A 57,409-nucleotide genomic window follows, 5' to 3' on the forward strand; every position below is an offset into this window, starting at 1 on the left:
CCGCGACACCTCCGCCCCCACCGCCTCCGACTGCACCCGCCACCGCCGCTGTGGTGCCAGGTGCGGCGCCCGCACCGGCGCCGGTCACGCAGGGCGCTGTCCAGTGGGAATTGCAGGTGATGCGCGACGGCCAGCAGATCGACGCGTTCAATGGCACGACCTCGATCGGCCAGGCGCGCACCGACACGCATCACAAGGTCGTCTCGCACAACGTGGGCTGCAAGGATCAGCCCGCAGGCAGCATCGACCTGTCGCGCACGATCACCGTTTCGCCGCTGCAGGTGCGCGCGAACCTCGTCGTCCTGTCGATCGACGCGCAGGAAACGCTAGAAAACGACACCGCGCCGAGCACGCCCGAAGGCTGCAAGCTGCCGCCGCAGCCGCGCCAGGTGAACGCGAGCCATCCGGGCCTGATCGTGCCGGATGGGCAGTGGGTCACCTGGCAGATCGTCGACCAGAACCCCTCGCTTGCGTACCGGGTGCACGCAACGCTCGCGCCACCCACACAGTGATCGCAATGGCTCAATGCATGACCCGGCGTGACCCAATCCGTTAGAAAAAACGCATGCGAAATCCCGAACAACCGCTCATCGACACCTCACAGAGCAAAGACTTCGTCGCCGTGAGCTGGAACCTGCACAAGGGCCGCTCCCCGCTGGGCTTCGAGGCCTGGGAGGCCATGCGGCGCTGGGTGCAGTCCACCCATGCCGACGCCTGGTTCCTCCAGGAAGCGATGGCCCGCCGCTTGCCGCAGCCGGTGCTCGCCTCGGCCTTCGGCTCACAGCTCGGCGACCCGATAGACGACGTCTGGCACTGCCAGGCCACCGAAATCGCCACGGCGCTCGAATTGCAGATCGCCCTCGGGCCCAACGTGTTCAAGCCTTCGTGGCGGCACGGCAATGCGATTCTCTCGCCGCATCCGCTCGACCTCGGCGGTCGCTGGGACATCTCCGCACACCGCTTCGAGCGGCGCGGGCTGCTCGTTGCGCGCGCAAACGTCGCCGGGCAGTCGGTCACGCTGCTGTGCGCGCACCTCGCGCTCACGCGCAGTGCGCGCCTGCGGCAGATGAACTGGATCGCGCACTGGATCGTGAAGGAAGCGCCGCAGGGGCCGCTCGTGCTGGCGGGCGACTTCAACGACTGGCGCAACGACTCCGTGCCGCTCTTCGCCGAACATGGGTTGCAGGAAGTCGCGACGCTGCTCGGCGAACCGGCGCGCACCTTCCCGGCGTTCTCGCCCGCGCTCGCGCTCGACAAGATGTTCGTGCGCGGCCTCAAGCCCGTCGAGTTGATCCAGCCCGCGCAGGAAACCGCCTGGCTTTCGGACCATCTGCCGTACATGGCGCGCCTGCGCCTCGAAGACTGACGCGCCTGGCAGCGGCCGCTGCCCAGCCGAAGCATCCGCGCGACACTCCGCCGATCGCGGCCACCCGCATGCACCGGCCCACGCTAATATGTCGCGTCGCGCGCGCCGCGCGTTTTTTCGTTTCGTCAGGTGTCCTCAGATGCATTACCTCGCCACGCTGCTGCAGATCGTTGTCGTCTATCTGTTTGCGCTCATCAGCCCCGGCCCGAACTTCTTCATGGTCACGCAGCTTTCGCTTGCCGGCCGGCGCGGCCTCGGCGTGGCCTCGGCAGCAGGCGTCGGCGTCGGCTCCACACTCTGGGCGGCGCTCGCCATGCTCGGCTTCGCCGCTGTGCTGCAGCACATTGGCTGGCTCTACAACGGCGTGCGCGTGGCGGGCGCGCTCTATCTGGTGTGGTTCGGGCTCAAGCTGCTGCGCTCGGGCGTGCGGCGCGAGCTAGCCGCCGCGGCACAAGCCGTCGTCGCACCGCTGCCTCCCGCCGACCGGCGCGCGTGGCTTCGCACCTGGCGCGCGGGCCTCATCACCTGCCTCACGAACCCCAAGTCGTGCGTGTTCTGGACCAGCGTGTTCGCAGCCGTATTTCCGGCGCATCCGCCGCTGTGGTTCTACGGCGTCGCGCTCGCCACGGTCGCCACGATGTCGTTCGGCTGGCATTGCAGCCTCGCCTTCCTGTTCGCCGACGACCGCACCCAGCGCGGCTACCGCCGCCTGCGCCGCCCGATCGACGCGTTTTGCGGCGCCGCGCTGATTGGGCTTGGCGTGAAGCTCGCGGCCGACCGTTAGGGCGCGATCGCGCGCCTCACGCGGCGCGGCGCACGGTCGCACCACCGCTGCAGCGCTGAAAATGGCGCCATTACACACGTATCGGCGTCTAAAACCCGCCCCGAAACTGCCCTGCCACCAGGGTCAATGCTGCGGGCTGTCAGACCTTCCGGTATCATTCAGCGGAAAATTCGCACACGCCGCTCGGACCACCAGCATCCGGCGCGCGCTGCGAGCGGCACGAGAACCCGCTCTCGCGGGTCCTGGCAAGATCCAGTCCGGCTCGCAAGGCCGGGCGAGGCTACCCGCCAACCCTTGTGCCGTCGCCAGCAGACCCCGCCGTTGCGTGTTGTGCTCGCGTGCGGATGCCAGCACACCGCCGCAGCGAGCCACCCTCTCTTGCAGCGCTAAGTCGTTCGAGCAGGCGCAAGCGGGTCCTTCCGGCCCGAGCGCGGTAAAATGACGGATTGCGCTCCGTTCGCAGCGGAGCGGGCTGGCAAACAAACAACTGGGACTTGCCTGCCGGGCCATCAAGCCTGGCAGCCGGGTCCCGAGCCTATCGTCAAAGCTACGCTGTACTGGACAGCAGGCCGGCAGGATCGCCGCAGTCAGGCGGCGCTTGTTTCGCACTTCAGGAACCATGAGCAAATTCACCGAAGAAACCGTTCTGAGCGTCCATCACTGGACCGACACGCTTTTCAGCTTCACCTGCACGCGCGACCAGGCCCTGCGGTTCGATAACGGCCAGTTCACCATGGTCGGCCTCGAAGTCGAAGGCAAGCCGCTCATGCGCGCGTACTCGCTCGCGAGCGCGAACTACGAAGAGCATCTGGAGTTTCTGAGCATCAAGGTGCCGGACGGCCCGCTCACGTCGCGCCTGCAGCACCTGAAGGTCGGCGACAAGGTTCTGATCGGCAAGAAGCCCGTCGGCACGCTGGTGGCCGACAACCTGCTGCCCGGCAAGGTGCTGTGGCTGCTCTCGACCGGCACGGGCCTCGCGCCGTTCATGTCGATCATCAAGGACCCGGATATCTACGACCGCTTCGACAAGATCGTGCTCACGCACACCTGCCGTTTCGTCGACGAACTCGCGTACAAGGACTTCATCACCCAAGAGCTGCGCGACCATGAGTATCTGGGCGAGATCGTGCGCGAGAAGCTGGTGTACTACCCGACCGTCACGCGCGAAGTGTTCGACAACCGCGGCCGTATCACCGAGCTGATCGACACGAAGAAGCTGTTCGAAGACCTCGATCTGCCGCCGTTCTCGCCGGAGCGCGACCGCATCATGCTCTGCGGCAGCACGCACATGCTGCGCGACACCGTCGAGCTGCTCGAGCAGGCCGGCCTCACGGAAGGCAGCAACAACCAGCCGGGTCACTACGTGGTGGAAAAGGCGTTCGTCGGCTAAGCGCCGCAGCCAGGTCACTCACGACTCGAAGAACCGGAGCTTTGTGCTCCGGTTTTTTTTCGCCTGCACACTTTAATTTGGCTCGTTACTTTGTCGCGAGTTTGCCGCCGATGCAGTTACAGTTGTCACACAAATGCGATACCTTCCCTGTCAGTATTTTTCCTACATGACAAAGGCCCGCGACCTCATGCTGCACCTGAAGTTTGGCCGCTAACCCTTGTCCAGACTGAAGTTTTTCTTTTTTTAAGATATTATCGCAGCGCAACATTGGATACACTGGGTCGTGTCCAGGGACAGAGCCAGGTTGTTACTGGTTGTAAATTTCGTTACGCTGCGCCGTGCTGTTCGCCGTCACGCCGGGGAAACCAATCCCGACGGATGTCTGACAGCAGGAACCGGTTCCTGAACGGGGGAAGGATGAATACGTCGAGATACGCCGCGCCGAATGCGCGCACGCCTGCCGGCGATGCGCCGCGCGCCGCTCATGGCGTTGACGGCCTCGCCTTCCTCGCATGGTCCGCTGCCGCCGACGAAGCGGCCACGGTGGCCGCGCTCGAAGACCTCGACCGCGCGCATCGGCAAATTGCCGCGCCGGCGCGCGGCGATAGCCGTCGCCCGAGCCGGGCGCTTCCCCACGCCAGCGCCGCCCAGTCCATTCACGCCGACGAAGCCGCACGCCACCGGCTCGCGCGCGATCTGCACGACAGTGTCGGCGCCGAACTCGCCGCCACGCACTTCGCGCTCGCCAACGTCCACACCTGGCTGCCCGCCAACGCACCGCCGCAATGCGCCGAGGCGCTCGCGCTTGTCGCCCGCTCGCTCGAGGCGGCCACGGGCGCGATGCGCCACGTGCTCGACGGCCTGCACGCGCCGCAACTCGAAGCGGGCCTCGCACCCGCGCTTTCGGGCTGGGTGCGCGGCTTCGCGGCTCGCACGGGCCTCGCCGCCCACCTCGCCGGCGCCAGCGACGACGCACGCCTCGCCCGCCTGCCCGCCGAGGCCGCGCTCGCCGTGTTCCGCGTGGCCCAGGAAGCGCTCGCCAACGTGGCGCGCCACGCGCAGGCCACGTGCGCCGAAGTGCGGCTCGAAAGCACGACGCGCCACCTCACGCTCACGATCGCCGACGACGGCATCGGCCTCGCGCGCATCGCCCAGCGCGCGCGCCGCAACCCGGCTTTGAGCCAGGACGACGGCAGCACTGAAAAACGCAACACCCGCTCCGGGCACTACGGCCTCGCCGGCATGCGCGAACGCTGCGCCGCCTTCGGCGGCTCGCTGCGCGCCGTCAAGGGCGGCATCGCGCGCGCGGCTCACGACGACGCACAGCAGGAAGCCGCCCAGCGCGGCACGACCGTGCGCGCGCGCTTCGCCTGGGACGCGCTGCTGGCCGTCTCCCATTGCGCTTCGCCCCTCCTCATGACAGAAGGCGCCCGCTCATGACCCATCGCATCCTGCTGGTCGACGACCATGCCGTCGTGCGCCAGGGCGTTCGCCAGTTGCTGCTCGACCGCGGCATTGCCGCCGAGGTGATCGAAGCGCAAACCGGCGCCGAGGCGCTCGCGGCGATCGCGAAGCATGTGTGCGACGTGGTCCTCCTCGACATCTCGCTGCCGGACATGAACGGCGTGGAGGTGCTCAAGCGCGCCAAGAAAAAGGCGCCGCGCGTGCCGGTGCTGATGTTCTCGATGTTTCGCGAAGATCAATACGCGGTGCGGGCGCTCAAGGCAGGCGCGGCCGGATATCTCTCGAAGACGGTGGACGCCGCGCAGATGATCGCCGCGATCCAGCAGGTCGCGGCGGGCCGCAAGTACGTGAGCCCGGCCATGGCCGAAGCGCTCGCCGACTACGTGCTGGTGGACGGCGAGCAACTGCCCCACGAAAAGCTCTCCGACCGCGAATACCAGACGCTGTGCATGCTCGCCTCGGGCAAGCGCCTCACCGACATCGCGCACGCGCTCTCGCTTTCGGTCAAGACGGTGAGCGTCTACCGCACGCGCCTGCTCGAAAAGATGAAGCTCACCAACAACGCCGAGCTGACCTTCTACGTGATGAGCAACCGGCTCGTCGATCTCTCGCCCACCGTCAGCGCCTGAAATCCAGACGGCGCAGCGGCATCAAGGCGGCCTTCTCGCCATAACCCGTTGATCCGGAAATGAATTCCGCCGTTCCCGCAGGTCCGGGGAAGGTTTGCGCGTACGCGCTCCGGATTGCGGCGGAATCGTCCGCGCCTTGCGAGCGTTTCCGACCCTGCTCAACCAGTCTCGCGCGCGACATCCGCTAAAATTTAGGGTTTCCCCCAAAGACATCCGGCACGCGAAGCCGGCGAAGGCGGGCATGGGTCATCCCACTGCGCCGGTTCCTCGCCTTCGCGCGTTTTACGTGGAGTTCCCCGCCAAATGTCCCTCTTTCGCAAGAAGAACGTCGAGCACATGTTGCAGGCGAGCGCCAAGGGCGCCGGCCTGAAAAAAGCACTCGGCGCGCTCGACCTCACCTTTCTTGGCATCGGCGCGATCATCGGCACCGGCATTTTCGTGCTCACCGGCACGGGCGCCGTACAGGCCGGCCCGGCGCTCATGGTCTCGTTCCTGATCGCGGCGCTTGCCTGCTGCTTCGCCGCGCTCGCCTACGCCGAATTCGCCTCGACCATTCCCGTTGCCGGCTCGATCTACACCTATTCGTACGCCACGCTCGGCGAACTGGCCGCGTGGGTGATCGGCTGGGACCTGATGCTCGAGTACGGGCTCGCCACTTCGGCGGTCTCGGTGGGCTGGTCGGGTTATTTGCAATCGCTGCTTTCGGGCTTCGGCCTCACGCTGCCCGCCGCGCTTTCGGCCGCGCCCGGCGCCGTGCCAGGTGTGCACACGCTCTTTAACCTGCCCGCCTTCCTCGTGATGATGGCCATCACGGCGCTGCTTTCCGTGGGCGTGCGCGAATCCACGCGCATCAACAACATCATGGTGGCGATCAAGGTGACCGTGGTGCTGCTCGTGATCGCGGTGGGCGTGTTCCACGTCACCCCCGCCAACTGGCATCCGTTCATGCCCAACGGCTGGCGCGGCGTGTTCGGCGCCGCGGCCGTGATGTTCTTCGCGTTTATCGGCTTCGACTCGGTGTCTTCCGCCGCCGAGGAAGTGAAGAACCCCAAGCGCGATCTGCCGATCGGCATCATCGCCTCGCTCGCCGTGTGCGCGGTGCTTTATGTAGCCGTGGCGGCGGTCGTGACAGGCATCGTGCCCTCGCCGCGCTTCGCGCATGTCGGCCATCCGGTTTCGTTCGCACTCCAGGCGGTAGGCGAGAACTGGGTCGCGGGCTTCATCGATCTGGGCGCCGTGCTCGGCATGCTCACCGTGATCCTCGTGATGAGCTACGGCCAGACCCGCATCATCTACGCGATGTCGCGCGACGGCCTCTTGCCGGCCAAGCTCTCGAAGGTGCATCCGCGGTTCGCCACGCCGTTCTTCACGACCTGGCTCGTGGGCATTTTCTTTGGCCTGATCGGCGCGCTCGTGCCGCTGAACGTGCTCGCCGAGCTCATCAACATCGGTACGCTCGCCGCGTTTTCGATGGTGTCGATCGCCGTGCTCGTGTTGCGCAAGACGCACCCGGACCTGCCGCGCGCGTTCCGCTGCCCCGGCGTGCCCGTGGTGCCGATTCTCGCGGTGGCTTCCTGTCTCTTTCTGATGATCAATCTGCAGGCGCTCACGTGGGTCGCTTTCCTCGTCTGGACAGCGTTCGGCCTCATCGTGTACTTCGGCTATTCGCGCCGTCATTCGCGCCTCGCGCACGCACCGCACGAGCCAGTGCATCACGAATGATGAGCGCGTGATCTTCGCGGCACTTTGATCGCCTCGATCGCTGCACTGCAACGCAACGGCCCGCCCCGAATCATCGAGGCGGGCTTTTTTTTCGCACGCTGCAAGCATTCTGGAGGGTAAAACCCCGCGCAGCGAAATTCGGCAAATTGTGCTTTACTGTCCGGGCGTCACCCCAGGCTTCACTGAACAGAAAGGCACCAGCCGGACCCAGATTCCGCTCCACCCGCTTTCTCCCGAACCGCCCCGCGTTTTGTGTGCGGAGTTGTGCGTTGCGCGCGCAATGAGGTGCAACGCGTTCGACGGGCGAGTCTTACTGCGGGCGGTTATGGCGGTCGATTCAGTGTAAAAAAGCGGGCCCAGGCAGGTCTCTATCCCATCACCCGGTATGGGACCGGAGCCACGCGCGAGCGCCGTGCTCCGGTCGACATTGGAGACAATCAATGGCGATCAGTATTAGCCTCACGGTCAACGGCGCGCCCGTGACCGCCGAGGTCGAACCTCACACGCTCCTCGTCCAGTTCCTGCGCGAACAGCAGCGTCTCACCGGCACGCACGTCGGCTGCGACACGGCGCAATGCGGGGCCTGCACCGTCCATCTGAACGGCCGCGCGATCAAGTCGTGCAACCAGCTCGCGGTGCAGTGCGACGGCATGGAGGTGACGACGATCGAAGGCCTCGCGAAGAATGGCGCGCTGCATCCCATGCAGGCCGCGTTCCGCGAATGCCACGGCCTGCAATGCGGTTTCTGCACGCCAGGCATGGTGATGTGCGCGACCGCGCTCGCCGCCGCCAAGCCCGACTTGACCGAAGCGGACGTGCGCGAAGGACTCGACGGCAACTTCTGCCGCTGTACGGGTTATCACAACATCGTGAAGGCCGTGGTCGCTGGCGCGCAGGAAATGCGCGCGGGCACGACCACCGCCGCTTGATTCGGGAGGCCACCATGAACGCACCCGAACCCAATCGCATGATCGGCGCGCCAATCAAGCGCAAGGAAGATTTCCGCTTCCTGACCGGCGCCGGCCAGTACACCGACGACGTCGTGCTGCCCGCGCAAACCTGGGCCGTGTTCGTGCGCTCGCCGCACGCGCATGCGCGCATCAAGAGCATCGACGTCAACGCCGCGAAGGCCTCGCCCGGTGTCGTGGCCGTGTTCACCGGCGCGGATCTCGCCGCGGAAAACGTGGGGGGCCTGCCGTGCGGCTGGCTCATTCACAGCATCGACGGCACGCCCATGAACGAGCCGCCGCATCCGGTGATCGCGCACGAGAAAGCGCGCCACGTGGGTGACCAGGTCGCGCTCGTGATCGCCGATTCGGTCAAGGCCGCGAAGGACGCCGCCGAACTCGTCGTTGTCGATTACGAAGAGCTGCCCGCCGCAGTCGATACGGCCCACGCCGCCGACGCGGGCCAGCCGCTCGTGCACGACGGCGTACCGAACAACACGTGCTACACGTGGGGCCACGGCGACAAGGCCGCGACCGACGCCGCCTTCGCACAGGCCGCGCACGTGACGACACTCGACATCGTCAACAACCGGCTCATCCCGAACGCCATCGAGCCGCGCGCCGTGAACGCGAGCTACTCGCAGCACGACGACAGCTACACCGTGTACGTGTCGAACCAGAACCCGCACGTCGAACGCCTGCTCATGGCCGCGTTCGTGCTCGGGCTGCCGGAGACGAAGCTGCGCATCGTCGCGCCCGACGTGGGCGGCGGCTTCGGCTCGAAGATCTTTCTGTACGCCGAAGATGTCGCGCTCACGTGGGCCGCGAAGAAAATCCGCCGCCCGGTGAAGTGGACCGCCGAACGATCGGAGTCCTTCGTTTCCGATGCGCATGGCCGTGACCACGTGACGAAAGCCGAACTCGCGCTCGACAAGGATGGAAAGTTCCTCGCCATGCGCGTGCACACCACGGCGAACATGGGCGCGTATCTCTCGACGTTCGCCTCCAGCGTGCCGACCATCCTCTACGCGACGCTGCTCGCGGGCCAGTACACCACGCCTGCGATCTACGCCGAGGTGAAGGCCGTGTTCACGAACACGGTGCCTGTCGATGCGTATCGCGGCGCGGGCCGACCGGAAGCGACCTACGTGGTCGAGCGTCTGGTGGAAACGGCCGCGCGCGAGATGAACATCGACCCTGCCGAAATTCGCCGCCGTAACTTCATCACGAGCTTCCCGTACGCCACGCCCGTTGGCCTCACCTATGACACCGGCGACTACGAAGCGTGCCTTGGGCGCGCGCTGGAACTCGCCGACGTAAAGGGCTTCGCCACGCGGCGCGACGCGTCGAAGGCGCAAGGCAAGCTGCGCGGGCTCGGCTACTCGTGCTACATCGAGGCCTGCGGCCTCGCGCCTTCGAACATCGCGGGTGCACTTGGCGCGCGTGCTGGTCTCTTCGAAGCCGGCGAGGTCCGCGTGAACCCGACCGGCTCCGTCACCGTGTTCACGGGCTCGCACAGCCACGGCCAGGGCCACGAGACGACCTTCGCGCAGGTCGTGGCCGATCGTCTGGGCGTGCCGATCGAACAAGTCGAGATCGTGCACGGTGACACGGGCCGCATTCCGTTCGGCATGGGCACCTACGGCTCGCGCTCGATCTCGGTGGGCGGCTCGGCCATCATGAAGGCGCTCGACAAGATCGAGGCGAAGGCAAAGAAGATCGCGGCGCACATGCTCGAAGCGGGCGTGGAGGACATCGAGTTCGCGGACGGCGTGTTCCGCGTGGCGGGCACCGACCGCACGAAGACCTTCGCCGAAATCTCGCTCGCCGCGTACGTGCCGCACAACTATCCGCTGGAGACGCTCGAACCGGGCCTCGACGAAAGCGCGTTCTACGATCCGACCAACTTCACGTATCCGTCGGGTGCGTATCTGTGCGAAGTCGAAGTCGATCCCGAAACGGGCGAGACGCGCATCGAGCGTTTCACCGCTGTGGACGACTTCGGCAACGTCATCAACCCGATGATCGTCGAAGGCCAGGTGCATGGCGGGCTCGGCCAGGGCATCGGCCAGGCGATGCTCGAAAGCTGCGTGTACGACAACGAAAGCGGCCAGTTGCTCTCGGGCTCGTACATGGACTACGCGATGCCGCACGCGTCGGATGTGCCTTCATTCACGGTGGAAACCGCGAAGGGCACGCCGTGCACGCACAATCCGCTCGGCGTGAAGGGCTGCGGCGAGGCAGGCGCGATCGGTTCGCCGCCTGCCGTCATCAACGCCATTCTGGACGCACTTAGCTCCTTAGGCGTGAAAGATCTACAGATGCCAGCCACGCCGCATCGAGTATGGCAAGCGATCCAGGCCGCGCAGGCCCCTTCACAACCTTGAGCGGAGGCGCTCCATGTACGCATTCGACTATCAGCGCGCGACTGACGCGCAAGGCGCCGTGAAAGCCCTCGCGGCCGACGCCGACGCCAAATTCCTGGGCGGCGGCCAGAGTCTGCTCGCGGCGATGAAGCTGCGCCTCGCGCAGCCCACCACGCTCGTGGACGTCACGCGCATTCCCGAGCTCAAAGCCTTGCAGGTGGACGGCAAGGTGGTGAAGGTGGGCGCGGCCGTGTGCCATGCCGACGTCGCCGAAAACGCGCAGATCCGCAACACGCTGCCCGCGCTCGCGGACCTCGCGGGCATGATCGGCGACCGCCAGGTGCGCGCGCTCGGCACGCTGGGCGGCTCCATTGCCAACGACGATCCCGCCGCCGACTATCCGGCTGCGGTGCTCGCGCTCAACGCGACGGTGGTGACGGACCGGCGGCGCATCGCGGCCGACGACTTCTTCCTCGGCATGTACGAAACGGCGCTGGAGCCCGACGAGCTGATCGTGGCCGTCGAATTCCAGGTGCCCGAACGCGCGGCCTACGAGAAGTTCCGCAATCCGGCCTCGCACTTCGCGCTCGCGGGCGTGTTCGTCGCGAAGTACGCCAGTGAAGTACGTGTGGCGGTCACGGGCGCCGGGCCTTCGGTGTTCCGCGCGAGCGCGCTGGAAAGCGCGCTCAAGACGAACTTCGCGCCGGAAGCCGCACGCGCGGTGAAAATCCCCGCTGACGACCTCAACACCGACCTGCACGCGAGCGCGGCATATCGCGCGCACCTCATCCCGGTGCTCGCGGCTCGCGCGGTGGCGAAGGCCAACGGCTAGGCCTGTCCCGAGGGCGAGCGCTTCCATGAGAGACGTGGGAGCGCTCGCCGCCTTTGATCAGCGTTCACAGAAGCCCGAATGCAATCCGCCTCGATCGACGACACCCTCGCGCAACTCGAAGCGCGCGGCTATTACGCGAGCCGCGAGCTCGCCACGGCACTCTTTCTCGCGCTGCGCATGGAGCGGCCGCTGTTTCTCGAAGGCGAGCCAGGGGTCGGTAAGACCGAACTTGCGAAAGCCGCTGCGGCAACGCTCGGCACCGCCGTTTTGCGTCTGCAGTGCTACGAAGGACTCGACACGGCGAGCGCGCTCTACGAGTGGGACTATCCGCGCCAGATCATGGCGCTGCGACTTGCCGAAGCCGCCGGCGAAAAGCCGCACAACGACACGCTTTATCGCGACGAATTTTTGTTGAAGCGCCCGTTGTTGCAGGCGTTGCAACCCGATCCGCAGAACCCCGCCGCTCGCCGCGTGCTGCTGATCGACGAAATCGACCGCGCCGACGAACCGTTCGAAGCCTTCCTGCTCGAACTCCTTTCGGACTTCCAGGTATCGATTCCCGAATACGGCACCATACGTGCGAGCACGCCGCCGCTCGTCGTCATCACCTCGAACCGCACGCGCGAAGTGCACGATGCGCTCAAGCGGCGCTGTCTTTATCAATGGCTAGGCTACCCGGACCGTGCGCGCGAACTCGCGATCGTGGCCGCGCGCGCGCCTGAAACCGCCCCGGAGTTGCAGCATCGCGCGGTGGCATTCGTGCATCAACTGCGCACAATGGACCTTTTCAAGGCGCCCGGTATTGCGGAAACAATCGACTGGTGCCGCGCGCTTTCTGCGCTCGCCGTAACGGAACTCGATCCGCAATCGGTACAGGACACACTGGGCGTGTTGCTGAAGTACCAGGACGACCTCGCGCAACTCGACGCGCAACGCATCGCGCAAACGCTCGCGCTCACGGAGTGAGCACGATGCCCGCCGCCGCGAACGACACCGCCGCGATCGACGCCATGCCCACGTTCTCGCGCAACGTCGTGCATTTCGTGCGCGTGCTGCGCGGCGCGGGCCTGCCGATGTCGCCTTCGCGCGCCGTCGACGCGATCGAAGCGCTGCGCCATATCGACCTCGGCCGCCGCGACGACGTGCATGCGGCGCTCGCCGCGCTGCTGACGAGCGCACCGGACGAACGCGAGATCTTCGACGCCGCGTTCGCCCTCTTCTGGCGCGACCCCGATTTCGAAGGCAAGCTGCGCGCGCTCTTGCTGCCGAAGGTACAAGGCGGCGTGCCGCCGCCGCGCCGCAACAACCGCCTCGCCGACGCGCTCGCGGCACGCCCCGCCAATCGCCCCGGCGCGAAGCCGCCGCCTTCGCACGAAGAACACGAGTTGCGCGCGCACGCCACGTTCAGCGCCGAAGAACGCCTGCGCCAACGCGATTTCGACACGCTTTCCGCCGACGAATGGCGTGCGCTGCGCCACCTGATCCGCGCGCGCCGCTTGCCGCTCGCGACCGAACGCACGCGCCGCCTCAAGGCCGCCTCGCACGGCACGCACGCGGACCTGCGCGCAAGCGCGCGCCACGCGGTTCGCGCAGGCGGCGACTGGACCGTGTGGAAATATCGCGCGCCCGTGGAGCGCAAGCTGCCGCTCGTGCTGCTGCTCGACATCTCCGGCTCGATGAGCAGCTATTCGCGCGCGGTGCTCTACTTCTGCCACGCGCTGCTGCAATCGCGCGAGCGTCTGCAGGTGTTTCTCTTCGGCACCCGCCTGACGCACGCCACGCGCGCGCTGCGCGAACGCGACCCCGATGTCGCGCTCGCCCAGCTCGCCACCCAGGTTGCGGACTGGTCGGGCGGCACGCGCATCGGCGCGACGCTAGCCGAATTCAATCGCCGCTGGGCGCGCCGCATGCTCGGCGGCCGCGCCACGGTGCTGATCGTTACCGACGGGCTCGATCACGACGAATGCAGCCTGCTCGGCGAGGAGATGGCGCGACTGCACCGCTTCGCGCATCGCGTGGTCTGGCTCAATCCGCTCTTGCGTTACCGCGATTTCGCACCCAAGGCGCGCGGCGTGCAGGCGATGCTGCCCCACGTCGACGCGCATTACCCCGTCCACAATCTCGACAGCCTCGAAGCGTTCGCGCGCAGCCTGTGCGAAGCACAAGGAGAAACACGATGGAGCTGACCGAAAGTCACACGCTGCCGGTGCCGCAACAGCGCGCCTGGGAAGCGCTCAACGACACGGCGATCCTCAAGGCGTGCATACCGGGCTGCGAAAGCATCGAAGCCGATGGCGAGAACGCCTACGCCGTTGCGCTGACCGCCGCGGTGGGCCCGGTGAAGGCCCGCTTCAAGGGCCGCATGCAGCTCGCCGATATCGACGCGCCGAACAGCTACACGATCGTCTTCGAAGGCCAGGGCGGCGCGGCGGGCTTCGGCAAGGGCGACGCGCACGTGAAGCTCGAATCGGCTGGCGACGAGTCGACCACGCTCACTTACACCGCGAACGCGTCGGTGGGCGGCAAGCTCGCGCAGATCGGCTCGCGCCTCGTCGACGGCGCGGCGCGCAAGATTGCCGGCGAGTTTTTCAAGCGTTTCGGGGAACAGCTGGGCGGCGGCACGCAGCAAAATACCGACGAGGCGGCGGAACTCGCCGCGAGCGACGCAGAAGGCCAGCCGGAAGGCGAAGGCACTGAGGAAACACCGAAAAGGAAACGATCATGGACAGCGTGGATCTCGAAGTCCTGAAATCCAGCGTGCGCTGGCTCGACGCAGGGCACCGCGCGTTGCTGGTGACAGTGGTGAAAACGTGGGGCTCGTCGCCGCGCCCCGAGGGCGCGATGCTCGTGGTGCGCGGCGACGGCCTCGTGGTCGGCTCCGTGTCGGGCGGCTGCATCGAGGACGATCTCATCGACCGCGTGCACCGCGAAGGCGTGACGATCACCCAACCCGAAGCCGTGAAGTACGGCATCACGGCGGAAGAGGCGCATCGTTTCGGACTGCCATGCGGCGGCACGATCCAGCTCGTGCTCGAACCGCTCTCCGAGGCATCGGGCATACGCGAACTGCTCGAGACCGTCGAGCGCGGCGAACTCGTTGCGCGCACACTCGATATGGCGACTGGCCGCGCCACGCTCGGCCCCGCGAAAGCGACCGATGGCGTGGACTTCGACGACGTGCGCCTGCTCACGATTCACGGGCCGCGCTACCGCATGCTGGTGATCGGTGCGGGCCAGCTCTCGCGCTATCTGTGCCAGATCGCGGTGGGGCTCGATTACCAGGTGACCGTGTGCGACCCGCGCGAGGAATACACAGACACCTGGGACGTGCCTGGCACGGCGCTCGCGCGCACCATGCCCGACGACACCGTGCTCGACATGAAGCTCGACGAACGCTGCGCCGTGATCGCGCTCACGCACGATCCCAAGCTCGACGACCTCGCGCTGATGGAAGCGCTCAAGACGCCTGCGTTCTACGTGGGCGCGCTGGGCTCGCGGCGCAACAACGCGGCGCGGCGCGAACGGCTCAAGGAGTTCGACCTGAGCGAAGCGGAACTCGCGCGGCTGCATGGGCCGGTGGGTATTTACATCGGCAGCCGCACGCCGCCTGAGATCGCGGTGTCGATCCTCGCGGAGGTCACCGCGGCGAAAAACGGCGTGTCCCTGCCGACCATTCTCCAGGTCGAAGGCGCAAAAGCCGCGCGCGAACAGGCAGCGGGCGCGGGATCGACTTGTGATGTGTGATTCGCGCAACCAGGCGCTCTAAAAAAACTGCGGGCCGCGACTCTCGTCGGCGGCCCGCAGCACGGGTTGCTTCGTTGGGCGGCTCACGCCGCCCCAAGCCATTCGAACATCAGGAAGGCATCAGCCGAACAGCTTCATCGCCTGCGCGAGCGTGTTGGTCACGCCCCATACGAGCGGCACCAGCACGTAGAGCCAGAAGACCGCCATCAGCGCCTTGTTCGACGATTTCGTGGCAACTTGAGTAGACATTGCGCGTTCCTCCTTATTTACCGGCGGCGAGTTGCGTCTCGCTCATGTGATGCTTCGCGTCCACGCGGCGCACGAGCAAATTGCAGATGAAGCCGATCACGAGCAGCGAAGCCATGATGTGCACGGTCATCGTGTACGCGTCGGCCTTCGCCACGCCGTTTGCGACCTGGTAGGCGCGCACGTAGTTCACGAGCACCGGGCCCGCCACGCCAGCCGCGGCCCACGCGGTCAGCAGACGGCCGTGAATGCCGCCCACGAACGCCGTGCCGAACATGTCCGCGAGATACGCGGGCACGGTCGAGAAGCCGCCGCCGTACATCGACAGAATCAGGCAGAACGAGAGCACGAAGAACACGATGTTGCCGCTCTGCGCGAACTGCGGCACCGCGTAATAGAGCACCGCGCCGAACACGAAGAAGATGAAGTAGGTGTTCTTGCGGCCCACCCAGTCGGAGGCCGAGGCCCACACGAAACGCCCGCCCATGTTGAAGAGCGAGAGCAGGCCGACGAAGCCCGCCGCAGCACCGGCAGTCACGGTGTCCTTGAAGCTTTCCTGGATCATGACCGAGGCCTGGCCCAGAATGCCGATGCCCGCCGTCACGTTGAGGAACAGCACGAGCCAGATCAGGTAGAACTGGGGCGTCTTGAGCGCCTGGTCGATGTGCACGTGCTGGTTAGACACGAGCTTTTTCGCCACGACGGGCGGCGTCCAGCCTGCGGGCTTCCAGTCAGGAGCCGGCACGCGGATGGTGATGGCGCCGATCGTCATCGAGATGAAGTACGCCACGCCGAGCACCACGAAGGTTTGCGCGACGCCCACGCTCGTGTCGCTCGCGAAATGCTTCATCAGCATGACCGAGAGCGGTGCGGCGATCATCGCGCCGCCGCCGAAACCCATGATCGCGAGGCCCGTTGCCATGCCTCGGCGGTCCGGGAACCAGCGGATCAGCGTCGAAACCGGCGAAACGTAGCCGAGCCCGAGGCCGATACCGCCAATCACGCCATAGCCGAGATACAGCAGCGCGATCTGGTGCAGATGCACGCCGAGCGCGGAAACGAGGAAACCGCCGCCAAAGCAGCACGCGGCGGTAAACATCGTGCGGCGCGGGCCCACACGTTCGAGCCACTTGCCGCCGAACGCTGCGGAAAGCCCGAGAAACACGATGGCCAGCGAGAAAATCCAGCCCAGCGTGGTGAGCGACCAGTCATCGGCCGCGGACTGCGTAATGCCGATCACCTTCGTGAGCGGCGAGTTGAAAACGGAAAACGCGTAGGCCTGGCCGATGCACAGATGCACGGCCAGCGCCGCGGGCGGCACCATCCAGCGCGAAAAGCCCGGCGGGGCGACGGTCGCCTCTTTGGAAAAGAAAGGTGCGCTTTGCGCACCGCGCGTCGAATCTGCAACGCTGCTCATGGGATCTCCCGATTCGACCAGAGGTTGAGTGAGGGGGTGATCACTCGCTCTGGTCCCATCCAAAATGGCTGTTGGTAGGCGTGGTCTTTCGTGCTCTTTTATGCGCAAACGCACAGAACACTTAATTGCCGCTTGACGGCTGGACGAACCATAGTCCCCAAGCGCCGCCTTGGCAATATGAGGTAAACATACATATGGCCTTCAAAGGCCCGCGCGCCGCCACGCTTCATCGATTGTTGCGTGCGCAGCAAATCGACGGCAACGCCGTCTGACGACACGGAGAAAGAGGGGAACGGGCATTTCGTTGCGCAGCCCAGCATTAGATTCAATGCTCGATACAGGCGCCACCGCGGGCTGTGTGCGGGTCACCCGCTTGACAAGCAGGTAGTATGACTTTTAAGTGACGGAAGTAGCGCCCATCCGCGACCCGACACCTGCCGAGCCCCCCATGCGCCTCGCTCTCGCTCTTTGCCTAGCCGTGCTCGGCCCCGCCACGGGAACCTTCGCCGCCGACCTGCGCCCGGGCATCGCGCAGCTCACGCCGGTGCCCCTCGAAGCGAGCGCAGTGAACCCAGCCGGCAGCGCCGCGCAGGCGCCGTACACCAACGAATCGGAAACGCAGACCTTCACCGTCAACGCGGACGGCTCGTACACCAAGCTCGACTCGCTCACGCTGCGCGTGAACACGGAGGCCGGCATTGCGCGCGCGGGCCAGTATTACGTGTGGTTCAACCGCGAAATGGCCCACGTGGAGGTGCTCGAAGCGTGGACCGAGGACGCTCACGGCGGGCGTCACGACGTGCGCCCCGAGCAGATCCGCGACGTGCAGGAAGTGCGTTCGTTCGACGCCCCGATGTTCCAGGACGTGCAGGACAAGGTCATCGTGTTCCCGGCCGTAGAGCCTGGCGCGCGTGTGCATCTCACGTGGCGCAAGATTCAGCGCGTGCCGCTCGTGCCCGGCTGGTTCAGCGACTTCACGCCCCCCGACCTCGCGCCCACGCACAACTTCCGCGTGATCTACGACCTGCCCGCGAAAGTGCCGCTCTACGCCGACGCACGCGGCTTCACCGTACTGCCGCCCGCGACGGTGAACGGCCGCACGCGCTACGAGTACCGCTACGACAAGGCGAATTTCCAGCGCCTCGAATATGGCTCGGTGGCCTACGTGAGCTACGGCGACCGGCTGATGGTCTCCACCTTCCCCGATTACGCGGCCTTCGCGAAGGTCTATCGCGACGCGGCCGTGGACCCGACCGCACGCGACGCGGCCATCGTGCACCTCGCGCAAACGCTCACGGCACACGACGATACCCCGCGCGCCAAGGCGCAAACGCTCTACGACTGGGTGCGCCGCAACATCCGCTACGTGGCGATGAATATCGGGCGCGGCGAGATCGTGCCGCATCGCGCAACCGACGTGCTCGCGAACCGCTACGGCGACTGCAAGGACCACGTCGCGCTCTACGGCGCGCTGCTCGCAGCTGTGGGCATCCGCAGCACGCCGGCGCTCGTGAGCAGCGGCACGGTCTACACGCTGCCGAGCGTGCCGGGCTTCGGCGTGATCAATCACGTCATCACCTGGCTGCCCGATCTGCAGATGTTCGCGGACTCGACGGCGAGCAACATCGAGTTCGGCTACCTGCCGTCGACGGACATGGACCGCGAAGCCGTGCTCGCCAGCGACGGCACCCAGGTCCGCACGCCCCCCACGGCCACGACCACGCGTGAGAGCGATCTCGACATCACGGTCGCGTCCGACGGCTCGGCGAGCTTCATCTACCGCTTGCAGGCCGAGGGCTGGTCAGCCGAACAGACGCGCAGCGTGCTGCGCCTGCAAACGCCCGCGCAGCGTGAGGAGTCGCTGCAATGGGAACTGCGCAACGCCAACCTGCGCGGCAGCGCCACGCTCGCCTCCAGCCCGCTCGACGCCACGGCGGGCCCGCTCGTGCTCACGCTCACGGGCACCTTCGACGGTTTCGTCGACCCTGAGATGACCACGCCCGTGCCCACGCTCACGAGCTTCGTGGGCGGGCTCGACGCGAATCTGCGCTACTGGCTCGGCGAATCGCGGCGCACGCAGCCCTTCGTCTGCCGCAACGTAGTGGTGACCGAGCGCGCGCGCATCGTGCTGCCGCCGGGCATGCGCGTGCTCGACGTGCCCATGCCGCAGCACGCCGACAACCGTTTCATCGATTTCAGTTCGCAGTACGCGCTCGATGCGCAGGCAAACGTGCTGCGCGTCACACGTACGAGCCAAACGCATTTTGCAAGCGACGTATGCAGCGCCGACGATTTCGCGCAGATGCGCCCCGCGTTCGAGACGATGGCGCGCGACCTGCGCGCGCAGTTGATCGTCAAGCCGTCTGCGCAGGGCACCGCGCCGGGCAGCCCGGCGCGGGCGGAGTGAGCCTGCGCGCGAGGCTCAAACCGGCCAGAGCGGCCCTTCCTGCATCGCGCCGATCTGCTCGCGCAGTTCGAGAATGCGGTCTTCCCAGTAGCGCTGCGTGTTGAACCACGGGAACGCCGCGGGAAACGCCGGATCGTGCCAGCGGCGCGCGAGCCACGCCGAGTAGTGGATGAGACGCAGCGTGCGCAGCGCTTCGACGAGATGCAGCTCGCGCGGCTCGAACTCGCAGAAGTCCTCGTAACCGGCAAGCAAATCCGCCATCGCACGCGAGGCGCCCGCGCGGTCGCCTGGCAGCAGCAGCCACAAATCCTGGATAGCGGGACCCATGCGGCTGTCGTCGAAGTCCACGAAATGCGGGCCGGCGTCGGTCCAGAGCACGTTGCTCGGATGGCAATCGCCGTGCAGGCGCAACGAACGCACTTCGCCCGCGCGCTCGAATGCCGCCTCCACGCCTTCGAGCGCGAGCGTCACAGCCGCCTGCCACGCTTCGCGCACGTCCTCGGGCACGAAGCCATGTTCGAGCAGATACGTGCGCGGCTCGTAGCCGTAGGTCTGGATGTCGAGGGTCGGGCGGGCGCGGTACGGCTCGGTCGCGCCCACGGCGTGAATGCGTCCGATGAAACGGCCCAGCCATTCGAGCGTGTCGCTGCGGTCGAGATCGGGCGCGCGGCCGCCGCGCCGCTCGAACAGCGAGAAGCGGTAACCGTCGAACTCGTGCAGCGTGCGTCCTTCGAAGGCGAGCGCGGGCACGGCCGGAATCTCGCGCGCGGCGAGTTCGGCGACGAATGCGTGCTCTTCGAGTATCGCCTCGTCGCTCCAGCGCCCGGGGCGATAGAACTTGGCGATGAGCGGCGGGCCGTCTTCCACGCCCACCTGGTACACGCGATTCTCGTAACTGTTGAGCGCGAGCATGCGGCCATCCGTGCGGCGGTTGGCCGGGATCAGCACGCCGTCGACGGCGTCGAGCACGCATTCGGGCGTGAGGCGCGCGTAGGGCGCGGCTTGCTGGTCGCTGGATTCGCCGGGACCGGAAGGCTCGCCCGCGATAGGAGAAGGATCGTAATTCATACCCGCAATTGTGCCTCTTGCGGGCAGTGGCGGCGAGCACGCCGCGCACAACCACGCGACGAGACGCGCGCGCCTCGTCAGCGTGTCACATGGCCCAGGCTCAGTGGATCTGCGCGCCGGCGGGCATGACGTGCTCGCCCGTATCGATCAGATCTTCGAGAAAAAAGGGCTCGGTGTTGAGTTGCGCCGACGAGCCAGGCTCCCCGGCATACCAGGTCACCATCGCCATGTCGCCGAGAAGGCGCATCACGATGCCGCGCGCGCCCTGTGGCACGGCGATATGAACGGAACGGACAATAGAACCGATTTGCATGATGTTTCCCCGTTACCTCGCTACCTTCGCCGGCTCCCTCAAAGGAAGACCGGTCGGCATGCTGACAAAAAAACCGATGCGCACCAACGGTTGCGCACGCATCCAATCCCGCCTCGGGCGACCCGCTCTCACCGCGCGTTTAAGCACGACCGGACCCTTGGCATCCCCATTGTTGCTTGTTTGAGCCTATGAGCAAAGCAAAAAAATAGGGGGGTGCATCAACGGCGGCATGCAGATGACGCCCGGCGTCCTCACTTCCCCGCCCCGCTTTGTTCTCGTTCTGTTCGCGCAACTTACGAAAACCTGACTGTAACAGATGGTAAACCCCATTCTTCGCGCCATTGCCAGGGCAGTCCCTGAAAAAGTACGCTGACGCATGGTGACTGGCGCTATAGTCCTGTCCGAACCGTGCACCATAAAGGCCCGGCGCAGCAAAGGCCAAGACCTCACGCGCGCCACAATAGCGGGCCAAGATACCGATAACCTAAACGCTCGCCGCCGCGGCCAGACCAGCCGCGCGAGCCACACTCCGCCACCAGCGAAGGAACCTGCCGTTCCATGTGGATCGTTCGACTCGCGCTCAAGCGCCCGTACACGTTCGTCGTGCTCGCGTTGCTGCTTTTGATCGTCGGGCCACTGACGATCCTGCGCACGCCCACGGACATCTTCCCGAACATCGACATTCCGGTGCTCTCGGTGATCTGGACCTACACGGGTCTGCCTGCCGACGAGATGGAAAAGCGCATCGTGCTCAACTACGAGCGCGGCCTTTCCGTAGCCGTGAACGATATCGAGCACACCGAATCGACGTCGCTCAACGGCATTGCGGTCGTGAAGATCTTCTTTCAGCCGCACGCCAATATCCAGGAAGCGCTCGCCGAAGTCACTGCGCTTTCGCAGGCGCAGCTGCGCTCGCTGCCGCCGGGTATCCAGCCGCCGTTCATCTTGCGCTACAACGCCTCGACGGTGCCGATCTTGCGCCTGTCGCTTTCCTCGCCGCAGCTCACCGAGCAGGAGCTGTTCGACTACGGCAACAACTTCCTGAAGACGCAGCTCGCGACCGTGCCGGGCGCCTCCGCGCCCCTGCCCTATGGCGGCAAGCAGCGGCAGATCATGGTCGACATCAACCAGCGCGCGCTGCAGCAGCACAACCTCTCGCCCATGGACGTGGTGAACGCGATCAGCGCGCAAAACCTCATCCTGCCGTCGGGCACGGCAAAAATAGGGGCAACCGAATATTCGGTCACGATGAATGCAAGCCCCGACAGCTTAGCGGGCTTGAACGACATTCCCGTGAAAACCACGGCGAGCGGCACAATCTACATCCGCGACGTGGCGCACGTGCGCGACGGCTACGTGCCGCAGACCAACATCGTGCGCGTGGACGGGCAGCGCGCCTCGCTCCTCACCATCAACAAAAGCGGCAATACGTCCACGCTCGAAATCGTCGATCGCATCAAAGAGATGATGCCGGCGCTGCGCAATCTCGTGCCGCCGTCGCTCAATATCGATCCGGTCGCGGACCAGTCGCTGTTCGTGCGCGCCTCCGTGCAGGGCGTGCTGCGCGAGGCGCTCATCGCCGCCGCGCTCACGGCGCTCATGATCCTGCTGTTCCTCGGCAACTGGCGCGCCACGCTCATCATCGCCGTTTCGATTCCGCTGTCGATGATCACCTCGGTCATCGTGCTCGCCGCGCTCGGCGAGACGATCAACATCATGACGCTGGGCGGGCTCGCGCTCGCGGTGGGTATTCTCGTTGACGACGCAACGGTCGCCATCGAAAACATCAGCCAGCAACTGGAGCAAGGCAAGACGCTCGAACAGGCGATTCTCGACGGCGCGCACCAGATCGCCATTCCCACGCTCGTTTCCACGCTCTCCATCTGCATCGTGTTCGTGCCGATGTTCCTGCTCACGGGCGTGGCGCATTACCTCTTCATCCCGCTCGCCGAAGCCGTGGTGTTCGCGATGCTGGCGTCGTACTTCTTCTCGCGTACGCTCGTGCCCACGCTCGCGAAGTACCTGATGCGCCATCATCACAAGGCCGCCGATCTGCATCACATGCATGGCGCGACGCGCAATCCGTTCATGCGCGTGCACCTTGCGTTCGAGCGCGGCTTCGAGGGGCTGCGCGAGCGGTATCGCGTGTTTCTCGCGGCGCGCGTGAAGCATCCCGTGTGGTTCGTGGTGGCGTTTCTCGCCTGCTGCGGCGCGTCGCTGCTTTTGATGCCGTTTCTCGGGCGCGACTTCTTTCCGCAGGTCGATGCAGGCACCATCGCGCTGCACGTGCGCGCGAAAACCGGCATGCGTGTGGAGGAAACCGCCGTGCTCGTCGACCGTATCGACAAGCGCGTGCGCACGCTGATTCCGCCGCGCGAGCTGCATTCGATCATCGACAACATCGGCCTGCCGGTCTCGGGCATCAACCTCTCGTACAGCAACACGGGCACCATCGGCACGTCCGACGCCGACGTGCTGATCTCGCTGAACGAGGACCATCACGCCACTGCCGGTTACGTGCGCCTGTTGCGCCGCACGCTCAACGACGAGTTCCCGGGCGTGCAGTTCGCTTTCCTGCCCGCCGATATCGTGAGCCAGACGCTGAACTTCGGCATGCCCTCGCCCATCGACGTGCAGATCGTTGGCCGCGACGTGGCGGGCAATCGCGCGTTCGCGGCGAAGCTGCTCGCGCGGCTGCGCGGCGTGCCGGGTTTCGCGGATGCACGCATCCAGCAGCCCGCCGACTTGCCGCGCATCTTCATCGACGTGGACCGCACGCGCGCGCAGCAGGCGGGCTTCACGCAGAAGGACGTGGCGAGCGACCTGCTGATCACGCTCTCGGGCAGCCAGCAGACCACGCCCACGTTCTGGCTCAATCCGATCAACGGCGTGAGCTACAACGTCGTCACGGAAGCGCCGCAATACACGATCGATTCGCTGCAATCGCTCGCCAATATTCCGCTCACCGCGAACGGCCGCAGCAATATTCTCGGCTCGCTCGCGAGCATGCAGCGCGTGGCGGGTGACGCGGTCGTCACGCACTACAACGCGCAGACCACCATCGACATCTACGGCACCGCCGACGGGCGCGACCTGGGCGCGGTTTCCGACGACATCGCGAAGATCATCGACGAGACGCGCGGCGAACTGCCGAAAACCTCCACCGTCAAGCTGCGCGGCCAGGTGCAGACGATGAACGATTCGTTCTCCGGATTGTTCGGCGGGCTCATCTTCGCGATCGTGCTCGTGTATCTGCTGATCGTCGTGAACTTCCAGTCGTGGCTCGACCCGTTCATCATCATCACGGCGCTGCCGGGCGCGCTCGCGGGCATTGTCTGGATGCTGTTCCTCACGCACACCACGCTTTCCATTCCCGCGCTCACGGGCGCGATCATGTGTATCGGCATTGCCACGGCGAACTCCATTCTCGTCATCAGCTTCGCGCGCGAGCAGTTGCGCCTGCATGGTGACGCCGCGCGCGCCGCAATCGAGGCGGGCTACACGCGTTTTCGCCCGGTGCTCATGACCGCGCTCGCCATGGTAATCGGCATGGTGCCGATGGCCATCGGCCTTGGCGAAGGCGGCGAGCAGAATGCGCCGCTCGGGCGCGCCGTGATCGGCGGCCTCGCGGTGGGCACGCTAGCCACGCTGATCTTCGTACCCGTGGTGTTCTCGCTCATCTATCGCAAGCTCGGCGAGCGCCGCCAGCGCGCCAGTGAAAACGTGGTGCCCAAATCATGAATACCCTGTCATGACGACTCATTCGCAAACGCCTTCGCCGCAAGACCCGTCGCCACACAAATCGCGGCGCTGGCCCATCGTGCTCGCCGCGCTCATCGTGCTCGGGCTCGCGGCGCAGGGCATCTGGTCGCGCCATAGCGCGCATGCGGCGCTCGAACGCGACGCGAAAACCGCAAGCACGCTTTCCGTGCAGGTGGTCACGCCGCAGCGCTCGGCGCGCGCACTCGACCTCGTACTGCCCGGCAACGTGCAGGCCTTTCTCGACACGCCGATCTACGCGCGCACGAACGGCTATCTGCGCAAGTGGTATTTCGATATCGGCGCGCATGTGAAGGCGGGCCAGTTGCTCGCCGAAATCGACGCGCCCGAAGTGGACGACCAGTTGCGCGCTGCGCGCGCCGATCTCGCCAACGCCGAAGCCAACTACGCGCTCGCGAAAACCACCGCCGACCGCTGGACGCAGATGCTGCAAACCCGCTCGGTGGCGAAACAGGACACCGACGAAAAAGTCGGCGACATGCTCGCGAAAAAGGCTACGCTCGATTCCGCGCGCTTCAACGTCTCGCGCCTGTCGCAACTGCAGTCGTACGAGCGCGTGACGGCGCCCTTCGACGGCATCGTCACCGCGCGCAATGTGGACGTGGGCGCGCTCATCGACGCGGGCAACGGCGGCACGTCGCAAAAGGAACTGTTCCATCTCGCGCAGGCCGACCGGCTGCGCGTGTACGCGAATGTGCCGCAGGCCTACGCGCAGCAGATACGCGTGCAGCAGCACGCGTATCTCACGCTCAACGAGGAACAAGGCAAGCACTTTCCCGGTGTCGTCGCGCGCACGGCGGGCGCGGTCGATGCGCAGCAGCGCACGATGCTCGTGGAAGTCGATGTGGACAACCGCAGCGGCGAACTGCTGCCCGGCGCGTACGCGCAAGTCCACTTCGCGCTCGACGGCTCGGCCACGCCGATCACGCTGCCCGGCAACGCCTTCCTGTTCCGCCCCGACGGCGTGAAGGTCGCGACCGTCGATGCGCAAAACCGCGTGAAGCTCGTGAAGGTCACGCTCGGCACCGACTTCGGCACGCGTGTGGCGGTGGCGTCAGGGCTCACGGGCGACGAGCGCGTGATCGTCAATCCGCAGGACGCAATTGTCGACGGCACGCCGGTGCGCATCGTGCAGCCGCACGGCGAGCACGAGGCCGCTGCGGCGCATGGCGCGAGCGGTGCGGGCAGCAACGCGCAGGCGCAGGGCGAATGATGAAGCACGCACGTATTCGACTTCTGGCGTTGGCCGCCGTTGCAGCGCTCGGCGGCTGCAAAGTGGGCCCCGACTACGTGCGCCCGACCATGCCCGTGGCCGCGACGTTCAAGGAACTCGAAGGCACGGGCTGGACGATCGCGCAGCCCGCGGACAACGCATCGCGCGGCGCATGGTGGACGATCTACCAGGACGCCACGCTCGACTCGCTCGAAACGCAGGTCGAGCGCGAGAACCAGAACGTGCAGGCCGCGCAGGCGCACTTTCGCGCGGCGCGCGCGAACGTCGCGCAGCAGCGCTCGAGCTTTTTCCCGCTCGTGACGGCAAGCGGCGACTATTCGCGCTACCGCACGTCGCAGAATCTCCTGTACACGTCGAAGGCCGGCCAAACGATCAACGACTACTCCGTGGGCATCGACGCCACATGGGAGCCCGACATCTGGGGCCGCGTCGCGCGCAACGTCGAGGCTGCCAAGGCCAATGCTCAGGCCAGCGCCGCCGACATGCAGGCCGTGCTGCTCTCCATCCAGGCCGAACTCGCGACCGACTACTTCGAGCTGCGCGGCATCGACCGCGAACGGCAACTGCTCGACGACACGATCAAGGCCTACCGCGAATCGCTCGAACTCACGCAGCACCGCTACGCGGGCGGCATCGCCACCGACGCCGACGTGGGCCAGGCGCAAACGCAACTGGAGACCACCCAGGCGCAGGCGATCGATCTCGGCGTGCAGCGCGCGCAACTCGAGCATGCCATTGCGATTCTCATCGGCCAGTCGCCATCCACGTTCACGCTTGCGGCCGCGCCGAAAGAGTCCTACACCGTGCGCGCGATCGCGAGCCCGCCGGGCGTGCCCTCGACACTGCTCGAACGGCGCCCCGACATTGCGTCTGCCGAGCGGCGCGTGGCCGCCGCGAACGCACAGGTGGGCGTAGCGACGGCGGCGTTCTTCCCGACTCTGATGCTCGCGGTGACGGGCGGCCTGGAGGCGACCAACTTCAGCCAGTGGCTCGTCGCGCCCGCGCGCTTCTGGTCGCTCGGGCCGACGCTCGCAGGTACGCTGATCGACTTCGGCGGGCGCGAGGCGGTCCGCAACGAGGCGCGCGCGCAATACGACGAGAACGTCGCGCAGTACCGCCAGACCGTGCTCGACGCCTTCGGCGACGTCGAGGACAACCTCGCGGCGCTGCGCGTGCTGGAGCAGGAGGCTGCCGCCCAGGACCGCGCAGTCGATGCCGCGCAGCGCACGCTCGTGACCATCAACAATCGCTATCTAAGCGGCGCGATCACGTATCTCGACGTCGTCGTCGCGCAAACCACGGCGCTCACCAACGAACGCCAGGCCGTAGCGATCTCGCGCCGGCGCATGGCGGCGAGCGTGGCGCTCGTGAAGGCGCTGGGCGGCGGCTGGAGCGCGGCGGATTTGCCGAGCGACGCGGCGCTCGTGCATCCGGAGGATGCGCAAAAAACACAGCCCGCCAGCGCTCCGCAAGGCGCTTCGGCGAGCGCGCCGAGCGCTGCTCGAAATGCGCAACCGGGCGCTTTGCGCTCGCCGGGCTAACCAACGAGCGCCGTCACGCCTGCGGCCCTCGACAACGCTCATCGCCCAACAGGCGTATCGTTGCGCCTTTGCAATACAGTTGGAGATCTAGCCGTGACTGCATCACCGGGCGCCTCGCGCAATTCCGCGCCCTCCGCCGTTCCGTACATCGAACGCGGCACCCCCGAATTCTGGCGCGCGAGCCTCGCGCTGCTGTTCGCCGGCTACGCCACCTTTTCGCTTCTCTACTGCGTGCAGCCGCTTCTGCCCGCATTCTCCGAAACCTTCGGCGTGAGCCCCGCGCAGAGCAGCCTCTCGCTCTCGTTCACCACGGCGGCTCTAGCCATCGCGATCTTCGTCGCGGGCTTCGTCTCCGAAGGCTGGAGCCGGCGCGGCATGATGACCGCGTCGCTGTGCGCCTCGTCGCTGCTCACGCTCGCCACCGCCTTTGTCCCTCACTGGCACCAGTTGCTCGTCCTGCGCACGCTCCAGGGCATTGCGCTCGGCGGCGTGCCCGCGGTGGCCATGGCCTGGCTCGCCGAGGAAATGCATCCGGACGGCCTCGGCCTTTCGATGGGTCTTTACGTGGGCGGCACCGCCATCGGCGGCATGGCGGGACGCGTGATCACGGGTATCGTCACCGACCTGTTCGGCTGGCGCGCGGCGATCGCCGTGATCGGCGTGCTCGGGCTCGCCTCCATGTTCGCGTTCCGCTCGCTCCTGCCGCCCTCGCGCCACTTCGTGCCGAAGAGCGGCCTGGGCTTCGCGCATCATCGCGCGGCGCTGCTGCGCCATTTCGCGCGGCCGGGCCTGCCCATGCTGTTCGTCATGGGCTTCGTGCTGATGGGCAGCTTCGTCACGCTCTACAACTACATCGGTTACCGGCTGATCGCGCCGCCGTATCACATGAGCCAGGCGGCTATCGGCGCGATCTTCCTCGTCTACCTGACCGGCGTGGTCGCCTCGCCGTGGTCGGGCCGCATGGCCGACACCTTCGGGCGCGGCCGCGTGCTGATCGCCAGTCTCGCGCTGATGCTCACGGGCGTCGTGCTCACGCTGTTCGCGCCGCTCACGGCGATTGCGGCGGGCATCGCCTGCTTGACCATCGGCTTCTTCGCGGGGCATGCGGTGGCGAGCGGCTGGGTTGGCCGCCTCGCTCGCGAAGCGAAAGGCCAGGCCGCCGCGCTCTATCTGCTCGCCTATTACCTCGGGTCGAGCGTGATGGGTTCCATCGGCGGACACTTCTGGGCTGGTGCGGGCTGGGGCGGCGTGGCCGGCCTCGTGATCGTGCTGCTGATCGTGGGACTCGCGCTGGCGCTCAAGCTGCGAGGACGCGAGCGCGCTGGAGCGGCCTGAGCCCGCGATGTCGCCTGGCGCGGCACGCAACCTGCGCATCTGTGTTCTTGTGCGCCGCGCGCTTTCGTAATCGAAAGGCGTCCGTAATACTCTGACGACTTGCGATTTAAGGGCCGCGCGCATCGCACCGCAGCGCAACGCCGCCTCTGGCGGGCTTTTGCGGCGCGGCATGAGCATCACGGCGATGCATGGCGTCGCACACACGCGCCGCTGGACTCGCCGGCCTCACCTATACTCGATTTCAGGCCCGGGGCCGCAACGTCATGCCATTGGCATGACGACGAGAACGACAACCATTGCGAGCCTTCGTCGCCCATACGATAAGGAGACGAGCATGGAAGGTTATTTCACGATCGGCGATTTCGTGATGATCATCCCGATGGCCCTCGCTGGCGCGCTCTTTCTTGGCGCGGTGCCGTGCGCGACGGAATTCAGACACAACACGCTGCGCGTGATCGGCGCGCTGATCGGTGTGCTCGCGGCCGTTGCGCTCGTCGAGACGCTGCCGGCGCTGATGTAGCTTTCTGTACGCTTCAGGCGCGCGGCGGCTCGCGATGTTTCAATGCGCGCCGCCGCGAAGTGACGAAGCGACATCGTCGCGGCGCACAGCGCCGCGGCTTGCGCGCACCCGCGCCATTCGCTCGCACACCCTCTCAGCCGGAATCGACGCCCGGCTGCAATCCCTTGAACTGACGCAACGCAGCGGCCAGATAGTCCGCTCGCACTGCCACGCCCGCGGCCTCTTCGGCGTGCGCGAGCGCAGGCAACGCCGTCCATGGCAGCGTCGGATGCAGATGATGCTGGCGATGCAAATGATGGTTCATCAGCAGCACGCCCAGCGCGCGCGGTACGCGAAAATCGCGCGCGCGGCCCAGTTCGTCGAGCGCGACGCCGTAGTGCGGCAGGTTGTCGGCCAGCGATAACCACAGTCCGCGCAGATACATTGCGGCGAGCAGCACGGGCCAGGCCTTGCCATATAGCGCGAACGAAGCCGCGTAAAGCGCGAGCGACGCAAGCCAGTCGCGCCGCGCGCGGCGGCGCCTCACGGGATCAGCGGCGTGATTCGCGAAAAGCCGCTGGACCTGCACGCCGTCGCGGCCATGCGCGCCCACGCCGCGCTCGATGATGGCGCGCGCGAGCCGCGTCGGGAGAAACGCTAAAAGCGGCAGCAGCAATTCGGCGAGGTACAGGCCGCCCATCAGCCGTCCGTAATACGCCACGCGACGACGCCAGCGCGGACCGCTCGCGTCGTGCGGATCGTGGACATCGGGCCGGTCGAACGGCTCGCGCGTGAAGCGGTGATGCATCAGGTGTCCGAAACGCACGGCGTCGAACGGCATCGCCAGACCGATCGCGAGCGCGCGGGCGAGCCACTCGTTCACGCGACGGTCGCGCGCCAGTTGCCCGTGTATGCCTTCGTGAATGAGGCCCCAGTGGATCGGCGTGGCGAGCACGACGGGCGCGAGCGTGGCCAGCAGGGCGAGCGTCGGGCCGCCCGCTGCGTCCAGCAAAAGCGGCAGGCCGATGAGTTCGTAACACAACGCCGTGAACGCGAAAGCGATCAGCGCCACGTTCGCGCGGGCCGCCGTTGCGGGCCGGGGCAAGCGCGGCGCACGTTCGGCACGTTCGGCCCGCGTGGCGGACGGCGAAAGCGCTTCAGATTCGGCGCTCAAGAACTCCATGGTGATTCCTCGCGGCAAAGGTGCCGCGACGTTAGCAGGGCCACATGACAAAGCGAAGAACGGCGCGGTGGCGGTCCGGGCATAAAAAAACCGCCTCGCAAGGAGGCGGTTCTTTGCTTTGGGAAGCAGGCCGTTCAGACGTGCTGATCGGTCGACGGCTTTTCCCACAGGTTCACGCCGCCTTCGGTCGCATAGCGGTCGATCTCCGCGAGTTCTTCCTTCGAAAACTCCAGGTTCTTGAGCGCCGCGACGTTCTCGCGCACCTGCTCCGCGCGGCTCGCGCCGATCAGCGCCGAGGTCACGCGGCCGCCGCGCAGCGTCCAGGCAATCGCCATCTGCGCGAGACTCTGGCCGCGGCGCAGCGCGAGGTCGTTGAGCTTGCGCACATGCTCGATGTTCTGCGCGTTCAGGTGCTCGCTCTTGAGCGAGCCGCCGCCCGGGCGGTTCACGCGCGCGTCTTCGGGCACGCCGTTCAGATACTTGTTCGTGAGCACGCCCTGCGCGAGCGGCGTAAACGCAATGCTGCCCGTGCCGAGATCCTCGAGCGTGTCGAGCAGTTCTTCCTCGACCCAGCGGTTGAGCATGTTGTACGACGGCTGGTGAATGAGCAGCGGCACCTTGTATTCGGCGAGCAGCTTGGCCATTTCACGCGTCTTGGCCGGCGAGTACGACGAGATGCCGACGTACAGCGCCTTGCCCTGCTGCACGGCCGTGGCCAGCGCGCCCGCCGTTTCCTCGAGCGGCGTTTCCACGTCGAAACGGTGCGAATAGAAGATGTCGACGTAGTCGAGGCCCATGCGCTGCAGGCTCTGGTCGAGGCTCGCGAGCACGTACTTGCGCGAGCCGCCGCCCTGGCCGTACGGGCCCGGCCACATGTCCCAGCCCGCCTTCGACGAGATCAGCAGCTCGTCGCGGTACGGACGGAAATCGTCCTTGAAAATGCGGCCGAAATTGGTTTCGGCGCTGCCGTACGGCGGGCCGTAGTTGTTCGCGAGGTCGAAGTGCGTGATGCCGAGATCGAACGCGGTGCGCAGGATATCGCGCTGGGTCGAGATCGGCGTGGTGTCGCCGAAGTTGTGCCACAGACCGAGCGACAGTGCGGGCAGCTTGAGCCCCGACTTGCCGCAAAAGCGGTACTGCATATCCGAATAGCGTTCTGAGGCTGCTTCGTAAGCCATGGTCTGAATCCTCGGCGAAAACGGGTGAGCGATGGGATGAGCGCGGCGCACCGAGTGGCGCGCCGCTCGCGTGAGGCAGCTATGTTAGCCAATCTGCCCAAGCCGTGCAGATGCCCACTATGCGGGAAAGGCGATGTAAGGCGCAGCGCAGCGCGTGTCACGCCGCCAGAAAAACCGCACCCTGGACGCGCCGCGGACACTCGCCTACACTGCGGCGTCCATCCGTTGCGAGAGGTTGTTCATGGTTAAAGTGGTTTCGATCGCGCTCATCGCCTGTGGCGTCGTCCTGTTGTACTTCGGCGGCCAGTCGCTTCATTCGTTCGCGAACGACATGTCGCGCCTCTTCACCGGCGCGCCCACCGACCGCACGATCCTCCTGATCGGAGGCGGCATCGCCGCGACACTCGCGGGCATCACCGGGCTCACGATGTCGGGACGCCGGCGCTAAGCGAAAGCCTGGCCGCGCAGGCTCAGAACTTCACCTCGGGCTTCGACGCCGAGCGCGTGCCCGGCAGCGGCACGTTGCTCGCGCCGTGATACGTGTACACGAGCGAAAACTTCACCTGATCGCTCTGGTTCTGCCCTGCCGAATGCAGCGTGTTGCAGTGGAAAAACACAACGTCGCCGGCCGCGAGCGTCGGGGCGACGGCACGGTCGATCCACGCCTTGTTCTCGGGCAGGTCGGCGCGGAAGAATTTCGCGGCGTCGAACTTGTCCGACGTGAACGGCGCATTGTGCGAGCCCGGCACGAGCCACAGGCCGCCGTTTTCCATCTTCTCCGGCCCGAGCGCGAGCCAGACCGAAACGAGGTCGTCGCGCTCGAACGACCAGTAACGCACGTCGCGGTGCCAGCCCGTGAGGCTGCCGTAGTGCGGGTGCTTCGTCATCATGCAGTTGTGATGCGCGCAGGAAAGCACCGGCTCTTCGCCGAAATACAGCTCCATCCATCCCGCGATTTCCGGCGACGTGGCCCACTCGCGATACAGCGCGTGGCGCGAGTAGGCGTCGAGCAGGCGCCGCACCGTATGGCCGCCGGGGGCGTCCTTCGATTCGGGCGCGCCGGGGTAGCGCAAATCGGCTTCGAATTCGAGCGGCGCGGCAGCCGCCTGCAACTGCTCCTGCGCCACCCGCTTGATCGCCTCGCAGCGCTCGGGCGAGACGAGCCCCGGCACGACCACGAAGCCGCGCTCGCGCAGCGCCTGCACCTGTTCTTTCTTTGAATGGACTGACATGGGACTTCCGTTAAGCGATCTCGATGCGAGCAAGGGCCGCAGCCTGCGTTCGTCGCTTCATTGAACGACCCTGCCGCGGCGCCGATTCATCGATTGTAAAGCGTGCCGGCACGGCGGGAAGGACCACGCTGTCACACGAGGTGGCTCCATGAGCGCCGCAGATCGAGCCGCACGTGAATGGCGCGCACGCACCGCGATGAGGACAAAGGGTGGGATCGTGTGCATCAAAGACGCGCAGGGCCGGGTATTAACCGACTTTCTGCGGTCATGATTCGCGTGTAGCCTGTTGCGCATGTTGTTTCCAATCGACGAACTCTCGTCGCACGCACGGATCGCCGTGAACGCCTTGCCGCACAAGGCGCTCCAACAGAAGAATCCGTCGCGTCGCGTCCTACGCCGCGCCATGCGGCCCGTCTCCCGTCCACCCATATCGTGACGACCTGGTAGACAGGCACGTTTGCTGCTCGACGTGAAGCGTCGCGCAAGGCGCACCTCGAACCCGATTCCTCAACCGCCATGCATACCCTCTTCGATTCTCAACGCATGACCCACGCCGCCCACACAGCCCTGAAAGCGGCACGCCCCGCCCGCCGTCACCTGGTGCGCGCACTGCGACATCACACCGCCCGCACCCGCGCGCTCACGCAACAAGTGCGCGAGACGAAGCCCGTCGACAGCATGCGCACGTGGTTCCACTCGTTTTTCGCCGTGCTGCGCATGCGCTCGGGCACGCGCCACTTCTCGCTGCGCACGCTGCTGTATCGCCCGAATGCGCCGCTGCGCACGCTCGCCGCGCCCGCCACGGTTCACGTCGCGCGCAGCACGCGCAAGCCGCGCCGCATGGGCGCGAGCAGCACGGGCTGGTTCGGCTTCGCGATGCGCTAAGACCCGCGCCGTGCAGTTCGCGGTAATCGGCAGAAAACAAAAAACCCCGCATGGGCTTGCGCCCTGCGGGGTTTTTCTTCGCGCCAGCCGGCGCGAAGCCGGCTTGCGAAGGCTTACGCTATAGCTGCGGCCACCGGCTCCGTGCCAGCGGCTTCGGCCAGTGCGAGCGCCTTGTCCGTGGCTTCCCACGAGAATTCCGGCTCTTCGCGGCCGAAGTGGCCGTAAGCGGCGGTCTTTTCGTAGATCGGACGCAGCAGGTCGAGCATCTGGATGATGCCCTTCGGACGCAGGTCGAAGTGCTCGCGCACGAGCTTCGTGATGGTCGCGTCCGAGACCTTGCCGGTGCCGAACGTGTTGACCATGACCGAGGTCGGCTCAGCCACGCCGATCGCGTACGAGACCTGGATCAGGCAGCGCGACGCGAGGCCGGCGGCCACGATGTTCTTCGCGACGTAGCGGCCTGCGTAGGCAGCCGAGCGGTCCACCTTCGACGGATCCTTGCCCGAGAACGCACCGCCGCCGTGCGGGGCTGCGCCGCCGTACGTGTCGACGATGATCTTGCGGCCCGTAAGACCGCAATCGCCCTGCGGGCCGCCGATCACGAAGCGACCGGTCGGGTTCACGAGGAACTTGATGTCGCCCTTGATCAGCTCGGCCGGCAGCACCGGCTTGATGACTTCCTCGATCACGGCTTCGCGCAGCGTGCCGAGGTCGATGTCCGGCGAGTGCTGCGTGGAGAGCACGACGGTGTCGATGGCGTGCGGCTTGCCGTCGACGTAGCGGATCGTGACCTGCGACTTCGCGTCCGGACGCAGCCAGGGCAGACGGCCGTCACGGCGCAGGTTCGACTGGCGCTCGACCAGACGGTGCGAAAGGTGGATCGGCAGCGGCATCAGTTCGGGCGTTTCGTCGCACGCGTAACCGAACATCAGGCCCTGGTCGCCGGCGCCTTGATCGAGGTTGTTGTCGTGCGCGCGGTCCACGCCCTGGGCGATGTCCGGCGACTGCTTGTCGTAAGCGACGAGCACCGCGCAGCCGCGGTAGTCGATGCCGTAGTCGGTGTTGTCGTAGCCGATGCGCTTGATCGTGTCGCGCGCAACCTGGATGTAGTCGACGTTGGCCGTGGTGGTGATTTCACCGGCGAGCACGACGAGACCCGTGTTGCACAGCGTTTCCGCTGCAACGCGCGAGTACTTGTCTTGCGTGAGGATGGCGTCGAGGATCGCGTCCGAGATCTGGTCGGCGACCTTGTCCGGATGGCCTTCCGAAACGGATTCGGAGGTGAAGAAATAGTCGTTTGCCACGTGTCAGGCTCCTTGTAGCTGGTGACGGTTGAGTTCACGTAGCCAGCTTCGGGAGCTTTGAAGCGGCGACGCTTTAGCGGAATTGCTGCCCGGTTGCCGTCATTGACTTTGTCGCTGACTGGTATCCGGCTTCGCCCCGCAAGTTGTCTATTAACTCGGCGAAGCCCTTATTATAGCGACTTCCTTAAATTGTCGCAGAGTGCCCCCGCGTGCCGTTCGTCGCCTTCCCCATCGTTCGCAAACCTTGCCGCGGAGTTGCCGCATGCTAGGCAAGCTCGGCTCCCGTTTCGCCATCGGCCTGCTCAAGCTGTTCGCGATCCTGCCCTATGGCTTTGTCGCGCGGCTGGGCGACGGCCTCGGCTGGCTGCTCTACCAGATCCCGAGCCGTCGCAAGCGCGTCGTTCATACGAATCTGCGCCTGTGCTTCCCCGAGTGGAGCGACGAAAAGCGCGAGGAAGTGGCGGGGCTGCACTTCCGTCACGCCATTCGCAGCTACATGGAGCGCAGCGTGCAATGGTTCGCCTCGGCGAAGAAGCTCGAAAAGATCGTCGAACTCGATAGCGAGATCGATCTCACCGACCCGAACTTGCCGCCTACGCTCTTCCTCGGCCTGCATTTCGTGGGCATCGAGGCGGGGTCCATGTTCCTCAACTACTCGCTGCACCGGCCCTGCGGCTCGCTCTATCAGCCGTTCTCGAACCCCGAATTCGAAGCCTCGGCCAAGGCGGGACGCAGCCGTTTCGGCGCAGAGATGGTGAGCCGCGCGGACAGCGCGCGCGCCGTACTGCGCTGGCTGCGCGACAAAAAACCCGTGATGCTCGGCGCCGACATGGACTACGGCATGCGCAATTCCACGTTCGTGCCCTTCTTCGGCGTGCCCGCGTGCACGCTCACTGCCGTCGGGCGTCTGGCGAAGGTGGGTCATGCTCAGGTCGTGCCGTTCATCGGCGAGGTGTTGCCCAATTACAAGGGTTATCGGCTGAAAGTCTTCAAACCTTGGGACAATTATCCGACCGGCGACGACGATCTCGACGCGCGCCGCATGAACGCTTTCCTCGAAGAACAGATTCCGCGCATTCCCGAGCAGTACTACTGGGTCCACAAGCGCTTCAAGACGCGGCCGCCAGGCGAACCGAGCGTCTACAGTTGAACGTTGCGTTGAGCGTTGCGCCCACGACCAGGGCCCGGGTTTTCGTCCGGGCCTCGCTTACAATAACGGGATGAAACTCAAATTCACCAAGATGCACGGCGCGGGCAACGACTTCGTCGTGCTCGACGGCTACAGCCAGGACCTCGCGCTCACGCCCGAGCGCGTGCGCGCGCTCGCCGACCGCCACTTCGGCATCGGCGCAGACCAGTTGCTGATCGTCGAGAAGCCGACCGTGGAAGGCGTGGACTTCCGCTATCGCATCTTCAATTGCGACGGCGGCGAGGTCGAGCACTGCGGCAACGGCGCACGCTGCTTCGTGAAATTCGTGCGCGACCGCAAGCTCACCGATTTGAACCGCGTGCGCGTGCAGGTGCAGAAGGGCACGATCACGCTCGTCGTGCAGGAAAACGGTGAAGTCGTCGTCGACATGGACCGCCCCGAGTTCGAACCGGCGCTCGTGCCGTTCAACGCGAACGGCCTCGAAGGCCGCCGCGAAGGCAACGACACGCTCTGGCCGCTCGACGTGAACGGCGCCCGGCGCTGGGTGTCGGTCGTCTCGATGGGCAACCCGCATGCGGTGCAGGTCGTGGACGACGTCGAAGCGTACCCGGTGAAGGCCGAAGGCGCGGTCATCGAAACGCACGCGCGCTTCCCGAACAAGGTGAATGCCGGTTTCATGCAGATTGTTTCGCGTAACGAAGTGAAGCTGCGCGTATTCGAGCGCGGCGCAGGCGAGACGCTCGCGTGCGGCACGGGCGCGTGCGCGGCCGTGGCGGCTGGCATTCGCCGCGGGCTGCTCGACACGCCCGTGAAAGTGCATACGCATGGCGGCGCGTTGACCATCGCCTGGGACGGCGCGCGCGACGAATCCGCCGCGCTCACCATGGCGGGACCGGCCGCCACGGTGTTCGAAGGCGAGATCGAGCTGGCCGACTAGCTCGCGCCATCGGCCTCGCGCGGCGCGCGCAACGAGAGAACGTCGCGCCGCATGAAAACGCAAACGCATGACAGACTGCGCGCCGCCGTGCGCGCCTTACAACTACAACGCGTCCACAACATGAACGATCGCGAAGTTGCCGACTATCTGCTCGCCCACCCCGATTTTTTCGTTGAGCACGCCGAACTGCTCGCGACGATCAAGCTAGGCAATCCGCACGGCAAGGCTGCCGTCTCGCTGCAGGAGCGCCAGATGGAAATGCTGCGGGAAAAGAACAAGCATCTCGAGCGGCGTCTCTCCGAGCTGCTGCGCTACGGCCACGAGAACGATTCCATCGCCGCGAAGTTCAACCGCTGGACCACGCGCATGATCGCCGAGCGCGATCCGTACGCGCTGCCGCGCTCCATCACGCAGAATCTGCGCGACGTGTTCGACATGCCGCAGGCCGCGCTGCGCGTGTGGGATGTCGCAGAGGCCTACAGCCAGGCCGATTTCGCGCGCCATACAGGCGAGGAAGTGCGCATCTTCGCGAATAGTCTCGACACGCCGTATTGCGGCGCGAACACCGGCTTCGAGGCCGCGCAATGGCTCGACTCGAGCGACGGCGCCGCCGAATCGGTCGCGATCATCGCGCTGCGCGTGCCGGCCGTTGCCTCGAACGACGCGCCTCAGAGCGAAGCCTTCGGCCTGCTGGTGATGGGCTCGCCCGACCCGCGCCGCTTCCACGAAGGCATGGCCACCGACTTTCTCACGCAGATCGGCGCACTCGCGAGCGCGGCGCTCTCGCGCCTGCTGCCGCACTGACGCTACCCAGGCCGCCCAACGTGAATCCGACCGATCCGATCGCCGATTACCTCGCGATGCTCGAACACGAGCGGCGGCTCTCGGAGCACACGCTGCGCGGCTACACGCATGAACTCGACGAGCTGAAGAAGCTCGCGGGCGGCAAGCCGCTCGAAACGATCACCGCCGCGCAAGTGCGCGGCGCGGTGGCGCGCGCGCACGCGGGCGGCCTCTCGGCGCGCTCGATCGCGCACCGGCTGTCGGCCTGGCGCGCCTTCTACCGCTGGCTCGCGGGTCGCATCGACATGGACGCGAATCCCGTGGCCGCCGTGCGTGCGCCCAAGCGCGCCAAGACGCTGCCGAAAGCGCTCTCCGTCGACGACGCTACGCATCTCATGGAAGCACCTGCCGTCGCGGGCGTGGAAGAAGGTGGTCCCGAGGCGTTGCGCGACCGCGCGATGCTCGAATTGTTCTACTCGTCGGGGCTGCGTCTCGCCGAACTCGTGGGGCTCGACGTGCGTTACGTGAAGCGCGACGGCTACGAATCGGCGGGTTGGCTCAAGCGCGACGCCGCCGAAGTCGAAGTGCTGGGCAAGGGCAATCGTCACCGCATGGTGCCGGTCGGGCGCAAGGCGCTCGACGCGCTCGACGCCTGGCTAGCCGCCCGCAGCGCGTTCGTGAAGCACGACGACGCCCCGCTCTTTCTCTCCGTGCGCGGCAATCGCATGGCGCCGGGCGTGGTGCGCGAGCGCGTGAAGCGCGCTGCCATCGCGGCAGGCATTCCGGCGAACGTCCACCCGCACGTGTTGCGGCACTCGTTCGCCACGCATTTGCTGCAGTCGAGCGGCGACCTGCGCGCCGTGCAGGAACTGCTCGGCCACGCGAGCATCGCGGCCACCCAGGTCTATACGTCGCTCGATTTTCAGCATCTCGCGAAGGTCTACGACACCGCGCATCCTCGCGCCAAGAAGCGCGACTGATACGCCACGGCACTCGCGTGCAGCCACATGCAACGCTGCGCGATAAAAGTGCCGTCACCCTGCATTGAACCCATCATGAATATCGTCACCCTCAAGCCGTCCAAAGAAAAATCCCTGCTGCGCCGCCATCCGTGGGTCTACGCGAACGCAATCGACCGCGTGGAAGGCAAGCCCGCGCCGGGCGCGACCGTCATCGTGCGCTCGGCCGACGGCCGCTTTCTCGGGCGCGCCGCCTACAGCCCGCATTCGCAGATCCGCACGCGCATTTGGAGCTTCGACGAGAGCGAACCGATCGACCACGCGTTCTTCAAGCGCCGCGTGCAGCGCGCCGTAGCCGACCGCCGCGCGATGGTGAGCGGCACGGGCGCGGTGCGCCTGATTTTCGGTGAGGCCGACGGCCTGCCGGGCCTGATCGTCGACTACTACATCGAAGACGGTGGAGACAGCCGCGGCCAGCTCGTATGCCAGTTCATGGCCGCGGGCGTCGAGGCATGGAAGGAAGCGATCGTCGCCGCGCTTACCTCGGCGACGGGCTGCCCGAACGTGTACGAGCGCTCGGACGTGTCGATCCGCGAGAAGGAAGGGCTCGAACAGATCACGGGCCTGCTCGCGGGCGACGAGCCGCCCGAAACGATCATCACGAACGAAAACGGCGTGCGCTATCACGTGGACGTGCGCAACGGCCACAAGACCGGTTTCTACGTGGACCAGCGCGACAACCGCGCGCTCGTTCAGACGTACGCGCGCGAGCGCGAAGTGCTCAACTGCTTCTGCTACACCGGTGGCTTCTCGCTCGCGGCGATGAAGGGCGGCGCGAAACGCGTGGTGTCGATCGATTCCTCGGGCGAGGCGCTCAACACAGCGCAGAAGAACGTCGAGGCGAACGGCTTCGACGCCGCCCTCGCCACCTGGCTCGACGCCGACGCCTTCAAGACGCTGCGCCGCCTGTACGACGAAGGCGAGCGTTTCGATCTCGTGGTGCTCGATCCGCCCAAGTTCGCGGCCTCGCGCGAGCACGTGGACCGCGCCGCGCGCGCCTACAAGGACATCAACCTCACCGGTTTCAAGCTGCTGCGTCCGGGCGGCCTGCTGTTCACGTATTCGTGCTCGGGCGCGATCGATTCGGCCCTGTTCCAGAAGATCGTGGCCGGCGCCGCCGCCGACGCCAAGGTGGACGCGCGCATCTTGAAGCGCCTGGGCGCCGGCGTGGATCACCCTCTGCTCACGGCGTTCCCGGAAGGCGAATATCTGAAGGGCCTGCTGTTGCAAATCGCCTGAGACGGCCTTATTTGAGGCCTTTCGGCGGCGCGCCGGAACGCCTTTCGGATCGAATATCGAGCTGCCGTTCGCGCCCCGATTTGATCTCGCGCCCGGCCGCCGCATGCGGCCGCGGCGCAGATATGTTTCAATAGGAAGTTATGTTGTAACACTCGAAGGCAGCGACAGCACGAAGCGGCGCGCCTGAACGTACCCCTCGAACACCTACCAGGCAGACAGCATGGCAACCAGCATGATTCCCGTCACCATCCTGACCGGCTTTCTCGGCAGCGGCAAAACCACGCTGCTCAAGCGCATCCTGAACGAGAAGCACGGCATGAAGATCGCCGTGATCGAGAACGAGTTCGGCGAAGAGAACATCGACAACGAAATCCTCGTGCAGGACAGCACCGAGCAGATCATCCAGATGAGCAACGGCTGCATCTGCTGCACGATTCGCGGCGACCTCGCGCGCGTGCTCGGCGACCTTGCGCAGCAAAAGCGCGACGGCAAGCTGGACTTCGACCGCGTGGTGATCGAAACCACCGGTCTCGCGAATCCGGGCCCGGTCGCGCAGACGTTCTTCATGGATAACGAGATCGCCGACGAGTTCCTGCTCGACGCAATCATCACGCTCGTGGATGCCAAGCACGGCAATCATCAGCTCGACGAACACGAAGTGGTGCAGCGCCAGGTGGGTTTCGCCGATCGCCTCTTCATCACGAAGGCCGACCTCGTCGACGAAAACGAACTCGCCGACCTGCGCCATCGCGTGCTGCACATGAATCCGAAGGCGCAGATCCGCCAGGTGAATTTCGGCGAAGCCGACATCAAGGAAGTGTTCGACCTGCGCGGCTTCAACCTGAACGCCAAGCTCGAAATCGACCCGGACTTCCTCGCCGAAGACGATCACAATCACGCGCATCACGACCATGATCACGACCACGCGCATGATCACGACCATGCCGATTGCGACCACGATCACGGCCAGTGCAGCCACGAAGGCCACGATCACGGCCATCACCATCACGCGCACCACGACGACAAGATCAAGTCGTTCGTCTACCGCAGCGACCGCCCGTTCGATCCGAACCGCCTGGAAGACTTCCTTGGCGGCATCCTGCAGATCTACGGCGAGCGTCTGTTGCGCTACAAGGGCGTGCTCTACATGAAGGGCGTGGACCGCAAGGTGGTGTTCCAGGGCGTACACCAGATGATGGGCAGCGATCTGGCCGCCAAGTGGCTGCCGATCGAGAAGAAGGGCAGCAAGATGGTGTTCATCGGCATCGAGCTGCCGCAGGACCTCATCACCGACGGGCTCGACGCCTGCCTCGCCTGACGGATTCCTCCGCATTTTTCAGGCATTTTTCAGATAAGCGCCCGGCCCACAGCCGGGCGTTTTCGTCTGGATTTGCGCGCCGCAACGTGGCGCCGGCGCTGAGTTTGCGCGCTGCGCATAGAACTCTTCGCGCTACGTGCGTCAAATAACGTACCCGACCATCGCTTTTTCACGATTGGCGCGTTATATTTTCTGGATATCGACCGGTTCGCGAACGGCTTGGTGACAGGCGGGCCACTGCAGGGATTTCCCGCTTGCAGCGCGAGTTTGCGGTTCGGTTACAATACGGCCCCACTGGAAGAGAGGTGCCCCGGATTTCAGCCGAGGGACGCCCCGCCGGCAGCGCAACGGTCGCAGCGCGCAGTCGGTACGATATATGCCTCAGGAGCATCTGAAGACCGGTTTCCAGAGGAGTTCGGCCCCGCAGCGGCGCTTCGGGCTCACGACAGTTCATCGTCCGGGCCCGCCAGCGCGCAATAACGGCGCGGTAACTGCGCCTGGCAAAGTGGTAAACGTTGGTAAAGGCCACCGCGGCCACTGCGGGCAACACAAAAGTGCAGGCAAGATGTGCCAGTTTTGCCTCACTCATTGAAGAAGCAAGCCAGATGACGACGAAACGACTCTTGACCGAAGCCGAAATCCTGAAGATGGGCGACAAGGATTACATGAACGAGGATCAGCTCGCCTTCTTCAAGAACCGGCTCGAACAGCTGCAGGCGGAAATCCTCCGCAATGCGGGCCAGACCACTGAGAATCTGCGCGAAACCGTGATCGTTCCCGATCCGGCCGACCGCGCGACGATCGAAGAAGAGCACGCGCTCGAGCTGCGCACGCGCGACCGCGAGCGCAAGCTGCTCAAGAAGGTGCAGCAATCGCTCGCTCGCATCGATTCCGGCGACTACGGCTGGTGCGAAGAAACGGGCGAGCCGATCGGCATCCCGCGTCTGCTTGCGCGTCCGACCGCCACGCTCTCGCTCGAAGCGCAAGAGCGCCGCGAACTGCGCCAGAAGCTGTTCGGCGATTGAGCTTTTTTCTGGCCGCCAAGCCCTGCTTGCGCGGTTAGTGACTTGCCTTCCCTGTCGAAGCGCACGGAGCCCCGTGCGCTTTTTTCTTTTGCGCGCTCGCGCCCTTGCACACATGGCCCGCGTGCCGTTTTCTGCACCCGCGGCCCTTGATATGCCCATCGCCGCCCTAAACTGCAACTGACATGCGCTCGCTGCGCGCCCCAGGGCGCGCGCAACGCACCTGGATTCAGGGCAGTGGCGCCCCGTTGCATGCAGAACGCGCGAGCGCCGCTGCGCCCTCCCGAAAGCGGCAGGCATTCCACCTACGCATCCAACCCGGCATCAACGGTAAAAAGGAACGCACATGGAGCAATTTCACGGCACGACGATCGTATCCGTGCGGCGCGGCGACAAGGTCGCGCTCGGCGGCGACGGCCAGGTCACCCTCGGCAACATCGTCATGAAGGGTGGCGCGAAGAAGGTCCGGCGCATTTACGGCGGCAAGGTCATGGTCGGCTTCGCCGGCGGCACCGCCGACGCGTTCTCGCTGCTCGACCGCTTCGAAGCCAAGCTCGAAAAGCATCAGGGCAACCTCACGCGCGCCGCCGTCGAACTCGCCAAGGACTGGCGCACCGACCGCATGCTGCGCCGCCTCGAAGCCATGCTGATCGCCGCCGACGCGACCACGACGCTCGTGATCACCGGCAACGGCGACGTGCTCGACCCGGAAGGCGGCATCTGCGCAATCGGCTCGGGCGGCTCGTATGCGCAAGCCGCAGCAAAGGCGCTCATCGACAACACCGAACTCTCGCCGCGCGAGATCGTCGAAAAGTCGCTCGAGATCGCGGGCGACATGTGCATCTACACGAATCACAACCGCGTGATCGAAACCATCGAGTAACCCTCCGGACAGACGACAAGGAATCAGGATGAGCACCATGACCCCCGCCGAGATCGTCTCGGAACTCGACAAGCACATCATTGGCCAGGCGAACGCGAAGAAGGCCGTCGCCGTCGCGCTGCGCAACCGCTGGCGCCGCCAGCAGGTGGCCGAGCCGCTGCGCCAGGAAATCACGCCGAAGAACATCCTCATGATCGGGCCGACGGGCGTCGGCAAAACGGAAATTGCGCGACGTCTCGCCAAGCTCGCCGATGCGCCGTTCATCAAGATCGAAGCGACCAAGTTCACCGAAGTGGGCTACGTGGGCCGCGACGTGGACAGCATCGTGCGCGACCTCATCGAGATCTCGGTGAAGCAGACGCGCGAAACGGAAATGCGCAAGGTGCGCAGCAAAGCCACCGACCAGGCCGAAGACCGCATTCTCGACATCCTGCTGCCGAGCGCGCGTCCCGTCGGCTTCGGTTCGTCGGATGCCACGAGCCACGCCGAAGGCAGTGACAACGCTACGCGCCAGACCTTCCGCAAGCGCCTGCGCGAGGGCGCGCTCGACGACAAGGAAATCGAGCTCGACGTCGAGCAGCCGCAAGCGGGCATGGACATCATGGGGCCGCCGGGCATGGAAGACATGACCGAGCAGATCCGCTCGATGTTCGCCAATCTCGGCGGCGGCAAGAAAATGCGGCGCAAGCTCAAGGTGAAGGAAGCGCTCAAGGTCCTCACCGACGAAGAAGCGGCGAAGATGCTCAACGACGAAGAGGTCAAGCAGAAGGCTGTGCAGAACGTCGAGCAGAACGGCATCGTGTTCCTCGACGAAATCGACAAGATCGCCTCGCGCAACAACGAAGGCAGCGGTGGCGGCGAAGTCTCGCGCCAGGGTGTGCAGCGCGATCTGCTGCCGCTCGTGGAAGGCACGACGATCAACACGAAGTACGGGATGGTGAAGACCGATCACGTCCTGTTCATCGCGAGCGGTGCGTTCCATCTTTCGAAGCCGAGCGATCTGATTCCCGAACTGCAGGGTCGTTTCCCGATTCGCGTGGAACTCGACTCGCTCTCCGTGAAGGACTTCGAAGCGATTCTGGTCGCAACCGATGCCAGCCTCGTCAAGCAATACCAGGCGCTGCTCGCCACCGAAGACGTGCAGCTCGATTTCGCCGAAGACGGCATTCGCCGCCTCGCGGAAATCGCCTTCTCCGTGAACGAGAAGACCGAGAACATCGGCGCGCGCCGTCTCTACACGGTGATCGAAAAGCTGCTGGAAGACGTGTCGTTCGCGGCCGGCAATCATGCGGGCAAGAGCGTGACCATCGACGCCGCTTACGTCGACAAGGCGCTCGGAGAAGTCGCGCAGGACGAAGACCTGTCGCGTTACGTGCTCTAAGCGGTACGCACGGCGCACGAAAAAGGGACCCCGCGGGGTCCCTTTTCTTTTGCTGCTGCGCTCGCGCTTACTGGCGCACGGGGCGCTTCGCGAGCTTGCGCTGCAGTGTGCGCCGGTGCATGTTGAGCGCGCGCGCCGTGGCCGAGATGTTGCCGTTGTGCTCGGCCAGCACGCGCTGGATGTGCTCCCATTCGAGGCGTGCGACCGAAAGCGGCGCCGGGTGCTCGATGGCCTCCTCGGCTTGCATGGCGCTCGCATCGCTTTGGAGTGCCGAGAGAATCATCTCGACGTTCGCGGGCTTGGCCAGATAGTTGTCCGCGCCGTCCTTCACCGCTTGCACCGCCGTGGCGATGCTCGCGTAGCCCGTGAGCACGAGCATGCGTGCGTCGGGCTGGAGTTCGCGCAGCGGCGCGATGAGCGACAGGCCTGAGTCGTTGCCGAGGTGCAGGTCCACGGTGATCTGCGAGAACTTCTGCTGGTTGGCGAAGCGAATCGCCTCTTCCGCATTGTGTGCCTGCTTCACCTCGAAGCCGCGACGCGTGAGGCCGCGCGCGAGGATGTCGGAGAACACTTCGTCGTCGTCGATGACCAGAAAACTCATATCGCTCATGCCTAATTCTCCGTGTTGTTACGCGGCGTCGGGCCGGGCCGGCCCCTCGCCTGATCCAATCTCCGAACCCGCGGACGCTGCGCCTTCGCGCGCCGCCGCCGGATTCCCCTGAGCCGCCTCACCCGCCTCACCCGCCTTGAGTTGCTTCGCCGGCAAGCGCAGCACCGCACGGGTGCCGCGCGGCTTGCGCGTGCGCATGCTGCTGCCGGTCGCGGCGCCTGCCGACGCCTCGTCGTCCGCGCCGCTCACTTCGCCCGACGCGCTGCCGGGCGGCGTCACGTCGTTAAGCTCGATGGAACCGCTAAGCCGCGCCGCCGAAGAAAACGCCAGATAGAGGCCAACGCCGTGACCGCCCTGGGTGCTGTCCACGGGCGCGGCGCCGAGCGACGCGCGCAGCGACGACGGAATGCCGGGCCCCGCATCGCAGACTTCGAAATCGACGTAACCGGCGCGTGCCGCCGCATAGGCGCGCAAGGTCACGAAATCGCGGCTGGCGCGCGCGGCGTTGTCGAGCAGGATGGTGAGGATCTGGCCGACGGCGACGGTGTCGTCGAGGGCTAAGTCGTTCGGCGCATTGTCGAGGAGTTCGAACTTCACGTGCGGATGGCGCAAGCGCCATTGCTCGACGAACGGCCCGAGCCATTCGCTCACGACCTGGCGCGCGCCCGTGGACGAAGCGCGGCTGCGCAGGCGTGCGAGCGCCGAAGTGCAAAGCGAGATCTGCTTGTCGAGCAGTTCGAGGTCGGCGGAATACGGCGCAAGGCCCTTGTCCGTGCGCGCGACGTCGCGCAGTTCCTCGGTGAGCATGGCGATGGTCGAAAGCGGCGTGCCGATCTCGTGCGCCACGGTGGCGGCCTGCACGCCGAGCGCGACGGCGCGCTCGTCGCGCAACAGGCGCTGCTGTGCGTCGCCGAGCGCGGTGTCGCGCTGGCGCAGCGCGCGCGACATACGCGCGACGAACCACACGATCAGGCACACGCTCACCATGAAGTTCACCCACATGCCCGCGCGATAGTAGTCGAACAGGTTGGCGGGATTGTCGAGATTGAGCGGGACGTTGTCGAAACCGAGGAGTACGTAGCAGGCCACCGCGAACGCCGCGAGCCACGCGGTGAGATACCACGGCAGCACGGCGGCCGCGATGGCGAGCGAGGGCAGATAGAGCGAGACGAACGGATTGGTCGTGCCGCCGGAAAGAAAGAGCAGCGCGGAAAGCGCGCCGAGATCGACCCAGAGCTGGCCGAACAATTCGAGATTCGACTCGGGACGATCCTGCGTGACGCGCAGCCAGGTCACGCCGTTGAACGCCACTTCCATGGCGATGACGAACAGCATGGCGGGCAGCGGCAACTGAACGCCAATGAAGAGCTGCACGAACGCGATCGTGCAGAGCTGGCCGATGATGGCGAGACTGCGCAGCCAGAACAGATGGCTGAGATTGACACGAGCACTGACGGTTATGCGATGCATGCTGTCAGTTTACCGGTTAAGACTTGTCTGATTCATTATCTTGAAAAGGTTTGCTTCAATCTATGTCATCCGCCGACCACATTAACTTCGGCGCATTCTGACAAGCAAGAAGGAATCATGCAGACCTCGCTTCCTGACGCCCTTTACCCAGCGCGCAATTTTTTTCTCGATTTCATCGATGCCGCCGCCGATAGCGGGACCGCTCACGCGAACGATGCGTCCGCACACGAATTGCTGGCCGCCACGCGCGCTTCGCTGCGCGGCATCGACGACGACACGCTCATGCTCATCGCCGCTCGCGCTCAGGATAGCGCGTGGGCGGAAGAAGCCGTGCGCCTGTGCGCCGCGATCGCCCGGCTCGCACCGAAGCGGGCCGCCGCGTGGTTCGCAGCGGGCCTTGCGCTGCAGTTTGCAAACCGTCACGCCGAAGCGGTAGAACCTTACCGTCACGCGCTGGCTATCGCGCGCACGTTTCCAAATCTCCGCAACAATCTTGCTACGGCATTGATTCAGATCAATTTTGGAGACCGCGAAATTCTGCCGCTGCTCGAAGAAACAGCCGCCGACGAGCCCGGCAACGCCAACGCCTGGATCAACCTTGCGCGCGTATTCCCGTCGGATACCGACGTGGCGCGTCCACTGGAGGCCAGCCGCCGCGCGCTCGAACTTGCGCCGCAGAGTCCGCTCGCACTGAACAACTATGCGATGGCCTGCAAGGAAGCCCAGCGGTGGGACGAGGTCGAACGCGCCGCGCGCGCCGGCTGCCAGTATGCGCCCAACGACGCAACCCTACGCGTGAACCTGTCGATGACCCAGCTTCTGCGGGGCAACTATGCCGAAGGCTGGCCCGGCCACGAACTGCGCTGGCAGGGGTCGAGCGAACTGGCCGCGGGCCGCCCGGTGTTCCCTAAACCCGAGTGGCGAGGCGAACCGCTCGCGGGCCGCACGTTACTGGTATGGGGTGAACAGGGCATGGGCGACCTGCTGCAGTTCTGCCGCTACGTACCCATGCTCGCCGAGCGCGTGCACCGCGAAGGCGGCCGGCTCGTCTGGAATTCGTTTCCGCAGATGGGCGCGCTGCTCGCGCGCAGCCTGGGCGAACATTGCGATCTGTACTGCGCGGGAGGCCCAGTCGAAAACCTGCCGCCCTACGACTACGAGGTCTCGCTGCTGAGCCTGCCGCTGATCTTCGGCACCGAGGAAGCGACGATCCCGGGTCCCACGCGATATCTCAAGACAGATCCCGAGGCGGCGGCGCGCTGGCGCGAGCGCCTCGCGGGCGAAAAGCGCCTGAAGGTCGGGCTAGCGTGGACGGGCAGCCTCACGCACAAGCGCAATCCGTTTCGCCGCGTCGGGCTCGAACGGTATGCCCTGCATTTTGGGGGCATCGAGGGCGTGGCGTTCTACTCGCTGCAGCCCGGCGCGGAGCAGGAAATCGCGGCGGCGCGCGAAGCCGGCTTCGACGTGACCGACTTCAGCGCGGAGTGGAAAACCTTCGACGACACCGCCGCATTCGTCGACTCGCTCGATCTGGTGATTTCCGTATGCACGTCGAGTGCGCACCTGGCCGGCGCGCTCGGCAAGCGCGCCTGGGTGTTGCTCGACGTGAATCCGCATTGGGTCTGGCTGCTGGATCGGCGTGACAGCCCCTGGTATCCGAATACCCGGCTTTATCGACAGAAGGCGTTCAAACAGTGGGAGCCCGTGCTCGACGAAGTGAGCACCGATCTCGCGGCGCTCGCGGATCGTATGCAAAGCGGCGTACAACCCGGCGCACCAATCAAGACGTAGCCCTTCCGGCCTTCGGCGCGGCTCCCATTGCCGGAGCCGCCGCCGCCGCGAGGCACTCTGGGCACAGGCACCGCCCGCGCGGGTCGAGCTCGCTTGCGGGCAAGGCGGGCAGCGACTTGCACCAGCAGTCGAAGGGTTCCGTGTTCCTGCCGCAGTCGAAGCTGTTGCCGCAGCGCGGGCAGCGGGCGCTTTTCATGCCTGTGGCGGGCACGGCGGAGGCGGTCATGGCGCGCACTCCTCTCGAAACCATGGGTTGGCGACAAAGAGATGATGCCACAGCCCAGCCGCGCGGCCTTCGCCCCGTCTTCCCCCCTGATTTTGCCCGCTGCTTTCGCCCCCATTTCGCCCGCATTGCGCCCGCATTTCGCCCCGTTTGGCCGCGCTGCCGATGCACTCGCGCCCGTGTTGCGCCCCTGTTGCGCATGTGCCTCGCTGGCTGTCCGATGCGTGCCGTTTTCCCCGGCGTTTTCCCTGCTGCACCGCGCCAGTCCTGTACAATCCGGCCTGTTTCGACCGTTTTGCGGCCGCGTTTTTCGTCCGCGGATCTTCGTCCGCGAGTTTCGTCCGTTTTTCGTCCTGTCTCCGCCGCCATGTCCGAGCCCATCGACCTTTCGCAGATCGCACCCACCCTGAAAGCCGAAATTCTGGCCGAAGCGCTGCCTTACATTCGCCAGTACCACGGCAAGACCGTCGTCATCAAATACGGCGGCAACGCCATGACGGAAGAACGCCTGAAGCAAGGCTTCGCGCGCGACGTCATCCTGCTCAAGCTCGTGGGCATCAACCCGGTCATCGTGCACGGCGGCGGCCCGCAGATCGACACGGCGCTCAAGAAGATCGGCAAGCAAGGCACCTTCATCCAGGGCATGCGCGTAACCGATGAAGAAACCATGGAAGTCGTCGAGTGGGTGCTCGGCGGCGAAGTGCAGCAGGACATCGTCACGCTCATCAACCACTTCGGCGGCCATGCGGTCGGCCTGACCGGCAAGGACGGCGGCCTGATCCACGCACGCAAGCTGATGATGCCGGACCGCGACAACCCCGGTCAGTACATCGACATCGGCCAGGTGGGCGAAGTCGAGGCGATCAACCCGGCAGTCGTGAAGGCGCTCCAGGACGACGCGTTCATTCCGGTGATCTCGCCGATCGGCTTCGGTGAAGACGGCCTGTCGTACAACATCAACGCCGACCTCGTGGCGGGCAAGCTCGCGGTGGTGCTCAACGCCGAAAAGCTCGTGATGATGACGAACATCCCCGGCGTGATGGACAAGGCGGGCAACCTGCTCACCGACCTCTCGGCGCGCGAGATCGACGCCCTCTTCGAAGACGGCACGATTTCGGGCGGCATGCTGCCGAAGATCTCGTCGGCGCTCGACGCGGCCAAGAGCGGCGTGCGCTCGGTGCACATCATCGACGGCCGCATCGAGCACTCGGTGCTGCTGGAAATCCTGACCGAACAGCCGTTCGGCACGATGATCCGCTCGCATTAAGCACTCGCCCACCGGCGGCGGCGCCGTGCCGCCGCCGCGCCTCACGCCCGCGATGACCGACTCCAGCTTCCATGCCAGACGCGTCCGGCACCGGCCGCGCCGCGTCGCCCGCGCGCCGGGCTCCGCCACCTCACGCGGCCCGGTCTGGCTCTTCGATCTCGACAACACGCTGCACTGCGCGTCGCACGCGATCTTTCCAGCCATCAACGCCGGAATGACGCAGTACATCATCGATGCGCTCGGCGTGAGCCGCGACGAGGCCAATCACCTGCGCGTGAGCTACACGCACCGCTACGGCGCGACGCTGCTCGGCCTTACGCGCCATCATCCGATCGACCCGCACGACTTCCTCAAGGTCGTACACACCTTCGACGACCTGCACGGCATGCTGCTCGCCGAGCGCGGCCTCGCCCGCACGCTCGCCGCCCTGCCGGGCCGCAAGATCGTGCTCACCAACGGCCCCGAGGACTACGCGCACGCAGTGCTCGCCGCGCTCGGCATCGAGCGCCTCTTCGAGCGCGTGATCGCCATCGAGGGGATGCGCTCGCGCAGCCACTGGCGCGCCAAGCCCGACCGCGCGATGCTGCGCGGCACGCTGCGCCGGGCAGGCGTAGCGCTCGCCGATGCGATCCTCATCGAAGACACCCGTGGCCACCTCAAGCGCTATCGGCGCCTCGGCATCCGCACCGTCTGGATTACCGGACATTTGCCGGCGCATCTTCCTTCCACCGGTCGACCTCACTATGTCGATCGTCGCATTCGTTCGCTAAAATCCCTGAAACCAGGCCTGCAGTTGGGACGCTCGAAGTAAAAAACGGGGGAGCGTGAACCCAGGGGCCAACGCCAGGGACGATATCCATGCAGCCGACAGAAACGCGTGAAGCAGTCGAAGCAGCAGAATCGCCGGGCGCGGCCCGCCGCGCCCCCCGCCCGAAACCGGGCGAACGCCGTATTCACATTCTCCAGACGCTCGCCACCATGCTGGAGGCGCCGCGCGGCGAAAAAATCACCACCGCGGCGCTGGCCGCACGCCTGGGCGTTTCCGAGGCCGCGCTGTATCGCCATTTCGCGAGCAAGGCCCAGATGTATGAGGGTCTGATCGATTTCATCGAGCAGACACTCTTCGGGCTCATCAACCAGATCGTCGAGAAGGAGCCGAGCGGCCTCCTGCAGGCGCGCGCGATCGCTCTCATGCTCGTCAACTTTTCCACACGCAACGCAGGCATGACCCGCGTACTGACCTGCGAAGCCCTCGTGGGCGAGCACGAGCGTCTCGCCGAGCGTGTGAACCAGATGCTCGATCGCGTCGAGGCGTCGCTGCGCCAGTGCCTGCGCGTTGACCTCGCACAAGAAGCCGAGCGCAAGGCGATTTCGGGGTCTGACCATGTCAACGCGAAGGCCGCTGCCAAGGGATACGATCCAACGGTCCGTGCGAATCTGGTCGTGCGCTATGTGATCGGTTGCTGGCATCGCTATGCGCAAAGCGGCTTCACTCGTTCACCGAGCGAGCACGCCGACGAGCAGATCCGCATCATTCTTCAATAGCACGGCCGCGCGGCGTTCTTCCGTGGCGGCCGCTCGCGTCGCTACAAGGAGAATCGCCGCATGAACCGTCCCGTTCCTCCTCTCGGCCTGCCGCCTATCCTGATGGGCCTCTCCGCCCATTGGGGCTGGCTCATCGCCCGCGGCATCGCCGCCATCCTCTTCGGCGTGCTCGCCTTCTCGCTGCCCGGTCTCACCGTGCTCACGCTGGCCATCGTCTGGGGCGCCTACGCCATCGTCGACGGCGCGTTCGCGCTCATCTACGGCGCGCGCGGAGGCGGCACACGCCGCTGGACCTATGTGATCATCGGTCTGATCGGCGTGATCGCCGGACTCGTCGCGTTCTTCTGGCCCGGCGAGACGGCCATCGTCCTCGTGATGATCATCGGCGTTTGGGCGTTCTTCACGGGCATCTTCGAAATCGTCTACGCGATCCAGTACCGGCACGCCATCGCGCATCCGTGGGCGGTCGGCATTTCGGGGCTGCTCTCGGCGACAGTGGGCTTCTTTTTCGCGATGTTCCCCGGCGCCGGCGCGCTCTCGCTGATCTGGGTAATCGCCGCTTATGCGGTCCTCTACGGCATCTTGATGATCATCGCGGCCTTGCAGCTGCGGCGCTGGCGCAACGCGAATCCTTCTGCGCCCAAAAAGTGATAAGACTCCGTGGCCTCGCGCGGCGCGCGGGCACGTGAAGGAATGGTGCGAATGCGCCGGGCGGACACCGTGCCACCCGGCCTGCCTTTCCTGTGCGCACGTCGCTTTGCACTTTTTCCGATATACTCTGCATTCCTTTTGGAATATCCACGCGCCGATTTGCTGACTCGATTGCGGGCGCGTGAACTCCCAGGCCTTGAGCCCCGGAGTTCGATATAAATGCGGCTAAAGAGGTCGTCAGCTGCGCCAATCCTTTCGCACTCCGCGCCCGCCGACACCGTTTAGCCGCCCGAAAAACCAAGGCGGAACGAATGGAATCGATCGGCATCGTCGCTCCTCAAACACTGCATTTCGACGAGCCCCTGCAACTGCAGAACGGCACGGCGCTGGCCGGGTACGACCTCGTGGTCGAAACCTACGGCACGCTCAACGCCGCGCGCAGCAATGCGGTGCTCGTCTGTCATGCGCTCAATGCGTCGCACCACGTGGCGGGCGTCTACGCGGACGACCCCAAAAACGTCGGCTGGTGGGACAACATGGTGGGCCCGGGCAAGCCGCTCGACACCAACCGTTTCTTCGTGATCGGCGTGAACAATCTCGGCTCGTGCTTCGGCTCGACCGGCCCGATGAGCGTCGACCCGGCCACGGGCCAGCCCTACGGCGCGAAGTTCCCGGTCGTGACGGTCGAAGACTGGGTGGACGCCCAGGCGCGCGTGGCCGATCGCTTCGGCATCGAGAAGTTCGCTGCGGTGATGGGCGGCAGCCTTGGCGGCATGCAGGCGCTTGCATGGAGCCTGCGTTATCCCGATCGGATCGGCCACTGCATCGTGGTCGCCTCCACGCCCAAGCTTTCCGCGCAGAACATCGCGTTCAACGAAGTGGCGCGCTCGGCGATCCTCTCGGACCCCGACTTCCACGGCGGCGACTACTACGCGCACAACGTGAAGCCGCGTCGCGGCCTGCGCGTGGCGCGCATGATCGGCCACATCACTTACCTTTCCGACGACGACATGGCCGAGAAATTCGGCCGGGCGCTGCGCCGCGCGGAAGGCGCCGAGAACGAATACAACTTCAACTTCGACGTGGAATTCGAAGTGGAGTCGTACCTGCGCTATCAAGGCGACAAGTTCGCCGACTACTTCGACGCCAACACCTACCTGCTGATCACACGCGCGCTCGATTACTTCGACCCCGCCAAGGCATATGACGGCGACCTCACGCGCGCGCTCGCGCACACGAAGGCGAAGTACCTCGTGGCGAGCTTCGCGACCGACTGGCGTTTCGCGCCCGCGCGCTCGCGCGAACTCGTGAAGGCGTTGCTCGATCACAAGCGCCAGGTGACTTACGCGGAGATCGACGCGCCGCACGGCCACGACGCCTTCCTGCTCGACGACGCGCGCTATCACAATGTCGTGCGCGCTTACTACGAACGTATTGCTGCTGAGGTGGGCGCATGAACCAGAGCGCTTTCGACAGTCTTTCCGCCCGTCCCGACTTTCGCACCATTGCGCGCTGGATCGAACCGCGCGCAAAAGTGCTCGACCTCGGCTGCGGCGACGGCTCGCTGCTCTCGCTCCTCACCGAGGAACTCGAGTGCACGGGTTACGGCATCGAGATCAACGACGCGGGCGTGCTCGCTTCGGTGAAGAACGGCATCAACGTGATCCAGCAGAATCTGGAAGACGGCCTGCGCCTGTTCGAAGACGCGAGCTTCGACTTCGCGATCCTCTCGCAAACGCTGCAGACCATTCACCAGACCGCCGCGATCCTGCGCGAGACGGCGCGCGTGGGCAAGGAATGCATTGTCTCGTTTCCGAACTTCGGCTACTGGCCGCACCGGCTTTCGGTGCTGCGCGGACGCATGCCGGTTTCGAAGTCGCTGCCCTACCAATGGCATAACACGCCGAACGTGCGTGTTCTCACGGTGAAGGACTTCGAGGCGCTCGCGCCCGAGGTGGGCATCGAAATTCTCGATCGCGCCGTGCTCCATGGGGGCCAGACCGTTCGTTGGGGTGTGAACTGGCGTGGTAGTCTTGCGGTCTATCGCGTGAGAAAAAAATGACGCCGTGCGCGGCGTCGCGTGTTTTTCTGCCCGACCGGTTCACCGAGAACCGCACCCAACACCGCCGCCGCTAACGACGACATGCAGAATCCGCCCCACGAGGCACCCGCTCTTACCGCTCACGAATCCCACCCCGGCTGGCGTGCGTATCTGAATACGCACATGCTGATCTGCGTGTTCCTCGGCTTTACCTCCGGGTTACCGCTCTTCACGCTCGTCTATCTGGTGCAGGCGTGGCTGCGCTCGGAGGGCGTCAATCTCAAGGAAATCGGCCTCTTCGCGCTGATCCAGTTCCCGTACACCTGGAAGTTCGTCTGGGCGCCGCTCATGGACCGCTATGTGCCGCGCCTGCCCGGCTGGCGCCCAGGGCGGCGGCGCGGCTGGATGCTCGTCACGCAAATTCTCGTGGCGCTCGCCATTGGCACGCTCGGCTACGTTTCGCCGAAAGATTCGATCTGGACCGTGGCCGCGCTCACCGCGCTCGTGGCGTTCTTCGGCGCGAGCCAGGACATTTCCATCGACGCCTACCGGCGCGAACTGCTCAGCGACACGCAGCAGGGCCTCGGCAACGCCGTGCACGTGAACGCCTACAAGATTGCGGCGCTCGTGCCGGGCTCGCTCGCGCTGATCCTCTCCGACCATCTGCCGTGGAGCACCGTGTTCGTCGTGACGGCGGCGTTCATGATTCCCGGCATGATCATGACGCTCGTGGTGAAAGAGCCCGAAGTGCACGGCGCGCCGCCGAAGAACCTGCGCGAAGCGATCGTGCAGCCGTTCGCCGAATTCGTGAGCCGCGACGGTCTCGCCGCGGCATTGTTCGTGCTCGCGTTCATCTTCCTCTACAAGCTCGGCGACACGATGGCGACCACGCTGTCCACTTCGTTCTTCCTCGACATCGGCTACTCGCGCACCGAGATCGGTGTGATCGCGAAGATGACGGCGTTCGGCGCGAGCCTCGCGGGCGGCATTATCGGCGGCGTGGCGCTCGTGAAGATCGGCATTGGGCGCGGGCTGTGGATCTTCGGTTTCCTGCAGATGATTTCGACGCTTGGCTTCGCGTGGCTCGCGCAGCTCGGCGCTGGCTCGCCCTCGCTCGCAGCGATCTATGACGCGGTGCTCACCGTGAGCCATGCCGTTTCGTGGGCCGCAGGTCTCTTTGGCGCAAACGTGCAATTCACGCTCGACCCGCGCGCCGTCGCGCTTGCGCTCGTGTACGGCTTCGAGACCTTTGCAACGGGGCTCACGCTCGCCGCATTCACTGCCTATATTGCAAGCACGACCGATCCGCGTTACACCGCCACGCAGTTCGCACTCTTCACGAGCCTCGCCTCCGTGCCGCGCACACTGGCCTCCGCCGCGAGCGGCTACGTGGTCGCGAAGATCGGCTGGTTCGACTATTTCATCGTCTGCACGGTGCTCGCGGTACCGGGTATGCTCCTGCTCATTCGTATTGCCCCGTGGAGAGTCCGGTCGTGAGCACGCACGAGACCGTCGCGCCAAGCCCGCGTGCGCCGCAGCGCAGCGGCGCACGCGCTCGTGCGCTCGTGCTGGCGCTTGCCGCCGCGTGGCCGGGCCTTTCTGCATGGAATGCGTGGGGTGCCGAGAATCCGGCCGCCACGAGCGCTCCGGCGGCTGTGCCGGTCAATCCTGTCACGCCGCCGCCAGCAGGCAGCGCCGCGAGCGCAAGCAATGCCGCAATCAACCCGGCGAATAACGCAAACGGCGCACCGAACAGCGGTGCGAACGCGAACGCCACGCCTGGCAACGTCGCTCCCGGCGCGCCGAACACCGGCCGCGTGGTGCGCTTCGGCAACGCCGCCGTCTACCGCAACCTGATTCCCTCGCCGATGCTCGAAGCACAGGCCACCGCCGAGTTCAACGAGATCGTGCGCGGCGCGGCCCATTCGAACCGCCTCTATGCCGAAAGCGATCCGCACGTGCAGCGCGTGCGGGCGTTCGTCGACCGGCTCTCGCCTTACGCGCAGAAGTGGGGCGAGCGCGTCAAGAACTGGAAGTGGGAAGTGGCGGTGATCCGCTCGAACGACATTCGCATGTACGCGCTGCCGGGTGGCAAGATCGTCGTGTACGGCGGCCTGCTCGACCGCGTGAAGCTCAACGACAACGAATTCGGCATGCTGCTCGGCCACGAAATCGCGCATGCGGTGCGCGAGCACGTGCGCGAGCGCCTCGGTGAACAACAGGCCGCGCAGATCGAATCGGGCAGCGTGCCGCAACTCTTCGGGCTCGCGGATCTCGGCGTGTTTCCACTCGGTATCGGCTCGCAGCTCGTGGAGATGCACTACGGCCGAGCCGACGAAACCGAAGCCGATGTGATCGGCAGCGACATCGCCTCGCGCGCGGGCTTCGATCCGCGCGCCGCGCTCACGCTCTGGGACAAGCTCGCGGCGGCGACACGCGCCGACCGCGATCAAGGCTTCATCTACGTGCATCCGTACACGCCGGCGCGGCGCGCCGATATCGCCAAGCGCCTCGCCGACATGATGCCGCTCTACGCGAAGGCCATCGGCAAGCCGCTCGCCGAATTGCCCGACTACGAAGGCATCCCGGCCGTGCAGAAGCGCAAGGTAGTTTCGGCGCCCTGAAAGCGGTTTCGCAGTGCGCCGGGGTGAGCGTCAGCTCTTGACCTTGTAGTCGTAGTCGATGGTCAGCGGCGCATGGTCGCTGAACTTGATGTCCCTGAAGATCGACGTCTTTTTCGCCTTGTGCGCAATGCCGGGCGTCGCGATCTGATAGTCGATACGCCACCCCACGTTCTTCGCATACGCCTGGCCGCGGTTGCTCCACCACGTGTATTGCTCGGGGCGCGGGTCGAGCGTGCGGAACACGTCCACGTAGCCCACGTCGTCGAAGAGGCTCGTGAGCCACGCGCGCTCTTCGGGCAGGCAGCCGGAATTCTTCTGGTTGCCCTTCCAGTTCTTGATGTCGATTTCCTTGTGGACGATGTTCACGTCGCCGCACACGATCACCTCGCGCTCGCGCCTGAGTTCCGCGAGGTGCGGCATGAATTCGTCCATGAAGCGGTACTTCGCGGCCTGACGCTCTTCGCCGCTCGAGCCCGAAGGCACGTAGACCGAAATCACCGAGAGCTTGCCGTAGCGCGTTTCCACATAGCGCCCTTCCGGGTCGAACTCTTCGCTGCCAAAGCCGATGATGACGTCATCGGGCTCGTGG

Annotated in this window: 51 protein-coding genes and 1 pseudogene (1 of these 52 cut by a window edge); 40 read left to right on the forward strand and 12 right to left on the reverse strand. The window is 65.6% G+C overall.

What is annotated here, in order from left to right; translation table 11 throughout:
- Nucleotides 1-50 precede the first annotated feature (50 nt).
- From VSR72_RS31135 to VSR72_RS31200, 14 genes are all read left to right on the forward strand, one after another.
- Nucleotides 51-512, forward strand: a complete 462-nt coding sequence (locus VSR72_RS31135; RefSeq protein ID WP_342956223.1) for a hypothetical protein — start codon at nt 51-53, stop codon at nt 510-512.
- Nucleotides 513-565: 53 nt separating this feature from the next.
- A complete protein-coding gene (locus VSR72_RS31140) occupies nt 566-1,366 on the forward strand; it encodes an endonuclease/exonuclease/phosphatase family protein (protein WP_342956113.1) in 801 nt (266 codons plus the stop codon).
- A gap of 139 nt (nt 1,367-1,505) precedes the next feature.
- Nucleotides 1,506-2,150 (forward strand): LysE family transporter, encoded by a 645-nt coding sequence (locus VSR72_RS31145; protein WP_321959996.1) that lies wholly within the window; start codon nt 1,506-1,508, stop codon nt 2,148-2,150.
- Between the two features lie 619 nt (nt 2,151-2,769).
- Nucleotides 2,770-3,540 carry a ferredoxin--NADP reductase gene (locus tag VSR72_RS31150; RefSeq protein WP_342956114.1) on the forward strand — a complete coding sequence of 257 codons (771 nt, stop codon included), beginning with the start codon at nt 2,770-2,772 and terminating at the stop codon, nt 3,538-3,540.
- A 417-nt stretch (nt 3,541-3,957) separates the two neighbouring features.
- Nucleotides 3,958-4,980, forward strand: a complete 1,023-nt coding sequence (locus VSR72_RS31155) for an ATP-binding protein (RefSeq protein WP_342956115.1) — start codon at nt 3,958-3,960, stop codon at nt 4,978-4,980.
- Nucleotides 4,977-5,633 (forward strand): response regulator transcription factor RqpR, encoded by a 657-nt coding sequence (rqpR, locus tag VSR72_RS31160; protein ID WP_342956116.1) that lies wholly within the window; start codon nt 4,977-4,979, stop codon nt 5,631-5,633. Before VSR72_RS31155 ends, rqpR begins: the two co-directional genes overlap by 4 nt.
- A gap of 303 nt (nt 5,634-5,936) precedes the next feature.
- Complete coding sequence (locus VSR72_RS31165) at nt 5,937-7,355, forward strand: amino acid permease (RefSeq protein ID WP_342956117.1); 1,419 nt, start codon at nt 5,937-5,939, stop codon at nt 7,353-7,355.
- 440 nt (nt 7,356-7,795) lie between these two features.
- Nucleotides 7,796-8,284, forward strand: a complete 489-nt coding sequence (locus VSR72_RS31170; protein ID WP_342956118.1) for a (2Fe-2S)-binding protein — start codon at nt 7,796-7,798, stop codon at nt 8,282-8,284.
- A gap of 14 nt (nt 8,285-8,298) precedes the next feature.
- Complete coding sequence (locus VSR72_RS31175; protein WP_342956119.1) at nt 8,299-10,689, forward strand: xanthine dehydrogenase family protein molybdopterin-binding subunit; 2,391 nt, start codon at nt 8,299-8,301, stop codon at nt 10,687-10,689.
- Between the two features lie 13 nt (nt 10,690-10,702).
- The gene (locus VSR72_RS31180) at nt 10,703-11,500 is read left to right on the forward strand and encodes a xanthine dehydrogenase family protein subunit M (protein ID WP_342956120.1); all 798 of its coding nucleotides are present in this window, start codon (nt 10,703-10,705) and stop codon (nt 11,498-11,500) included.
- A gap of 78 nt (nt 11,501-11,578) precedes the next feature.
- Complete coding sequence (locus VSR72_RS31185; protein ID WP_342956121.1) at nt 11,579-12,466, forward strand: MoxR family ATPase; 888 nt, start codon at nt 11,579-11,581, stop codon at nt 12,464-12,466.
- 5 nt (nt 12,467-12,471) lie between these two features.
- Complete coding sequence (locus VSR72_RS31190) at nt 12,472-13,686, forward strand: VWA domain-containing protein (protein WP_342956122.1); 1,215 nt, start codon at nt 12,472-12,474, stop codon at nt 13,684-13,686.
- The gene (locus VSR72_RS31195; protein WP_342956123.1) at nt 13,677-14,249 is read left to right on the forward strand and encodes a carbon monoxide dehydrogenase subunit G; all 573 of its coding nucleotides are present in this window, start codon (nt 13,677-13,679) and stop codon (nt 14,247-14,249) included. Before VSR72_RS31190 ends, VSR72_RS31195 begins: the two co-directional genes overlap by 10 nt.
- Complete coding sequence (locus tag VSR72_RS31200; RefSeq protein WP_342956124.1) at nt 14,222-15,244, forward strand: XdhC family protein; 1,023 nt, start codon at nt 14,222-14,224, stop codon at nt 15,242-15,244. Before VSR72_RS31195 ends, VSR72_RS31200 begins: the two co-directional genes overlap by 28 nt.
- Nucleotides 15,245-15,364: 120 nt before the next feature.
- Here the strand turns inward: VSR72_RS31200 and VSR72_RS31205 are convergent, their stop codons facing one another.
- Complete coding sequence (locus VSR72_RS31205; RefSeq protein ID WP_342956125.1) at nt 15,365-15,493, reverse strand: DUF1145 domain-containing protein; 129 nt, start codon at nt 15,491-15,493, stop codon at nt 15,365-15,367.
- A gap of 13 nt (nt 15,494-15,506) precedes the next feature.
- A complete protein-coding gene (locus tag VSR72_RS31210; protein WP_342956126.1) occupies nt 15,507-16,907 on the reverse strand; it encodes an OFA family MFS transporter in 1,401 nt (466 codons plus the stop codon).
- A gap of 448 nt (nt 16,908-17,355) precedes the next feature.
- Between VSR72_RS31210 and VSR72_RS31215 the strand changes: the two genes are divergently transcribed.
- Nucleotides 17,356-19,314: a DUF3857 and transglutaminase domain-containing protein gene (locus VSR72_RS31215; protein WP_342956127.1), complete on the forward strand. Its 1,959-nt coding sequence runs from the start codon at nt 17,356-17,358 to the stop codon at nt 19,312-19,314.
- A gap of 15 nt (nt 19,315-19,329) precedes the next feature.
- On the opposite strand, the gene VSR72_RS31220 is transcribed toward VSR72_RS31215, so the two are convergent.
- A complete protein-coding gene (locus VSR72_RS31220) occupies nt 19,330-20,382 on the reverse strand; it encodes a serine/threonine protein kinase (protein WP_342956128.1) in 1,053 nt (350 codons plus the stop codon).
- Nucleotides 20,383-20,482: 100 nt separating this feature from the next.
- A complete protein-coding gene (locus VSR72_RS31225) occupies nt 20,483-20,695 on the reverse strand; it encodes a hypothetical protein (protein ID WP_342956129.1) in 213 nt (70 codons plus the stop codon).
- A 558-nt stretch (nt 20,696-21,253) separates the two neighbouring features.
- On the opposite strand from VSR72_RS31225, the gene VSR72_RS31230 reads away from it, so the two are divergent.
- The 5 genes from VSR72_RS31230 (at nt 21,254) to VSR72_RS31250 (ending at nt 29,105) form a co-directional block, all read left to right on the forward strand.
- Nucleotides 21,254-24,436: an efflux RND transporter permease subunit gene (locus tag VSR72_RS31230; RefSeq protein ID WP_342956130.1), complete on the forward strand. Its 3,183-nt coding sequence runs from the start codon at nt 21,254-21,256 to the stop codon at nt 24,434-24,436.
- 10 nt (nt 24,437-24,446) lie between these two features.
- A complete protein-coding gene (locus VSR72_RS31235) occupies nt 24,447-25,688 on the forward strand; it encodes an efflux RND transporter periplasmic adaptor subunit (RefSeq protein ID WP_342956131.1) in 1,242 nt (413 codons plus the stop codon).
- The gene (locus VSR72_RS31240) at nt 25,685-27,250 is read left to right on the forward strand and encodes an efflux transporter outer membrane subunit (RefSeq protein WP_342956132.1); all 1,566 of its coding nucleotides are present in this window, start codon (nt 25,685-25,687) and stop codon (nt 27,248-27,250) included. The genes VSR72_RS31235 and VSR72_RS31240 overlap by 4 nt, the downstream gene beginning before the upstream one ends.
- Nucleotides 27,251-27,343: 93 nt before the next feature.
- Complete coding sequence (locus VSR72_RS31245) at nt 27,344-28,585, forward strand: MFS transporter (RefSeq protein WP_342956133.1); 1,242 nt, start codon at nt 27,344-27,346, stop codon at nt 28,583-28,585.
- A 334-nt stretch (nt 28,586-28,919) separates the two neighbouring features.
- Complete coding sequence (locus VSR72_RS31250) at nt 28,920-29,105, forward strand: hypothetical protein (RefSeq protein ID WP_028203177.1); 186 nt, start codon at nt 28,920-28,922, stop codon at nt 29,103-29,105.
- Nucleotides 29,106-29,238: 133 nt separating this feature from the next.
- Here VSR72_RS31250 and VSR72_RS31255 read toward each other — a convergent pair whose 3' ends face one another.
- Together VSR72_RS31255 and mgrA are read right to left on the reverse strand one after the other, a co-directional pair.
- Complete coding sequence (locus VSR72_RS31255; protein WP_342956134.1) at nt 29,239-30,267, reverse strand: fatty acid desaturase; 1,029 nt, start codon at nt 30,265-30,267, stop codon at nt 29,239-29,241.
- Between the two features lie 134 nt (nt 30,268-30,401).
- Complete coding sequence (gene mgrA, locus VSR72_RS31260; RefSeq protein ID WP_342956135.1) at nt 30,402-31,445, reverse strand: L-glyceraldehyde 3-phosphate reductase; 1,044 nt, start codon at nt 31,443-31,445, stop codon at nt 30,402-30,404.
- A 241-nt stretch (nt 31,446-31,686) separates the two neighbouring features.
- Here mgrA and VSR72_RS31265 point away from each other — a divergent pair, with 241 nt between their 5' ends.
- Nucleotides 31,687-31,893 (forward strand): DUF3185 family protein, encoded by a 207-nt coding sequence (locus tag VSR72_RS31265; RefSeq protein ID WP_342956136.1) that lies wholly within the window; start codon nt 31,687-31,689, stop codon nt 31,891-31,893.
- Between the two features lie 22 nt (nt 31,894-31,915).
- On the opposite strand, the gene VSR72_RS31270 is transcribed toward VSR72_RS31265, so the two are convergent.
- Entirely contained in the window at nt 31,916-32,677 is a 762-nt protein-coding gene (locus tag VSR72_RS31270; protein ID WP_342956137.1) for a phytanoyl-CoA dioxygenase family protein, read from the reverse strand.
- Nucleotides 32,678-33,193: 516 nt separating this feature from the next.
- Here VSR72_RS31270 and VSR72_RS31275 point away from each other — a divergent pair.
- The gene (locus VSR72_RS31275) at nt 33,194-33,562 is read left to right on the forward strand and encodes a hypothetical protein (protein ID WP_342956138.1); all 369 of its coding nucleotides are present in this window, start codon (nt 33,194-33,196) and stop codon (nt 33,560-33,562) included.
- Nucleotides 33,563-33,675: 113 nt separating this feature from the next.
- Here VSR72_RS31275 and metK read toward each other — a convergent pair whose 3' ends face one another.
- Nucleotides 33,676-34,866, reverse strand: a complete 1,191-nt coding sequence (gene metK / locus VSR72_RS31280; RefSeq protein WP_342956139.1) for a methionine adenosyltransferase — start codon at nt 34,864-34,866, stop codon at nt 33,676-33,678.
- Between the two features lie 262 nt (nt 34,867-35,128).
- Here metK and VSR72_RS31285 point away from each other — a divergent pair, with 262 nt between their 5' ends.
- The 9 genes from VSR72_RS31285 to hslU all read left to right on the forward strand — a co-directional run bounded on the left by VSR72_RS31285 (nt 35,129) and on the right by hslU (nt 44,598).
- Nucleotides 35,129-36,016, forward strand: a complete 888-nt coding sequence (locus VSR72_RS31285; protein WP_342956140.1) for a lipid A biosynthesis lauroyl acyltransferase — start codon at nt 35,129-35,131, stop codon at nt 36,014-36,016.
- A 70-nt stretch (nt 36,017-36,086) separates the two neighbouring features.
- A complete protein-coding gene (dapF, locus tag VSR72_RS31290; protein ID WP_342956141.1) occupies nt 36,087-36,953 on the forward strand; it encodes a diaminopimelate epimerase in 867 nt (288 codons plus the stop codon).
- A 120-nt stretch (nt 36,954-37,073) separates the two neighbouring features.
- On the forward strand, nt 37,074-37,757 hold the full coding sequence (locus VSR72_RS31295) for a DUF484 family protein (RefSeq protein WP_342956142.1): 684 nt from the start codon (nt 37,074-37,076) through the stop codon (nt 37,755-37,757).
- A 56-nt stretch (nt 37,758-37,813) separates the two neighbouring features.
- On the forward strand, nt 37,814-38,716 hold the full coding sequence (xerC, locus tag VSR72_RS31300; protein WP_342956224.1) for a tyrosine recombinase XerC: 903 nt from the start codon (nt 37,814-37,816) through the stop codon (nt 38,714-38,716).
- A gap of 75 nt (nt 38,717-38,791) precedes the next feature.
- Nucleotides 38,792-39,994, forward strand: coding sequence for a class I SAM-dependent rRNA methyltransferase (locus VSR72_RS31305; protein ID WP_342956143.1), 1,203 nt, complete (start codon nt 38,792-38,794; stop codon nt 39,992-39,994).
- 232 nt (nt 39,995-40,226) lie between these two features.
- Nucleotides 40,227-41,312 (forward strand): GTP-binding protein, encoded by a 1,086-nt coding sequence (locus VSR72_RS31310; protein WP_342956225.1) that lies wholly within the window; start codon nt 40,227-40,229, stop codon nt 41,310-41,312.
- Nucleotides 41,313-41,917: 605 nt separating this feature from the next.
- The gene (gene dksA, locus VSR72_RS31315) at nt 41,918-42,337 is read left to right on the forward strand and encodes an RNA polymerase-binding protein DksA (RefSeq protein ID WP_322031516.1); all 420 of its coding nucleotides are present in this window, start codon (nt 41,918-41,920) and stop codon (nt 42,335-42,337) included.
- Nucleotides 42,338-42,680: 343 nt separating this feature from the next.
- The gene (hslV, locus tag VSR72_RS31320; protein WP_342956144.1) at nt 42,681-43,217 is read left to right on the forward strand and encodes an ATP-dependent protease subunit HslV; all 537 of its coding nucleotides are present in this window, start codon (nt 42,681-42,683) and stop codon (nt 43,215-43,217) included.
- Nucleotides 43,218-43,245: 28 nt separating this feature from the next.
- Nucleotides 43,246-44,598, forward strand: coding sequence for an ATP-dependent protease ATPase subunit HslU (gene hslU / locus VSR72_RS31325; RefSeq protein ID WP_342956145.1), 1,353 nt, complete (start codon nt 43,246-43,248; stop codon nt 44,596-44,598).
- A gap of 67 nt (nt 44,599-44,665) precedes the next feature.
- Here hslU and VSR72_RS31330 read toward each other — a convergent pair whose 3' ends face one another.
- Nucleotides 44,666-45,208 (reverse strand): response regulator transcription factor, encoded by a 543-nt coding sequence (locus VSR72_RS31330; protein ID WP_254334412.1) that lies wholly within the window; start codon nt 45,206-45,208, stop codon nt 44,666-44,668.
- A gap of 150 nt (nt 45,209-45,358) precedes the next feature.
- Nucleotides 45,359-46,678, reverse strand: a pseudogene (locus tag VSR72_RS31335) (ATP-binding protein); the annotation flags it as partial.
- Nucleotides 46,679-46,795: 117 nt separating this feature from the next.
- Between VSR72_RS31335 and VSR72_RS31340 the strand changes: the two are divergent.
- The gene (locus VSR72_RS31340; protein WP_342956146.1) at nt 46,796-48,469 is read left to right on the forward strand and encodes a hypothetical protein; all 1,674 of its coding nucleotides are present in this window, start codon (nt 46,796-46,798) and stop codon (nt 48,467-48,469) included.
- On the opposite strand, the gene VSR72_RS31345 is transcribed toward VSR72_RS31340, so the two are convergent.
- Nucleotides 48,459-48,695 carry a cysteine-rich CWC family protein gene (locus VSR72_RS31345; protein ID WP_342956147.1) on the reverse strand — a complete coding sequence of 79 codons (237 nt, stop codon included), beginning with the start codon at nt 48,693-48,695 and terminating at the stop codon, nt 48,459-48,461. The genes VSR72_RS31340 and VSR72_RS31345 overlap by 11 nt on opposite strands.
- Before the next feature lie 364 nt (nt 48,696-49,059).
- Here VSR72_RS31345 and argB point away from each other — a divergent pair, with 364 nt between their 5' ends.
- The 8 genes from argB (at nt 49,060) to VSR72_RS31385 (ending at nt 56,820) form a co-directional block, all read left to right on the forward strand.
- Nucleotides 49,060-49,959: an acetylglutamate kinase gene (gene argB / locus VSR72_RS31350; RefSeq protein ID WP_028203194.1), complete on the forward strand. Its 900-nt coding sequence runs from the start codon at nt 49,060-49,062 to the stop codon at nt 49,957-49,959.
- Nucleotides 49,960-50,011: 52 nt separating this feature from the next.
- Nucleotides 50,012-50,770 carry a pyrimidine 5'-nucleotidase gene (locus VSR72_RS31355; protein ID WP_342956226.1) on the forward strand — a complete coding sequence of 253 codons (759 nt, stop codon included), beginning with the start codon at nt 50,012-50,014 and terminating at the stop codon, nt 50,768-50,770.
- A gap of 47 nt (nt 50,771-50,817) precedes the next feature.
- Nucleotides 50,818-51,504 carry a nucleoid occlusion factor SlmA gene (gene slmA / locus VSR72_RS31360; protein ID WP_342956148.1) on the forward strand — a complete coding sequence of 229 codons (687 nt, stop codon included), beginning with the start codon at nt 50,818-50,820 and terminating at the stop codon, nt 51,502-51,504.
- Between the two features lie 60 nt (nt 51,505-51,564).
- Nucleotides 51,565-52,155, forward strand: a complete 591-nt coding sequence (locus tag VSR72_RS31365; RefSeq protein WP_342956149.1) for an HdeD family acid-resistance protein — start codon at nt 51,565-51,567, stop codon at nt 52,153-52,155.
- A 311-nt stretch (nt 52,156-52,466) separates the two neighbouring features.
- On the forward strand, nt 52,467-53,612 hold the full coding sequence (locus VSR72_RS31370) for a homoserine O-acetyltransferase (RefSeq protein ID WP_342956150.1): 1,146 nt from the start codon (nt 52,467-52,469) through the stop codon (nt 53,610-53,612).
- Nucleotides 53,609-54,217: a methionine biosynthesis protein MetW gene (gene metW / locus VSR72_RS31375; protein ID WP_112170109.1), complete on the forward strand. Its 609-nt coding sequence runs from the start codon at nt 53,609-53,611 to the stop codon at nt 54,215-54,217. The genes VSR72_RS31370 and metW overlap by 4 nt, the downstream gene beginning before the upstream one ends.
- Nucleotides 54,218-54,298: 81 nt before the next feature.
- Nucleotides 54,299-55,693, forward strand: coding sequence for an AmpG family muropeptide MFS transporter (locus VSR72_RS31380; protein ID WP_342956151.1), 1,395 nt, complete (start codon nt 54,299-54,301; stop codon nt 55,691-55,693).
- Entirely contained in the window at nt 55,690-56,820 is a 1,131-nt protein-coding gene (locus VSR72_RS31385) for a M48 family metallopeptidase (protein WP_342956152.1), read from the forward strand. The genes VSR72_RS31380 and VSR72_RS31385 overlap by 4 nt, the downstream gene beginning before the upstream one ends.
- A gap of 30 nt (nt 56,821-56,850) precedes the next feature.
- Here VSR72_RS31385 and VSR72_RS31390 read toward each other — a convergent pair whose 3' ends face one another.
- Nucleotides 56,851-57,409: the 3' portion of an exodeoxyribonuclease III gene (locus VSR72_RS31390; protein WP_342956153.1), read on the reverse strand. It continues 221 nt past the right edge of the window; the window shows 559 of its 780 coding nt (coding positions 222-780); the start codon falls outside the window, past its right edge — the gene reads right to left on this strand; it ends in the stop codon at nt 56,851-56,853.

It is taken from the genome of Paraburkholderia sp. JHI869 (genome assembly GCF_038900775.1).
Taxonomy (GTDB): domain Bacteria; phylum Pseudomonadota; class Gammaproteobacteria; order Burkholderiales; family Burkholderiaceae; genus Paraburkholderia.

Excerpts from the sequence above, each read along its gene's own strand:
- VSR72_RS31140 (WP_342956113.1), top strand. The coding sequence starts at position 566 with ATGCGAAATCCCGAACAACCGCTCATCGACACCTCACAGAGCAAAGAC.
- VSR72_RS31145 (WP_321959996.1), top strand. The coding sequence starts at position 1,506 with ATGCATTACCTCGCCACGCTGCTGCAGATCGTTGTCGTCTATCTGTTT.
- VSR72_RS31150 (WP_342956114.1), top strand. The coding sequence starts at position 2,770 with ATGAGCAAATTCACCGAAGAAACCGTTCTGAGCGTCCATCACTGGACC.
- VSR72_RS31155 (WP_342956115.1), top strand. The coding sequence starts at position 3,958 with ATGAATACGTCGAGATACGCCGCGCCGAATGCGCGCACGCCTGCCGGC.
- rqpR (WP_342956116.1), top strand. The coding sequence starts at position 4,977 with ATGACCCATCGCATCCTGCTGGTCGACGACCATGCCGTCGTGCGCCAG.
- VSR72_RS31165 (WP_342956117.1), top strand. The coding sequence starts at position 5,937 with ATGTCCCTCTTTCGCAAGAAGAACGTCGAGCACATGTTGCAGGCGAGC.
- VSR72_RS31170 (WP_342956118.1), top strand. The coding sequence starts at position 7,796 with ATGGCGATCAGTATTAGCCTCACGGTCAACGGCGCGCCCGTGACCGCC.
- VSR72_RS31175 (WP_342956119.1), top strand. The coding sequence starts at position 8,299 with ATGAACGCACCCGAACCCAATCGCATGATCGGCGCGCCAATCAAGCGC.
- VSR72_RS31180 (WP_342956120.1), top strand. The coding sequence starts at position 10,703 with ATGTACGCATTCGACTATCAGCGCGCGACTGACGCGCAAGGCGCCGTG.
- VSR72_RS31185 (WP_342956121.1), top strand. The coding sequence starts at position 11,579 with ATGCAATCCGCCTCGATCGACGACACCCTCGCGCAACTCGAAGCGCGC.
- VSR72_RS31190 (WP_342956122.1), top strand. The coding sequence starts at position 12,472 with ATGCCCGCCGCCGCGAACGACACCGCCGCGATCGACGCCATGCCCACG.
- VSR72_RS31195 (WP_342956123.1), top strand. The coding sequence starts at position 13,677 with ATGGAGCTGACCGAAAGTCACACGCTGCCGGTGCCGCAACAGCGCGCC.
- VSR72_RS31200 (WP_342956124.1), top strand. The coding sequence starts at position 14,222 with ATGGACAGCGTGGATCTCGAAGTCCTGAAATCCAGCGTGCGCTGGCTC.
- VSR72_RS31205 (WP_342956125.1), bottom strand. The coding sequence starts at position 15,493 with ATGTCTACTCAAGTTGCCACGAAATCGTCGAACAAGGCGCTGATGGCG.
- VSR72_RS31210 (WP_342956126.1), bottom strand. The coding sequence starts at position 16,907 with ATGAGCAGCGTTGCAGATTCGACGCGCGGTGCGCAAAGCGCACCTTTC.
- VSR72_RS31215 (WP_342956127.1), top strand. The coding sequence starts at position 17,356 with ATGCGCCTCGCTCTCGCTCTTTGCCTAGCCGTGCTCGGCCCCGCCACG.
- VSR72_RS31220 (WP_342956128.1), bottom strand. The coding sequence starts at position 20,382 with ATGAATTACGATCCTTCTCCTATCGCGGGCGAGCCTTCCGGTCCCGGC.
- VSR72_RS31225 (WP_342956129.1), bottom strand. The coding sequence starts at position 20,695 with ATGCAAATCGGTTCTATTGTCCGTTCCGTTCATATCGCCGTGCCACAG.
- VSR72_RS31230 (WP_342956130.1), top strand. The coding sequence starts at position 21,254 with ATGTGGATCGTTCGACTCGCGCTCAAGCGCCCGTACACGTTCGTCGTG.
- VSR72_RS31235 (WP_342956131.1), top strand. The coding sequence starts at position 24,447 with ATGACGACTCATTCGCAAACGCCTTCGCCGCAAGACCCGTCGCCACAC.
- VSR72_RS31240 (WP_342956132.1), top strand. The coding sequence starts at position 25,685 with ATGATGAAGCACGCACGTATTCGACTTCTGGCGTTGGCCGCCGTTGCA.
- VSR72_RS31250 (WP_028203177.1), top strand. The coding sequence starts at position 28,920 with ATGGAAGGTTATTTCACGATCGGCGATTTCGTGATGATCATCCCGATG.
- VSR72_RS31255 (WP_342956134.1), bottom strand. The coding sequence starts at position 30,267 with ATGGAGTTCTTGAGCGCCGAATCTGAAGCGCTTTCGCCGTCCGCCACG.
- mgrA (WP_342956135.1), bottom strand. The coding sequence starts at position 31,445 with ATGGCTTACGAAGCAGCCTCAGAACGCTATTCGGATATGCAGTACCGC.
- VSR72_RS31265 (WP_342956136.1), top strand. The coding sequence starts at position 31,687 with ATGGTTAAAGTGGTTTCGATCGCGCTCATCGCCTGTGGCGTCGTCCTG.
- VSR72_RS31270 (WP_342956137.1), bottom strand. The coding sequence starts at position 32,677 with ATGTCAGTCCATTCAAAGAAAGAACAGGTGCAGGCGCTGCGCGAGCGC.
- VSR72_RS31275 (WP_342956138.1), top strand. The coding sequence starts at position 33,194 with ATGCATACCCTCTTCGATTCTCAACGCATGACCCACGCCGCCCACACA.
- VSR72_RS31285 (WP_342956140.1), top strand. The coding sequence starts at position 35,129 with ATGCTAGGCAAGCTCGGCTCCCGTTTCGCCATCGGCCTGCTCAAGCTG.
- dapF (WP_342956141.1), top strand. The coding sequence starts at position 36,087 with ATGAAACTCAAATTCACCAAGATGCACGGCGCGGGCAACGACTTCGTC.
- VSR72_RS31295 (WP_342956142.1), top strand. The coding sequence starts at position 37,074 with ATGAACGATCGCGAAGTTGCCGACTATCTGCTCGCCCACCCCGATTTT.
- xerC (WP_342956224.1), top strand. The coding sequence starts at position 37,814 with ATGCTCGAACACGAGCGGCGGCTCTCGGAGCACACGCTGCGCGGCTAC.
- VSR72_RS31305 (WP_342956143.1), top strand. The coding sequence starts at position 38,792 with ATGAATATCGTCACCCTCAAGCCGTCCAAAGAAAAATCCCTGCTGCGC.
- VSR72_RS31310 (WP_342956225.1), top strand. The coding sequence starts at position 40,227 with ATGATTCCCGTCACCATCCTGACCGGCTTTCTCGGCAGCGGCAAAACC.
- dksA (WP_322031516.1), top strand. The coding sequence starts at position 41,918 with ATGACGACGAAACGACTCTTGACCGAAGCCGAAATCCTGAAGATGGGC.
- hslV (WP_342956144.1), top strand. The coding sequence starts at position 42,681 with ATGGAGCAATTTCACGGCACGACGATCGTATCCGTGCGGCGCGGCGAC.
- hslU (WP_342956145.1), top strand. The coding sequence starts at position 43,246 with ATGAGCACCATGACCCCCGCCGAGATCGTCTCGGAACTCGACAAGCAC.
- VSR72_RS31330 (WP_254334412.1), bottom strand. The coding sequence starts at position 45,208 with ATGAGCGATATGAGTTTTCTGGTCATCGACGACGACGAAGTGTTCTCC.
- VSR72_RS31340 (WP_342956146.1), top strand. The coding sequence starts at position 46,796 with ATGCAGACCTCGCTTCCTGACGCCCTTTACCCAGCGCGCAATTTTTTT.
- VSR72_RS31345 (WP_342956147.1), bottom strand. The coding sequence starts at position 48,695 with ATGACCGCCTCCGCCGTGCCCGCCACAGGCATGAAAAGCGCCCGCTGC.
- argB (WP_028203194.1), top strand. The coding sequence starts at position 49,060 with ATGTCCGAGCCCATCGACCTTTCGCAGATCGCACCCACCCTGAAAGCC.
- VSR72_RS31355 (WP_342956226.1), top strand. The coding sequence starts at position 50,012 with ATGACCGACTCCAGCTTCCATGCCAGACGCGTCCGGCACCGGCCGCGC.
- slmA (WP_342956148.1), top strand. The coding sequence starts at position 50,818 with ATGCAGCCGACAGAAACGCGTGAAGCAGTCGAAGCAGCAGAATCGCCG.
- VSR72_RS31365 (WP_342956149.1), top strand. The coding sequence starts at position 51,565 with ATGAACCGTCCCGTTCCTCCTCTCGGCCTGCCGCCTATCCTGATGGGC.
- VSR72_RS31370 (WP_342956150.1), top strand. The coding sequence starts at position 52,467 with ATGGAATCGATCGGCATCGTCGCTCCTCAAACACTGCATTTCGACGAG.
- metW (WP_112170109.1), top strand. The coding sequence starts at position 53,609 with ATGAACCAGAGCGCTTTCGACAGTCTTTCCGCCCGTCCCGACTTTCGC.
- VSR72_RS31380 (WP_342956151.1), top strand. The coding sequence starts at position 54,299 with ATGCAGAATCCGCCCCACGAGGCACCCGCTCTTACCGCTCACGAATCC.